The 53,081-nt window shown below is 65.1% G+C and carries 71 protein-coding genes (2 of these 71 running past the window's edge); 27 read left to right on the top strand and 44 right to left on the bottom strand.

Annotated elements, in window-relative coordinates:
* From NZK81_RS03220 to NZK81_RS03210, 3 genes are all read left to right on the top strand, one after another.
* On the top strand, positions 1 to 716 hold the 3' portion of the coding sequence (locus NZK81_RS03220; protein ID WP_260043748.1) for a cytochrome b. 568 nt of this gene lie to the left of the window's left edge; only the last 716 of its 1,284 coding nucleotides appear in the window; the start codon falls outside the window, past its left edge; the stop codon is at positions 714 to 716.
* A 28-nt stretch (positions 717 to 744) separates the two neighbouring features.
* Complete coding sequence (locus NZK81_RS03215) at positions 745 to 1,581, top strand: cytochrome c1 (RefSeq protein ID WP_260043746.1); 837 nt, start codon at positions 745 to 747, stop codon at positions 1,579 to 1,581.
* 87 nt (positions 1,582 to 1,668) lie between these two features.
* Entirely contained in the window at positions 1,669 to 2,205 is a 537-nt protein-coding gene (locus NZK81_RS03210) for an adenine phosphoribosyltransferase (RefSeq protein WP_260043744.1), read from the top strand.
* A 17-nt stretch (positions 2,206 to 2,222) separates the two neighbouring features.
* Here the strand turns inward: NZK81_RS03210 and NZK81_RS03205 are convergent, their stop codons facing one another.
* A complete protein-coding gene (locus NZK81_RS03205; RefSeq protein ID WP_260043742.1) occupies positions 2,223 to 3,587 on the bottom strand; it encodes a malonyl-CoA decarboxylase in 1,365 nt (454 codons plus the stop codon).
* Positions 3,588 to 4,033: 446 nt separating this feature from the next.
* The gene (locus NZK81_RS03200) at positions 4,034 to 4,195 is read right to left on the bottom strand and encodes a hypothetical protein (protein WP_260043740.1); all 162 of its coding nucleotides are present in this window, start codon (positions 4,193 to 4,195) and stop codon (positions 4,034 to 4,036) included.
* Between the two features lie 233 nt (positions 4,196 to 4,428).
* Between NZK81_RS03200 and NZK81_RS03195 the strand changes: the two genes are divergently transcribed.
* The 4 genes from NZK81_RS03195 to NZK81_RS03180 all read left to right on the top strand — a co-directional run bounded on the left by NZK81_RS03195 (position 4,429) and on the right by NZK81_RS03180 (position 6,284).
* Complete coding sequence (locus tag NZK81_RS03195; RefSeq protein WP_260043737.1) at positions 4,429 to 4,737, top strand: hypothetical protein; 309 nt, start codon at positions 4,429 to 4,431, stop codon at positions 4,735 to 4,737.
* 31 nt (positions 4,738 to 4,768) lie between these two features.
* Entirely contained in the window at positions 4,769 to 5,356 is a 588-nt protein-coding gene (locus NZK81_RS03190; protein WP_260043735.1) for an SOS response-associated peptidase, read from the top strand.
* A 78-nt stretch (positions 5,357 to 5,434) separates the two neighbouring features.
* On the top strand, positions 5,435 to 5,623 hold the full coding sequence (locus tag NZK81_RS03185) for a type II toxin-antitoxin system HicA family toxin (RefSeq protein ID WP_260043732.1): 189 nt from the start codon (positions 5,435 to 5,437) through the stop codon (positions 5,621 to 5,623).
* Positions 5,624 to 5,882: 259 nt separating this feature from the next.
* The gene (locus NZK81_RS03180; RefSeq protein ID WP_260043730.1) at positions 5,883 to 6,284 is read left to right on the top strand and encodes a type II toxin-antitoxin system HicB family antitoxin; all 402 of its coding nucleotides are present in this window, start codon (positions 5,883 to 5,885) and stop codon (positions 6,282 to 6,284) included.
* Here the strand turns inward: NZK81_RS03180 and NZK81_RS03175 are convergent.
* From NZK81_RS03175 to NZK81_RS03155, 5 genes are read right to left on the bottom strand one after another with little or no spacing between them, the layout of a single operon-like run.
* Entirely contained in the window at positions 6,281 to 7,240 is a 960-nt protein-coding gene (locus NZK81_RS03175; RefSeq protein ID WP_260043728.1) for a right-handed parallel beta-helix repeat-containing protein, read from the bottom strand. The genes NZK81_RS03180 and NZK81_RS03175 overlap by 4 nt on opposite strands.
* Positions 7,241 to 7,258: 18 nt before the next feature.
* Entirely contained in the window at positions 7,259 to 7,879 is a 621-nt protein-coding gene (locus NZK81_RS03170; protein WP_260043726.1) for a hypothetical protein, read from the bottom strand.
* Between the two features lie 46 nt (positions 7,880 to 7,925).
* Complete coding sequence (locus NZK81_RS03165; protein WP_260043724.1) at positions 7,926 to 8,468, bottom strand: glycoside hydrolase family protein; 543 nt, start codon at positions 8,466 to 8,468, stop codon at positions 7,926 to 7,928.
* Positions 8,461 to 8,709 (bottom strand): DUF7940 domain-containing protein, encoded by a 249-nt coding sequence (locus NZK81_RS03160; protein WP_260043723.1) that lies wholly within the window; start codon positions 8,707 to 8,709, stop codon positions 8,461 to 8,463. Before NZK81_RS03160 ends, NZK81_RS03165 begins: the two co-directional genes overlap by 8 nt.
* A 41-nt stretch (positions 8,710 to 8,750) precedes the next feature.
* A complete protein-coding gene (locus tag NZK81_RS03155) occupies positions 8,751 to 8,993 on the bottom strand; it encodes a hypothetical protein (RefSeq protein WP_260043722.1) in 243 nt (80 codons plus the stop codon).
* A gap of 103 nt (positions 8,994 to 9,096) precedes the next feature.
* Here NZK81_RS03155 and NZK81_RS03150 point away from each other — a divergent pair, with 103 nt between their 5' ends.
* On the top strand, positions 9,097 to 10,089 hold the full coding sequence (locus NZK81_RS03150; protein ID WP_260043941.1) for an acyltransferase family protein: 993 nt from the start codon (positions 9,097 to 9,099) through the stop codon (positions 10,087 to 10,089).
* Between the two features lie 6 nt (positions 10,090 to 10,095).
* Here the strand turns inward: NZK81_RS03150 and NZK81_RS03145 are convergent, their stop codons facing one another.
* The 36 genes from NZK81_RS03145 to NZK81_RS02970 all read right to left on the bottom strand — a co-directional run bounded on the left by NZK81_RS03145 (position 10,096) and on the right by NZK81_RS02970 (position 41,592).
* Positions 10,096 to 11,025, bottom strand: coding sequence for a discoidin domain-containing protein (locus tag NZK81_RS03145; protein WP_260043720.1), 930 nt, complete (start codon positions 11,023 to 11,025; stop codon positions 10,096 to 10,098).
* Positions 11,025 to 11,759, bottom strand: a complete 735-nt coding sequence (locus NZK81_RS03140) for a DUF2793 domain-containing protein (protein WP_260043718.1) — start codon at positions 11,757 to 11,759, stop codon at positions 11,025 to 11,027. Before NZK81_RS03140 ends, NZK81_RS03145 begins: the two co-directional genes overlap by 1 nt.
* Positions 11,760 to 11,777: 18 nt before the next feature.
* The gene (locus tag NZK81_RS03135; protein WP_260043716.1) at positions 11,778 to 15,053 is read right to left on the bottom strand and encodes a phage tail protein; all 3,276 of its coding nucleotides are present in this window, start codon (positions 15,051 to 15,053) and stop codon (positions 11,778 to 11,780) included.
* Entirely contained in the window at positions 15,053 to 15,523 is a 471-nt protein-coding gene (locus tag NZK81_RS03130; RefSeq protein WP_260043714.1) for a C40 family peptidase, read from the bottom strand. The genes NZK81_RS03135 and NZK81_RS03130 overlap by 1 nt, the downstream gene beginning before the upstream one ends.
* Positions 15,520 to 16,401: a DUF2163 domain-containing protein gene (locus NZK81_RS03125; RefSeq protein ID WP_260043712.1), complete on the bottom strand. Its 882-nt coding sequence runs from the start codon at positions 16,399 to 16,401 to the stop codon at positions 15,520 to 15,522. The genes NZK81_RS03130 and NZK81_RS03125 overlap by 4 nt, the downstream gene beginning before the upstream one ends.
* Positions 16,383 to 17,039 carry a DUF2460 domain-containing protein gene (locus NZK81_RS03120; RefSeq protein ID WP_260043710.1) on the bottom strand — a complete coding sequence of 219 codons (657 nt, stop codon included), beginning with the start codon at positions 17,037 to 17,039 and terminating at the stop codon, positions 16,383 to 16,385. The genes NZK81_RS03125 and NZK81_RS03120 overlap by 19 nt, the downstream gene beginning before the upstream one ends.
* The gene (locus NZK81_RS03115) at positions 17,036 to 19,807 is read right to left on the bottom strand and encodes a phage tail length tape measure family protein (RefSeq protein ID WP_260043708.1); all 2,772 of its coding nucleotides are present in this window, start codon (positions 19,805 to 19,807) and stop codon (positions 17,036 to 17,038) included. Before NZK81_RS03115 ends, NZK81_RS03120 begins: the two co-directional genes overlap by 4 nt.
* 5 nt (positions 19,808 to 19,812) lie before the next feature.
* Positions 19,813 to 20,019, bottom strand: a complete 207-nt coding sequence (locus NZK81_RS03110; protein ID WP_260043706.1) for a hypothetical protein — start codon at positions 20,017 to 20,019, stop codon at positions 19,813 to 19,815.
* A 110-nt stretch (positions 20,020 to 20,129) separates the two neighbouring features.
* A complete protein-coding gene (locus NZK81_RS03105; protein WP_260043704.1) occupies positions 20,130 to 20,753 on the bottom strand; it encodes a hypothetical protein in 624 nt (207 codons plus the stop codon).
* A 7-nt stretch (positions 20,754 to 20,760) separates the two neighbouring features.
* The gene (locus NZK81_RS03100; protein ID WP_260043702.1) at positions 20,761 to 21,924 is read right to left on the bottom strand and encodes a phage tail tube protein; all 1,164 of its coding nucleotides are present in this window, start codon (positions 21,922 to 21,924) and stop codon (positions 20,761 to 20,763) included.
* A gap of 26 nt (positions 21,925 to 21,950) precedes the next feature.
* A complete protein-coding gene (locus NZK81_RS03095) occupies positions 21,951 to 22,103 on the bottom strand; it encodes a hypothetical protein (RefSeq protein ID WP_260043700.1) in 153 nt (50 codons plus the stop codon).
* A 23-nt stretch (positions 22,104 to 22,126) separates the two neighbouring features.
* The gene (locus tag NZK81_RS03090) at positions 22,127 to 22,594 is read right to left on the bottom strand and encodes a hypothetical protein (RefSeq protein ID WP_260043698.1); all 468 of its coding nucleotides are present in this window, start codon (positions 22,592 to 22,594) and stop codon (positions 22,127 to 22,129) included.
* Positions 22,594 to 23,322, bottom strand: a complete 729-nt coding sequence (locus NZK81_RS03085) for a hypothetical protein (RefSeq protein WP_260043696.1) — start codon at positions 23,320 to 23,322, stop codon at positions 22,594 to 22,596. Before NZK81_RS03085 ends, NZK81_RS03090 begins: the two co-directional genes overlap by 1 nt.
* Before the next feature lie 4 nt (positions 23,323 to 23,326).
* Positions 23,327 to 23,713, bottom strand: coding sequence for a hypothetical protein (locus NZK81_RS03080; RefSeq protein WP_260043695.1), 387 nt, complete (start codon positions 23,711 to 23,713; stop codon positions 23,327 to 23,329).
* Positions 23,714 to 23,768: 55 nt separating this feature from the next.
* Complete coding sequence (locus tag NZK81_RS03075; RefSeq protein ID WP_260043693.1) at positions 23,769 to 24,095, bottom strand: hypothetical protein; 327 nt, start codon at positions 24,093 to 24,095, stop codon at positions 23,769 to 23,771.
* A gap of 69 nt (positions 24,096 to 24,164) precedes the next feature.
* Positions 24,165 to 25,205: a major capsid protein gene (locus NZK81_RS03070; RefSeq protein ID WP_260043691.1), complete on the bottom strand. Its 1,041-nt coding sequence runs from the start codon at positions 25,203 to 25,205 to the stop codon at positions 24,165 to 24,167.
* A 94-nt stretch (positions 25,206 to 25,299) separates the two neighbouring features.
* The gene (locus NZK81_RS03065) at positions 25,300 to 25,662 is read right to left on the bottom strand and encodes a head decoration protein (protein ID WP_260043689.1); all 363 of its coding nucleotides are present in this window, start codon (positions 25,660 to 25,662) and stop codon (positions 25,300 to 25,302) included.
* 59 nt (positions 25,663 to 25,721) lie between these two features.
* A complete protein-coding gene (locus NZK81_RS03060; protein WP_260043687.1) occupies positions 25,722 to 27,122 on the bottom strand; it encodes a S49 family peptidase in 1,401 nt (466 codons plus the stop codon).
* Positions 27,119 to 28,816 (bottom strand): phage portal protein, encoded by a 1,698-nt coding sequence (locus NZK81_RS03055; RefSeq protein ID WP_260043685.1) that lies wholly within the window; start codon positions 28,814 to 28,816, stop codon positions 27,119 to 27,121. The genes NZK81_RS03060 and NZK81_RS03055 overlap by 4 nt, the downstream gene beginning before the upstream one ends.
* 4 nt (positions 28,817 to 28,820) lie before the next feature.
* Complete coding sequence (locus tag NZK81_RS03050; RefSeq protein WP_260043684.1) at positions 28,821 to 29,060, bottom strand: hypothetical protein; 240 nt, start codon at positions 29,058 to 29,060, stop codon at positions 28,821 to 28,823.
* Between the two features lie 235 nt (positions 29,061 to 29,295).
* Complete coding sequence (locus NZK81_RS03045; protein WP_260043683.1) at positions 29,296 to 31,467, bottom strand: phage terminase large subunit family protein; 2,172 nt, start codon at positions 31,465 to 31,467, stop codon at positions 29,296 to 29,298.
* Entirely contained in the window at positions 31,460 to 32,023 is a 564-nt protein-coding gene (locus NZK81_RS03040) for a hypothetical protein (RefSeq protein ID WP_260043682.1), read from the bottom strand. Before NZK81_RS03040 ends, NZK81_RS03045 begins: the two co-directional genes overlap by 8 nt.
* 139 nt (positions 32,024 to 32,162) lie before the next feature.
* Entirely contained in the window at positions 32,163 to 32,852 is a 690-nt protein-coding gene (locus NZK81_RS03035) for a hypothetical protein (RefSeq protein WP_260043681.1), read from the bottom strand.
* Between the two features lie 393 nt (positions 32,853 to 33,245).
* On the bottom strand, positions 33,246 to 34,946 hold the full coding sequence (locus NZK81_RS03030) for a DNA primase family protein (protein ID WP_260043680.1): 1,701 nt from the start codon (positions 34,944 to 34,946) through the stop codon (positions 33,246 to 33,248).
* A 10-nt stretch (positions 34,947 to 34,956) separates the two neighbouring features.
* Entirely contained in the window at positions 34,957 to 35,397 is a 441-nt protein-coding gene (locus tag NZK81_RS03025; protein ID WP_260043679.1) for a GapR family DNA-binding domain-containing protein, read from the bottom strand.
* A complete protein-coding gene (locus NZK81_RS03020) occupies positions 35,390 to 35,995 on the bottom strand; it encodes a hypothetical protein (RefSeq protein WP_260043678.1) in 606 nt (201 codons plus the stop codon). The genes NZK81_RS03025 and NZK81_RS03020 overlap by 8 nt, the downstream gene beginning before the upstream one ends.
* Positions 35,992 to 37,308, bottom strand: coding sequence for a CHC2 zinc finger domain-containing protein (locus NZK81_RS03015; RefSeq protein WP_260043676.1), 1,317 nt, complete (start codon positions 37,306 to 37,308; stop codon positions 35,992 to 35,994). Before NZK81_RS03015 ends, NZK81_RS03020 begins: the two co-directional genes overlap by 4 nt.
* Positions 37,271 to 37,537, bottom strand: a complete 267-nt coding sequence (locus tag NZK81_RS03010) for a DUF3297 family protein (RefSeq protein WP_260043673.1) — start codon at positions 37,535 to 37,537, stop codon at positions 37,271 to 37,273. Before NZK81_RS03010 ends, NZK81_RS03015 begins: the two co-directional genes overlap by 38 nt.
* On the bottom strand, positions 37,524 to 37,676 hold the full coding sequence (locus NZK81_RS03005) for a hypothetical protein (RefSeq protein ID WP_260043671.1): 153 nt from the start codon (positions 37,674 to 37,676) through the stop codon (positions 37,524 to 37,526). The genes NZK81_RS03010 and NZK81_RS03005 overlap by 14 nt, the downstream gene beginning before the upstream one ends.
* A gap of 59 nt (positions 37,677 to 37,735) precedes the next feature.
* The gene (gene dnaN, locus NZK81_RS03000; RefSeq protein ID WP_260043670.1) at positions 37,736 to 39,046 is read right to left on the bottom strand and encodes a DNA polymerase III subunit beta; all 1,311 of its coding nucleotides are present in this window, start codon (positions 39,044 to 39,046) and stop codon (positions 37,736 to 37,738) included.
* Positions 39,047 to 39,062: 16 nt separating this feature from the next.
* Positions 39,063 to 40,103, bottom strand: a complete 1,041-nt coding sequence (locus tag NZK81_RS02995; protein ID WP_260043669.1) for a ParB/RepB/Spo0J family partition protein — start codon at positions 40,101 to 40,103, stop codon at positions 39,063 to 39,065.
* Positions 40,104 to 40,105: 2 nt separating this feature from the next.
* A complete protein-coding gene (locus NZK81_RS02990; RefSeq protein ID WP_260043668.1) occupies positions 40,106 to 40,333 on the bottom strand; it encodes a hypothetical protein in 228 nt (75 codons plus the stop codon).
* Positions 40,330 to 40,452: a hypothetical protein gene (locus NZK81_RS02985; protein WP_260043667.1), complete on the bottom strand. Its 123-nt coding sequence runs from the start codon at positions 40,450 to 40,452 to the stop codon at positions 40,330 to 40,332. The genes NZK81_RS02990 and NZK81_RS02985 overlap by 4 nt, the downstream gene beginning before the upstream one ends.
* Positions 40,449 to 40,721 (bottom strand): hypothetical protein, encoded by a 273-nt coding sequence (locus NZK81_RS02980; RefSeq protein ID WP_260043666.1) that lies wholly within the window; start codon positions 40,719 to 40,721, stop codon positions 40,449 to 40,451. Before NZK81_RS02980 ends, NZK81_RS02985 begins: the two co-directional genes overlap by 4 nt.
* 56 nt (positions 40,722 to 40,777) lie before the next feature.
* Complete coding sequence (locus tag NZK81_RS02975) at positions 40,778 to 41,287, bottom strand: hypothetical protein (protein WP_260043665.1); 510 nt, start codon at positions 41,285 to 41,287, stop codon at positions 40,778 to 40,780.
* A complete protein-coding gene (locus NZK81_RS02970) occupies positions 41,284 to 41,592 on the bottom strand; it encodes a hypothetical protein (protein WP_260043664.1) in 309 nt (102 codons plus the stop codon). Before NZK81_RS02970 ends, NZK81_RS02975 begins: the two co-directional genes overlap by 4 nt.
* Positions 41,593 to 41,603: 11 nt before the next feature.
* Here NZK81_RS02970 and NZK81_RS02965 point away from each other — a divergent pair, with 11 nt between their 5' ends.
* Positions 41,604 to 42,425, top strand: coding sequence for a LexA family transcriptional regulator (locus NZK81_RS02965; RefSeq protein WP_260043662.1), 822 nt, complete (start codon positions 41,604 to 41,606; stop codon positions 42,423 to 42,425).
* A gap of 6 nt (positions 42,426 to 42,431) precedes the next feature.
* On the opposite strand, the gene NZK81_RS02960 is transcribed toward NZK81_RS02965, so the two are convergent.
* A complete protein-coding gene (locus NZK81_RS02960) occupies positions 42,432 to 43,469 on the bottom strand; it encodes a hypothetical protein (RefSeq protein ID WP_260043661.1) in 1,038 nt (345 codons plus the stop codon).
* A gap of 222 nt (positions 43,470 to 43,691) precedes the next feature.
* On the opposite strand from NZK81_RS02960, the gene NZK81_RS02955 reads away from it, so the two are divergent.
* From NZK81_RS02955 to NZK81_RS02875, 18 genes are all read left to right on the top strand, one after another.
* On the top strand, positions 43,692 to 44,021 hold the full coding sequence (locus NZK81_RS02955; protein WP_260043660.1) for a hypothetical protein: 330 nt from the start codon (positions 43,692 to 43,694) through the stop codon (positions 44,019 to 44,021).
* On the top strand, positions 44,018 to 44,509 hold the full coding sequence (locus NZK81_RS02950) for a hypothetical protein (protein ID WP_260043659.1): 492 nt from the start codon (positions 44,018 to 44,020) through the stop codon (positions 44,507 to 44,509). Before NZK81_RS02955 ends, NZK81_RS02950 begins: the two co-directional genes overlap by 4 nt.
* Positions 44,502 to 45,017 carry a hypothetical protein gene (locus NZK81_RS02945; protein WP_260043658.1) on the top strand — a complete coding sequence of 172 codons (516 nt, stop codon included), beginning with the start codon at positions 44,502 to 44,504 and terminating at the stop codon, positions 45,015 to 45,017. The genes NZK81_RS02950 and NZK81_RS02945 overlap by 8 nt, the downstream gene beginning before the upstream one ends.
* Positions 45,018 to 45,104: 87 nt before the next feature.
* Positions 45,105 to 45,296 (top strand): hypothetical protein, encoded by a 192-nt coding sequence (locus tag NZK81_RS02940; protein WP_260043657.1) that lies wholly within the window; start codon positions 45,105 to 45,107, stop codon positions 45,294 to 45,296.
* Positions 45,293 to 45,424, top strand: coding sequence for a hypothetical protein (locus NZK81_RS02935; RefSeq protein WP_260043656.1), 132 nt, complete (start codon positions 45,293 to 45,295; stop codon positions 45,422 to 45,424). The genes NZK81_RS02940 and NZK81_RS02935 overlap by 4 nt, the downstream gene beginning before the upstream one ends.
* Complete coding sequence (locus tag NZK81_RS02930; RefSeq protein WP_260043655.1) at positions 45,421 to 46,773, top strand: DUF6745 domain-containing protein; 1,353 nt, start codon at positions 45,421 to 45,423, stop codon at positions 46,771 to 46,773. Before NZK81_RS02935 ends, NZK81_RS02930 begins: the two co-directional genes overlap by 4 nt.
* Before the next feature lie 13 nt (positions 46,774 to 46,786).
* A complete protein-coding gene (locus tag NZK81_RS02925; protein WP_260043653.1) occupies positions 46,787 to 47,143 on the top strand; it encodes a hypothetical protein in 357 nt (118 codons plus the stop codon).
* Positions 47,144 to 47,161: 18 nt separating this feature from the next.
* Positions 47,162 to 47,548, top strand: a complete 387-nt coding sequence (locus tag NZK81_RS21715; RefSeq protein ID WP_419181634.1) for a DUF4326 domain-containing protein — start codon at positions 47,162 to 47,164, stop codon at positions 47,546 to 47,548.
* Complete coding sequence (locus tag NZK81_RS02920) at positions 47,545 to 47,805, top strand: acyl carrier protein (protein WP_260043650.1); 261 nt, start codon at positions 47,545 to 47,547, stop codon at positions 47,803 to 47,805. Before NZK81_RS21715 ends, NZK81_RS02920 begins: the two co-directional genes overlap by 4 nt.
* Complete coding sequence (locus NZK81_RS02915) at positions 47,802 to 48,026, top strand: hypothetical protein (RefSeq protein ID WP_260043648.1); 225 nt, start codon at positions 47,802 to 47,804, stop codon at positions 48,024 to 48,026. Before NZK81_RS02920 ends, NZK81_RS02915 begins: the two co-directional genes overlap by 4 nt.
* Before the next feature lie 6 nt (positions 48,027 to 48,032).
* Positions 48,033 to 49,475 carry a ParB/RepB/Spo0J family partition protein gene (locus NZK81_RS02910; protein WP_260043647.1) on the top strand — a complete coding sequence of 481 codons (1,443 nt, stop codon included), beginning with the start codon at positions 48,033 to 48,035 and terminating at the stop codon, positions 49,473 to 49,475.
* Entirely contained in the window at positions 49,472 to 50,143 is a 672-nt protein-coding gene (locus tag NZK81_RS02905; RefSeq protein WP_260043646.1) for a hypothetical protein, read from the top strand. The genes NZK81_RS02910 and NZK81_RS02905 overlap by 4 nt, the downstream gene beginning before the upstream one ends.
* Before the next feature lie 16 nt (positions 50,144 to 50,159).
* A complete protein-coding gene (locus tag NZK81_RS02900) occupies positions 50,160 to 50,717 on the top strand; it encodes a hypothetical protein (RefSeq protein ID WP_260043645.1) in 558 nt (185 codons plus the stop codon).
* On the top strand, positions 50,717 to 50,899 hold the full coding sequence (locus NZK81_RS02895) for a hypothetical protein (protein WP_260043644.1): 183 nt from the start codon (positions 50,717 to 50,719) through the stop codon (positions 50,897 to 50,899). The genes NZK81_RS02900 and NZK81_RS02895 overlap by 1 nt, the downstream gene beginning before the upstream one ends.
* Complete coding sequence (locus tag NZK81_RS02890) at positions 50,892 to 51,554, top strand: MT-A70 family methyltransferase (RefSeq protein ID WP_260043643.1); 663 nt, start codon at positions 50,892 to 50,894, stop codon at positions 51,552 to 51,554. The genes NZK81_RS02895 and NZK81_RS02890 overlap by 8 nt, the downstream gene beginning before the upstream one ends.
* Positions 51,551 to 51,892 carry a hypothetical protein gene (locus tag NZK81_RS02885; protein ID WP_260043642.1) on the top strand — a complete coding sequence of 114 codons (342 nt, stop codon included), beginning with the start codon at positions 51,551 to 51,553 and terminating at the stop codon, positions 51,890 to 51,892. The genes NZK81_RS02890 and NZK81_RS02885 overlap by 4 nt, the downstream gene beginning before the upstream one ends.
* Positions 51,889 to 52,104, top strand: coding sequence for a hypothetical protein (locus NZK81_RS02880; protein WP_260043640.1), 216 nt, complete (start codon positions 51,889 to 51,891; stop codon positions 52,102 to 52,104). Before NZK81_RS02885 ends, NZK81_RS02880 begins: the two co-directional genes overlap by 4 nt.
* Positions 52,077 to 53,081, top strand: the 5' portion of a protein-coding gene (locus NZK81_RS02875; RefSeq protein WP_260043639.1) for a tyrosine-type recombinase/integrase. It continues 135 nt past the right edge of the window; the window shows 1,005 of its 1,140 coding nt (coding positions 1–1,005); the start codon lies at positions 52,077 to 52,079; the stop codon falls past the right edge of the window. Before NZK81_RS02880 ends, NZK81_RS02875 begins: the two co-directional genes overlap by 28 nt.

Raw genomic sequence — 53,081 nt, 5'->3', positions numbered from 1 at the left:
ATGCCGCGCTCAACCGTTTCTTCTCGCTGCACTACCTGCTGCCCTTCGTGATCCTGGGTGTCGTCATCCTGCACATCTGGGCGCTGCACATCCCGGGATCGTCGAACCCGACCGGCGTGGAGATCAAGAGCGAGAGCGACACGGTTCCGTTCTATCCCTACTATGTCGCCAAGGATGGCTGGGCGATCGGCGTCTTCGCGATCCTGTTCGCGGCTGCGGTGTTCTTCTTCCCGAACGCGCTGGGCCACCCGGACAACTACATCCCGGCCAACCCGATGAGCACCCCTGCGCACATCGTTCCCGAATGGTATTTCTGGCCGTTCTACGCGATCCTGCGCGCCTTCACCCAGGACTTCTTCTTCATCCCGGCCAAGCTCATGGGCGTGCTGGCGATGTTCGGCGCGATCCTGGTCTGGTTCTTCCTGCCCTGGCTCGACAAGTCGCCGGTCCGTTCGGGTTCGTACCGTCCGACCTACAAGAAGTTCTTCTGGTTCGGTCTGATCCCGGCGATGGCGGTGCTGTTCTATTGCGGTGGCGCTCCGGCTGCGGAACCCTACGTGATGTTCAGCCAGATCGCCGCGCTCTACTACTTCGCGCACTTCCTGATCATCCTGCCGATCGTCTCGGCCATCGAGAAGCCGCTGCCGCTGCCTTACTCCATCACCGAGGCTGTCCTCGGGAAGGACGAGGAAGCGGAACTGGCTCCCACCGCGTGATCAACAGCTAGAACGAAAGACGAAAGACATGGCACGCATTCTCTCGATCCTCGTCGGGCTGTTCTTCACGGTAGCCCTGGCATGGTCCTTTGGCAGGGGCGCCTATACGCAGATCACCGAACCTGCGGCTCCGACGGCCGAGCATCACTACCACCTTCTGCCGAAGGACGTTCACTTCGCCAGCGACGGCGGCTTCGGCAAGTTCGACCGTCAGCAGCTGCAGCGCGGCTTCCAGGTCTACAAGGAAGTCTGCTCGGCCTGCCACTCGCTGAGCCACGTCGCATTCCGCGACTTGACCCAGCTGGGCTACACCGATGCCGAAGTGAAGGCGATCGCGGCCGGCTTCTCGGTCCCGGGCACCGATCCGAACACTGGTGAAGCCACCATGCGTCCGGGCACGTCGACGGATTACTTCCCGAAGCCCTTCGCGAACGACATCGCCGCGCGCGCCGCGAACAACAACGCGGTTCCGCCGGACCTTTCACTGATGACCAAGGCACGCCACGACGGCCCGGCCTATGTGTACTCGCTGCTGACCGGTTTCACGGAACAGCCGGCCGAACTTATCAAGGAGTTCCCCGAGGCGAAGACGCCGAGCGGGCTGCACTACAATCCCTATTTCGCCAACCTCAACCTCGCCATGGCACCGCCGCTGGTGGCCGATGGTCAGGTCGAGTACGGCGACGGTACCAAGGCCACCGTCGACCAGATGGCCAAGGACGTTTCGGCGTTCCTGATCTGGACGGCCGAACCGAAGCTGGAAAAGCGCAAGCAGACCGGCTGGGCGGTTCTGGGCTTTCTGCTCTTCGCCACGATCCTGGGCTACATGTCGTACCGCAACATCTGGGCCGGCAAGAAGCATTGAGATCGGGTCGCGAGACCTGAACGCGGCGCCCCCGCCATCACCTGATGGCGGGGGCGCTTCGCATTTGAAAAGCCGCCGGAGCCGAACGTGACAGCAGACGACCTCAAGCCGCTCATCCGCGCGATTCCCGATTTTCCCAAGCCGGGCATCCTCTTCCGCGATGTCACTACGCTGATCGGCCATGGGGCCGGGTTCGCTGCGGCCACCCGCCTGCTGGCCGACCGCGCGCGCGCGGTCGGAGCCGATGTGATCGCCGGTATCGAGGCGCGTGGATTCATCTTCGGCGCGGCCGTGGCTGCGCGGCTCGAACTGCCCTTCGTGCCGGTGCGCAAGCCAGGCAAGCTGCCCGTGCCGGTCCTCGCGATCGACTATGCTCTGGAATACGGCACCGACACGCTGGAGGTTGATCCCGACGCCATCGCCGAGGGGCAGAAAGTGGTCGTGATCGACGATCTCATCGCTACCGGGGGCACTGCGCTGGCTGCCGTCGAACTGCTGCGCCGGGCTGGTGGCGTCGTGACCGAGGCCCTGTTCGTCATCGACCTGCCCGATCTCGGCGGGGCCGACCGGCTACGTGCGGCAGGCCTGACGGTCGAAGCCCTGATGGATTTCGAGGGCGACTGACCGCCGCCGTGCCGGTTTCAGGCCGGCACGGGTTCCTTGGCGCTGCCGGACTTCTTCCCGCCGCCTTTCTTGCCACCCGCTTCGCTGTCCTCGACCAGTGCCTGCACGGTCTTGGAGGTGGCGACGGTGCCGAGCTCGGTCAACGCGAAGAAGTTCGCCTCGATGTCGTCGAGATCGTAGAGATAGTTCACCATGACGCCGTACGACTGCTTCTGCCCGTTGGGCGAAAGGTCGGCATTGGCGTGGACGGCCTCGAGCCGCGCGCCGTTGCCCAGGTGGAAGCGGGCCACGGGATCGGCCGGCTGGTTGCCCCGGCCCTTGGCCGTGACGAGATAGCGCGCGGCAAGCTGGCGCAGGTCCCTGGCACCCGGCACCTTGGTATCCGGCCCCTGTTCCTTCGCGAGCCACTTGGCGAAACCCGGTACGGGCGAAAGCGTGGCGAAGGTCTTGAGGTGCGGCAGCTCCTCCTTGAGCAGCCCGACGACGCGCTTGATCAGGTGGTTGCCGAAGGGAATACCCTTGAGGCCGACCTGGCAGTTGCTGATCGAATAGAAGATCGCACAGCTCGCCTCGCGCGGATCGATCGTCTCGCGCTCCTCGGCGATGATCTGGTGGATGCCGCCGGGCAGCTGCGGCGTCAGCGCCACTTCGACGAAGATCAGCGGATCGTCGCGCATCTGGGGGTGGAAGAAGCCGTAGCAGCGCCGGTCGATCGGCTCGACGCGGCGGCGCAGGTCGTCCCACCCGTGGATCTCGTGCACCGCCTCGTAGCGGATGATGCGTTCGAGCAGTGCGGCAGGCGAATCCCAGGCGATCCTGCGCAATTCGAGGAAGCCGGCATTGAACCATGCGGTGAAGGCGCTCTCCAGCTCCTTGTCGAGCGCGGTGAGCCCCGCCGGCGCCGATGCCTTGGGGATGGCGAGCAGGTCCTTGCGCATGCCGATCAGGCGTTGCGTGCCCTGCGGGGCCAGGTTGAGCTGGTTGATCAGCCGTGCGCCGGGCGATTCGGTGGCGGCATTGAGCGCGAGCGCGGCAGCCTCGTCGCGTTTGTCGTTCCACTTGGCGATGGCCTTGTCGATCGCCTTGGCATCCGCCGGGTGAAGGTCGTGCACCCGGGCAAGGAAATCCTGCCGCGTGGCAAGGTCGGCGGCCTCGTAGAGGTCGAAGAACGCGGAGGCGAGCGCGGGCCCGGAGGCACGCCCGCGCAGCGACAGCAGGGCATCGGCAAGGTCCAGCAGGCTTTCGCCGCTGTCCCGCCGCGGCGCCACACCGATCCCGCGCAACAACTTGCCCAGACCGGAATTCATCAGCAGGTCGAGCGGGTTACGCCGCCGCGTCGATGCGGTTTGTTCTGTCGGAATGCGTGTCCGTGATGCGTTCATGGTGCCGTGAATCCTCATCTGCTGACGCCTGATGCTATCATTGCTGCACATGCGAGAGAATACGCTTGTCCTGTCTAGATAGGCACTTTGCCGGCGCTTTGCCGTCCTCAACGCCACGGTTCGGCGCATCGAGGCACAGAAGCCGCCCAGGCGATCCGCGCCGGGTCTCCCGATGGCGACGCCAACCTGCGAGATCCTTGCGCTGACATGGCAAGAAGCCGTTGACGAAACGGCGACAATCGTGGAAAGCGGCTGCCACGACGCGGTTATGCCGGTCCTGGTCCGAGGGACCTGATCGAGCGGGTATAGCTTAGTGGTAAAGCCCTAGCCTTCCAAGCTGATGCGAACCAGCACACTCCCGCCACTTCACTTGTAAAACGTGGGCAATTTGCAGCCTTTTCATTCAAAGGCTTATCCGAACCGTGTAAAATCATGGGATGAGCAATCTATCCCTCCACGATGCCGCTGCGGCAGCCGCACGGTTCCAGCGAACGGCGCTCAATCACCTCGATCGACCGTGCGCGGATCTGCTGCGCCGAGACGGGCAGGCACTTGCCGACCTCCTGCATCAGATCGGCATCGATCCGCGTCCGGTACCTCGCGAGCATTCCCGGTGAGCATCAGAACCGAATTCGCGTTGCTGGCCGCGCTCTATCTGCTGTCTCTGCTCAGCTGGGTCGTTGAGACTGCCCGCATCGGGTGGTAATCCGCATGTCAGCGGTGAGGAGAGGCCTCGCCCGCAAGCCGGATGCCGCATGTTGTCTCATCCGGGCCGCACCACTGGAACACTACGAGAACAAAACCCTTGACCCGACTCGTCGCGCTGGCGCCTTGATGCGCCATGCGATCCACGAACCTCGATGCCGTAGCCACCCTTGAACTGATCATTCGGCGCGAGCGCGAGATACAGGTCTGGTGCGACACGTGCCGGGTCTATCGCGAGTTCACCCACGCGGACCTGGTCGCTCTTGCGGAACGCGTCGGCCCCCAGTTCTCGCTCATAGATCGCCGCTGTCGTTGCCGGCTCACGCCAGGGTGCAATGGCTGGAACCGCTTCAACTTCAAGGCCGGCGTGTTCCGGCCGATGTCTACGCCAGAGGGAAGCGCTGCGCCGAGCGCGCGCGATCGCCGCACGGCATCATCCGGTTGACGGCCGACCGGCCCGGGCGCACCTTCCGCCCATGTGCAACCTCTACCGCATGGCCCGCGCCCAGGAGGAAGTTGCCCGCCTGTTCGGCGCAAGGCAGGCCGGCCCGTCGAACGTGGGCGAACTGGTCTATCCCGGCTATTCCGGCATGGTCGTTGCCGGCGGAGAGCTGCGGTCCATGGCATGGGGCTTCCCGCTGACACTGAAGGGCAGTTCCCGCCCAAGACCCGTCAACAATGCCCGGGCCGACAAGCTGAACAGCGGCTTCTGGCGCTCCAGTTTCCGCGAGCGTCGCTGCCTTATCCCCATGGAAGCCTTCGCAGAGGCCGAGGGACCAAAAGGACGCAAGACGCGCACCTGGCTTTCGCTGCCGGATCGCTCTGTATTCACCTGCGCTGGGATCTGGCGCGACAGCGCGGAGTGGGGGCCGGCCTATTCCATGGTCATGACCGATGCGGCCAAGGCGACGGCCGAAGTGCACGACAGGGTGCCGGTAATCCTGTCCTCCGGCGACGAGGATCGCTGGTTGAATGGCAGTCCTGACGATGCACTGGCGCTGTGCCGCCCATGGACGGAGCCGATCACGATCAAGCGCACTGATGAAAGATGGGTTCACCGCTGAAAGTGTGTATTGGTGTGTATTTTTCTTGACTGGATGTCCTTAAGTGTGTATTAGATACACATCTAAAGGAGCAATGCAGTGAAGAGCGGCGAGATCATAAAAAAACTTGAAGCGGAAGGCTGGAGGTTCGTTCGCCAGAAAGGCAGCCACCAGCACTTCAAGCACCCCGAAAGGCCCGGAACGGTCACAGTGCCACACCCCAAGTCAGACATGGGCATCGGGACAATCAGGAGCATCGAGAAGCAGAGTGGCGTGAAGCTCCGTTGAGGGGCTTCACACATTCGCCTGCATCGCCTTTATACACACTGATGCGCATTACATATTGCATCATTGCTACAATCAGTGTACATCAATACACACTAAGGCAGCAAAAGAACGGGTCCAAAGGACGCGTTGCACTACGATAATGAGAGAACGGGCCCGAAAGGGTGCGTTATACTGAAACAATGGAAGAGCGAGCCCGAAGGGGTGCGTTGGACCAAGATAATGGAAGGACCGGCCTTGCAAGGCCGCGTTTGACTGAGACATGGCTACTGCACTTTATCCCGCCGTTATCGAGCGTGCGGGCGAAACCTACAGCGTATTCTTTCCGGATCTTCCTGGCTGCACGACCGCTGGCGATACCATGCAGGAAGCCGTCATGAACGCCCATGAGGCCCTTTCCGGGCACATCCTGGAAATGGTGCACGATGGCGAGGAGATTCCGGTGCCCAGCGATTTCGACAATCTGGAAATCGACCCGGAGGCGGATATGGCGGCTCTGGTCATGGTGCAGGCCGAACTTCCCGGCCGTTCCGTACGCATCAACGTCACCATGGACGAAGGCCTGCTGGCCGCGATCGACAAGGTGGCTGCCAACCGCAGCGGCTTTCTGGCACAGGCCGCTCGCGAGGCGCTTTTGCGCCAGCGCCAGTTGGAAGACGCCTAGGCCCCGTACCGCGCATCCAGAAACGCCAACATCTCGTTGGTCAGCCCGGCCGGCAGCACCGGCTTCGGGGCCGCGCGCCAGCCATCGATCATGCTCTCGTCCGCAACGGGATCGATGATCTCGTTTCCCGCCGGCGCCCAGCCCGCCTGAAAACCCTTGACCTTGTCGACGTAGTGCTGGGCCCTGTTGCCGGTGACCGGGCCGTTCCAGTCCTCGGCGAACGAAATCTTGCACACCGGGCCGTCGGCATAACCGGCCACGAAGTTGTCCGTCACCTCGCCGCTGCCGGCCGCTACAATACCGTTACCGACGCGGGAGAGGATGATGTTGCGCCGGATGATGAGCTTCTCCGGAGAAGGCTTGTCCGCGTAGTACCGGGCAAAGGGGCCGGGAAACTTCGACCCGGCGCCCTGCCACATGCGATTGCCTTCGATCGTGATCGAACGGTTGGGAACCGCGCCGTCGGTGAAAAGCTGGATACTATCAGGGTGAAGGCCAGTCCCCCCGATCTCCTCATCTGCCGCGAAATCGTGAAAGTCGGAATCGACGATGGCGACATCGGAACAGGAGACGAGCCGCACCGCATCCTCGCTGATGCCGCTGAAATCGCTGGCGCTGATCCGCCCTCCGGTGATCTGCCGCAGCACCACGCCCATGCGCGCGCGCCGCACCGTCAGGCGCTCGATGGTGATGCCTTCACCGTTGTAGAAGAACAGGCCGCGCGTGCTGTCCTTGGGCACGCCATCGGACACCACCTCACAGTCCGTCACCTGCGCATTGCGGATAGATCGTGCCAGCAGGCCGTCACCCTGGCCGGTGATGATCGTCACGCGATCGAGGCCGAGGTCTTCGGCGCCGATGGCGGTGGCATAGCGGATCGAGCCGTTGCGGTAGAGACGACCGCTCTTGAGTTGCGGCGCGTCGAGAACCGCGCCGCCCAGGTCGATGATGTCCATGTAGTCCTCCGGGTGATGTCAGCGCGTGGCGGTGCCGAATTCAGGCGCAGGGATCGCGAGATCCTTGTTCCTGAGGTCGAGCATCAGTCCGTAGGCGCCGAAGGCATAGGCGTAGAGTTCGTCGCAGACGACGAGGTCGGATTCTCGCGTCGCCACGAGGGGACCGGCGGTGGCGTCATCAGGAACGGCGGGACCGTGATCTTCGTCGGTTCCGGCGGTGGGCAGGGCACGCTGTAGACCGGATTGTCCTGGCCGCAGGCGGTTGAGAGCGATGTGATGGCGCAGGCCAGCATTATCGGCCAGCAGCGCGTCATACGAGACTTGAGCATCATGGGCGGTTTCCTTGGCTTGTCGCTCTGCGGCGATGCGAGCGGCGTCGGCACGGGCGACGCGGTCGAACCATTCGCGGTGGGCCGCGGCGAAGTGGATCTTGCTTTCGCGGTGCGCGGCGGCTTCGCGATCGGCGTGGGCATGCCACAGGTCGGCGCGGCGGTACTGCCAGCCTCCCCAGCACAGCGCCGCAATGAGCAGGCACTGCCACGGGTAGCGCTTGACCAGATCGATCAGACCGAGGGCGCTCTTCCAGAGTCGTCCGCCTATCGCGGAGAGGATGGCGCGGAGAGCGAGGCCTTCAAGCATCAGCCTCCTCCGGCTTGGCGATCGTCGGCTTCGGTACGATCGCGCATCACTCCTGCTCCCCCATGCACTTGTTGTAGCGGTCGAGCTGGCGCGTCCAGACGCCCCAGCAACGCTTGTTCGGCTTACCGTTCACCAGCGTGCTGCAGTCGTATCCTGCGGCCTTGCGCCATTTCAGGAGAGACTGGCACGCTGCTACATAATCGCCGCGCAGCAGGTTCCGGCGCATTGACGATGCCCGCCAGTTGCCGAGCCCGTACTGCCCCACGAAATCGTTGTAGAGGTCGAATTCTCCCTGGGTGAGATACACGCCGGGAATCGTGGCGGAGAACTTGCGCGCATCCGCGTCCATCAGGTTTCGGGCAAGTTCGGCGGCGCGCTCTCGCGTGATGGTATCGCCCATCTTGACCTTGCGACCGTCTTCATACCGCGTCGATCCGTGGCCGATCGTCGGAACGTCTCCCTTGGTTGGAATGACGGCGGTCGTTGTCAGCCCTTCGTGTACCTGCCATGCGGCAAACCCGCTGGCGCTAACCGTAAGCAGCACTGCGAGAAAACGACTCTTGCCGTCCTTCTTCACTTGTTCAGCCATCGCGCTTCTCCTGCAGCTTGGCCTGCCGCACGTTCACCGCGAGCACCGGCACGATCAGCAGCAGCACGAACAGCCCGCCGGCGGCGAAGTACCGGGCATTGCCGGGGAACATGCCCAGCAGGCTCAGAAACAAGCCCGGGTGCGCGAAGATGACGGCCGAGACGGCGGCATAGCCGGCGGCAAGCCATGTCGACCACCGGCGCCACCACAGGCGCCAGTGCGAAACCAGCGTGAGTTTCATGTCAGTCCTTTCGGAAGGTGCGGGCCGCTTTGGCCCCGGAATTACTTGTCGGCCTTGCCGTCGAGCTTGTCGTCGATCTTCATCAGCAGCGCCTTGATGTCCTGAAGATCGTTCCGGTAATCGACCTTGGAGACGTAGGTCGATGGCATGTCGCGCACGTCGTTGTCGAGCCGGTCGATCGACTTGGTGATGTTGTTCAGAATCCACCCGCCCAGAAAGGCGGCCAGTCCGATCATGACGTTGAACCCGCCGATAACGATGTTGAACGCTGTCTGACTATCCAATGCAGCCCCCTTGTTTGGTCATGATACTTGCCCGCCGTGCCCAAATTCGGGGCAGAGTGAATTGTTAACTTGCAATTTTGGAAGATCGCTTGACGATTGGGGCATGAAGCGTCTCGAAGGTCTCGATGCACTGCGTGGCATTGCCGCGCTATTGGTCGCGGTTGGCCATGCCTATCGGATGGCGGGCATCGAGATATTCTTTCTTCAACACTACCTCGTGGTCGACTTCTTCTTCCTGTTGTCCGGATTCGTCATGGCTATGTCCGCTGATACAAGCGATCCGGCGCGCTTCATCGTGTCACGCTGGCGCCGGTTATGGTTGCCCATGGCGGCCGGCGCGGTCATGGGGCTTGTTGTCGCGCATGTTGCAGACGGGGACAGTCTGCAGGCGGCTGCCCTGCCATTCATCGCAGCCGTCATGCTGATACCGTATGGAGGCGGCACCTTCCCGCTCAATCCGCCCGCATGGTCGATTACCTTCGAACTCGTCGCGAATGCCGTTCATGCGCTCTTCCTCGGTCGGGCTCGCAACCTGTTTCTGGTGGCGATTGTCGCTGGCAGCGCCTTGCTGATCGCGGCCAGCAGCGACACCATGGACATTGGGTGGGAAGATACGCTTTGGCTCGCTGCGCCGCGCGTGCTCATGACCTATTGCCTCGGCATGCTGATCTATCGCCTCAACGGCACGACCGCGCGGCTGCACTGGACGGTTGCCGCAGCCGGTCTTCCCGCCATGGTGCTACTCGCCTCAACATGGCCGGGCCGCACTGAAATCGTCTTTGTCCTTGCCTTCACGCCCATGGTGCTACTCGCCGGGCTGGGGTGGCAACCGGCATGGGGGCGCATCCTCGGCGCGTTTTCATTTCCGCTCTATGCGCTCCACTGGAACGTCGAGAGAGCGATGCTCAAGGCAGACTTCGGACCGGAAGCCATGTTCTGCGCATCGCTGGCCGCCGTCTTCATCATCGGCCTGCTGATCGACCGTCGTTGTCGCTCGGCCCTGCGGGACTTTGTCGGGACCGCAACGCCGAATACATCGAGGCGGGAACGATATTCGCCGCAGATGCTGCCGGAACATGCGCAGTCGGGCGACTGATCCGCATCATGCCGCGAGCGCCAGTTGCTTCGTTTCGCCGCCAGTCCATGTGCCCGGGGTAAGCGTATCGATCAGGTCCCAGGTGTCGCCGTCATGCGAACCGTAAATCTCTATCGATGCAGGCGCATAGGAGCCGCTGTCGTGGCAGGTCCATGCGATCTCGGCCATATCCAGCGCCGTAGCGAAGATCACGCCCAGGTATTCGTTCGACCCTGAATTGCCGATCCATTGATCGGAAGTGCTGTCCGTGAATGCCTTGTAGGCGTCGGCTCCGGCTGCTTGCGAACTGTAGATCACCCGCCCTGCACTGGTGCCGAAATTGTCCGTGAACACCGGCGTCTGATCTGCACCACTGACAACGCTACGCCATTCGAATTCCTTGCAAACCGTGAGCGTGCCGGAATTCACCGACGGCACCAAAGCCTTCCAGATCTTGTAGGCGCCGGGGGCAACGGACTCCGGATAGGTGAATTGCGCGCCCTTCAGGCTGACATTGATGAACGTGATCGCCGTGGTCCAGCTTGATCCATCGTCGGAGTATTCCAGCCTGCAGTTCTTCGGCATCCGGGTCAGGAAGTTGGTTCCCGATGCAACCATGGTCAGGCGAACCTTCTCGACAGGTTCGGTAGATGGATAGTGGTAGCCGATCCACTGGTTCGTCGGGCCGCTATCGGCAAACCATGATCCTCCGCCACCCCCGTCGAACGCCTTGGAGAACTCGTTGGTTGCGGAATCGTCGCTACCTATCGCTGTACCTCCAGTGGCGGCGATGACCGAACCGGAGCCGTCCAGAAATTCCACTTCGGCAATGACGATACCCGTAGCATCGCCCCAGTTGTCCTCGCAGAATACACGCCAGTAAGCATGCGATCCGAATCCGCCGCCGGGAGACGAGGCCTGCGGTCGGGCGAACAGCGGCGCGCGAAACGGCAGCATCAGGCGAGCGTCCCGAGGTACGACAGCTCGATGTCGGCACCGCTGTTCACGAAATAGGCGAACAGGTCGACAGCGCCCGCCGCCGTCGCGATCGTCGGCGCGCTGCCGACATGCTTCCAGTTCGCCCCGAATGCCAGCGTCCGGCTACCCGTGGCATCCTGCGTCACGCGAATGCGGCCACTCTGCCCGGCCTTGGCGTTGGTCGGGTTGCCCAGCGTCCGGTTGCCGCCGAGCGTCACGTTGAAGTTGATCCCGGTCGCCATGTCGACGGCGATCGTCGCCGCATCGGTCAATGTCTGCGGCGCTGCCGCGGCGAACGCCTTGCTGGGGGAAACGTATTTGCCGGTCGCCGTCCCGGTCCAGAACTCCGAAGCGCTGGCCTCGGTCGGAATGCTGCCGCCAGAGGCCGACCAGCTGCTGCCGTCATAGGCGATGATCACGTCCTCGTCCTTGACGTAGAGGCGCATCCCCTCAACCGGCGTCTTGAATGTCCATGCGCTCGATATGAAGAGCGCGATATTGCCGTCCTTGCCGAACCATGCGCCGGTCGCGCTGGCGGCAACGAGATAGGCCACGCCGTCCGCCGGCGATCCCGGCGGCGCGGCAAGGTCGCGGTCGGCAATGCCCGCGCCCGCCGCAAGGAACTCCAGCCAGCGGTTCGTCTCGTTGATTGTCTCTTCCTGCCCGGCCTGGTCGGCGACAAGCTCATCCAGCCCGAGAATCGGGGTTGCCATTGCAAGTTCTCCTGAAAATCACGCAGCCGCGGCGAATCCGCGACCGACCGCATCGCTGATCTGGTACATGCGCCACGCCACGCTGCTTTGTGCGCCGCCGAAATCGGTAATCTGGTCGGCCTCGGCATAAGTATAGGACGGGCTGGACAGGGCGGTTACGGTCCGCACCACCGTTGCGCCATCGAGGATCTCGATCTCGTATTCCTCGCTGTTCTCCGACAGCGGCCGCGATCGCGCGAGCGGGCGCAGCCCCCCCACGCGCGTGCGCCGCGTCCCTTCCATCGCGATATCGCCGTTTTCCAGCTTCAGCTGGTGCAGGTGAACCGGGGCACGCGGCATCAGGCTTGCGCCATTGAACGGGTCCATCGGGATCTCGAAGGCGGACGACAGGCTGCGTCCGTTCGCGGCCGCCTTGAAGCTCTGGCTGGTGCTCACCAGCGAAAGATCGAGCGGCTTCGCCACGGCAACCGTGCCCAGCAGCAGGAACACGTCGCCGGTGGCATGGATGCCCGTCGCCCATTCGGTGCCCCGCCTGCCGCGCTTGAAGCCGGAAAGCGTATAGCTGCCATCCCCTTCCAGCGTGGCCGTCGTGAAATTGAGCAGTTCCACCGTGCCATCCACGGCGATCAGGGCGGCCAGGTTCTGCGCAGGATTCGCATCGATCGCGGCGCCGGTCGTGCCACTCAGCGTACCGGACTGCAGGCGCACGTTCACCGTATTGCCCCGATCCCATACCCAGGGGCTTGCAACGTCGCCCAGCGCATCGGTCGTCACGCCCCAGGTGGCGGCGGCTGATGCCGCGATAGCGGCAAGCTCATCGGTATATTCGCCGCTCACCGCGCGCCAGATCGTCGCACCGGTAAAGGCGCCTTCAGCATAAGGCGCGGCAGCGGCATAGACGACCGGGCTGGCGGAACTATCCGCATCGCGAATCAGGGGGATGTCCAGCACGAACCCCTTGGCGAAGGCCGGCACCACGATCTCCTGCGGGCGGTGACCGTCCAGCGATGCCCCGCTGGCGCCGTCCAGCAGCGCGATCGACGGGTCGTCGTCGCGCCATTCGGTATCGATGCGCCCGTCCGCCCCCAGTACCATGCTGTGCAGCCGTGCATCGCGCGTCACCGTATCGAACGCGATCGGGTGGCGCGCCGCCGGCTGCAGGGTCAGTCGGGAGGCCGGCAGCGCAAGGGCGGCGGGCCTGCCCTCGAAATAGAGCCGCCGGTGATACCGCGCGACAAGCTGGCGGGCCTCGTCGGGCGTCAGCGCCAGGTTCGACATGTCGATCACCTGCTCCCGCGTACCGTCCGCACGCTCCACCGGGCCTGACAAGGCCGAATTGGGCTGCTGGTCCGCCGTGGCATCGGCAAACTTCAGCACGACCGTGCGCGGAAGATCGGTCCCGCCCGATCCCGCGGTGCGGCTGAACGGTTCCGACGCATCGCCCGGCCGTGCGAAATCGTCGGCAGCGATCGTTTCGCCCGCGCTTCCCCCTCGTTGCACGAACTCCAGCGCGAACCCGTTCGGCCGGCAGTCCACGTCATACAGCGTCAGCAACGGCTCCAGCCAGTCCTTCCCCGTGCCCGTGGTCACTCCGAACCCGGTAATTTCCTGCGTCAGTCCCGTCGCATCGACTTGCGCCGAATCGATGCCCGCCTGCGTGCAGATGTCTTCCACGATAGTGCGCAGGGTCGTTGCCCCCGGCGCCACGCGATCCAGCGAAAGCCACGTGAAGTTGAATCCACCGTCGAGGGCAAGCAGCGCATGCGTCGAGGAATCGTAGGGAATGCCATAACTATGATCGATCACGCCCCAGGGATCGTCGCTGCTGTTCGTTTCATAGATCCTGATTTGCGAGAAATCGGCAAGACTGTACTCGCTGACACTGCTGCCGCCATTCACCCAAACCGTGTTGCCGCCGGCACCGGTTGTATAGGGTACCGGAAGCCCACCGACGCTGGAAAACAACACCGAACCGTTATCCATGTCGATCGCATGCAGCTTCGCATCAGACCAGCCCAGCACGAAATGATCATGGGCCGCATCCTTGTAGTGCCATGCCTGAACGACATGGGGATTTCCGTACTCGCTGGGCAGCATCACCTCGATGAGGTCAGGACCACCGCGCTGCCCATTGTTCACGATGCGATAGAAATAGCACAGCGTTGTCGTGCCCAGCGGCGCGCCGACGATCCATACGTCTCCATAATCATCGCTGAACAGGTCCTGCGGGGAAAACGCGATGCCGCACAGGTCCATCGTGGTCAGTTCCGCTCCGTCGAAGAAGAACGTCAGCAGCACCGTATAGGGAATCGTCATCCAGTGCGTTGCACCGGCTCCGTCGATGCATGACTTTATGGCCGATTGGCCCACGGCAATGTCGGAAGAGGTCAGCAGCTGAACCACGCCCAGCCCATCCGCAGCAATACGATAGACCCAGAAGTTTCCGCCTGCGGCGTAGAGCATGTACCATCCGCCATTCGATGCCGGTGCGAGGCTTCCCGTGGCGGGCAGCTCCGGCATCGGGCCGGAAATCATCCGTATGCGCGTAACGGTGTCCCAGACTTCGTATTGACCGTTTCCCGCAAGCAGCAGCCGTGATCCGTCTTGCGAAAAACTCACCGCGTAATTGACGGAAATCCCTGTCGCCTCGGTCTGCTTGGGATAGGTGGCGCCGGGATCGCGGATGGCCTCCACCGTTACCTGCGGAATGCGGTTGCCGAACTTCTCCAGCGGAACGTCGCGAAAGCTGATATGCGCCGTACCGCGATAGGCCGGCGTGGAACCCTCCCCAAACTGGGCATCGATCGCCGCTTCCATGTCAGGATCGGGTTCCTGGTCCTCGCCGCCCAGGTAGATGCGCATGTGGTCTGGCAGGGAAACGGTGCGAAAGCTCGTCGACCCGTTCTTTCCCGTGACTTCGGAATAGCCGATTTCGAACGGCGTGACGGGCCCGGCGCCGGTCACGTCGTAGACCAGGTGGGTATCGAACCACATCCGGGTAACCGCACTGATCTCATGGCATGCCACGTCGACATCCCAGCTTCCGAAATAGGTCGTGTTGTTGACTTTCCCGCCTTTGGTCTTTGCCTCGCGCTCCACGCCGAACAGTTCTTCGCCGTAGATCGCGGTGCACGTATGGCGCCAGGTTCCCCAGAATCGCCAGCGCGGCGCACCCGGATCGCCGCCGGTGAACTGGGTATCCTGGAGGCGCGGGCCTTTGATCCGCTGACTGGCCTGAAGCCCGTAGTTGGCGGCCGCCAGCGCGACGGTAAGGACGATCTTCTCTATCGGCATCAGTCGCTCCCCCGCGCCCGGGCGCAATCCGTATCGCGGCGCCAGCGAAATATCGCGACCACTCGATGCGAGGGCGCCATGCCCGGACGCACCCGAGCCAATCGGCCGATCATGGCCTCTATCACGCGGTCCGGACGGCGCGATGATGGTGCGGCGATGGCAAGGTGCTGTGCCTTCCCATCAATCCACAGCAACAGCACGTCGCCCGCCTGCCGCTCGGAGACCCTGTCGAACAGCCGCGACAGGCCGGCGAATAACCGCCGCTCGTCCACGATGTTGGAATAGTCGCCCGACAACGCCTCGAGGCTTTCCGCCTCGGGCCGTCCGCACGATTCCGCCACCCCGGCGATCAGCCCCTTGCAGTCGCATCCCACGCCTCTCTTGCGCCCCTGCCAGCGGAACGGGGTGTCGATCCACAGTTCCGCCTCGGCAGCGATGCGGGCGCCGATGTCCTGTTGCCTTTCCATCATGCGGTACCATCCGGATACTGCAGCAACTGCTCGGTCCCGGGCTGGTCGGGAAATCCGCGAAACGGCCTGGTATCGCCATGGAATGCCCGGCATGCCGATCGCGTCTTGGCGCAGCCTATGGCGATCTCCAGCGGGTCGCCAACCTGGGGAAGCGCGGGCAACGGTTCCCACAGGACCACGGCCCCGGCACCCACCCCGCCGCTGGTAAAGTCGAACAGGTTCTTCGCGACCACGCCATCCAGCACGCCGCCGGTGAACTCTATCTTGCCAAGGTTGAAGTGGTCGTCCGCGAATGTTCCGGAATAGCCGATGGAAAAACGCATGGCGTCGGTCACCGCCGTCACCGTGGCGGCTACCGGCACCAGAGCATAGCCGCACCGTGCATCGCCCAGATCGGCATCGCAATAGGGCGTCAGCACCTTGCCCAGATCCTGGTTCAGCAGATCGCCCTGGTTTCGGATCTCTAGCACGAAGCGTAGGTCCTCGCTGCGCGCCTCGCGTACCTTGCCGGACATCAACGGCACGAAACCGGCTATGCCCGGGGAAACGGCTACCAGCCAGGCGTCGGCATCGTTCCACTTGCCGCCGTCCACTTCCGGACCGGTCAGCACGGGGCCGAGCGGGCCCTGCATCTCGAAGAAGCTGGCATCCAGTCCTTCGGACAGCGTCAGGGCGGACAGCACCATGTCGGCATCGCAGGTGTCCGTCCCGGCGCCGAGGCTAAGATCGATGTACACGGGCTCGTCCAGCGTGGTGAAACCTGCGCGTGTTCCGTCCCGCGCCGCCATTATCACGCATTCCGCGGCGAAGGGCGTGCCCGATGAAAGCGCCGTCAGCACGGCGGGGGTGCCGGGCCGGCTCACGAGATCACCTGCCACGGTCCGCGCACTTCCTGCAGCGGGACGGACCCGGCGCTCCGCGAATTGATCGTATCCCAGCTGATCGAAAGCCAGTCGTCATCGAAGCGGATCGGCACGTCGAATGCGAATCCGGCCGTCAGCACCGCGCCGATCGCGGGCGCGGCGGTAAAGGTCACCAATCCGGTCCCGCGCTCCACACTCCACCCGCTGGCCATCGGCGTGCCGTCCGCCGCGATCAGCAGCGTGTCGACGACGGGAAAGGCAACCGGGCGGTCGAACGGGTTGATCGCGTCGGCATAGCGCTTCACCAGCTGGAACTGCGTTTCAACCCCGTCTCCGGTCCCCAGCGACTGGTCGGTCACCATCGGCGCACTTTGGCCATCGGACGCGCTCGTCCAGTCCAGCCAGTCCTTCAGCAGGAAACCGCGATGCCGCCCGTTGCGCGCGAAGTGGAACGATCGCAGCTCGGCGATGTCCTCCGGCTTCCTCACGTTGTGCGCGATGTCGTAGCGGTGCAGCGGATTGGTCCAGCGCCGGGGGCGATACTCGCCGCCTCCGGCAAGGGGAACCAGCCCGGTCAGGAACTCGGGCCCGCCGCTCGAACCCTTGCTCCACTTCTCGGGCAGCCGCACGTCGTCGAGGATGGTCGTCGTCACCAGTCGTCTCCCGGGCTGGCCAGTCCCTTGCGGTTGGACCGCGACAGCGCGCCTTGCGTGCTGCGCGCGATGCCGGCGGCCGTCCGGCGCGGATCGGCGCGCGGCGGGATGGTGATGTGCTGGACGATGGTGGGCGCCCCGCCGCCACTTTCGGAAAGAAAGCGCCGGGCCTTCTGGTTGGATGTCACGCTCAGGTTGCCCGCGCCGTCGAACTGCATCAGCTCGCGCCCGTTGTCGCCCACCCAGAACGGCTTGCCCACCGGCACCCTGTCGGTACCCGATGCGAAGATCGCCGGGTTCGCCGCGATCGTCTGCGCCACCGAGGCATCGAGCCCGGAACCGCCGCCGATCAGCGATCCCGCCGCGCTGATCAATCCGCCGACCCCGCCGGCGCCGCCCCCTGCCGTCGCGGCCAGCATCGCGATCAACTGCCCCAGCGCGCCGCCGAACTGGCCGGTCAGCGGGATCAGCTCGCCCAGCGCCTGCCCCGCCGCATCGCTTTTGGCCGCAAGGGCATCCATGGGAGACGACAGCGCCAGCGGTGCACCGCCAAATGCCGCCGATGCGCCGTTCGCGGCACTGGCCAGGTTGGTGACCGATGCCGCCGCATTTCCGGCAGAGGCGTCGAGCAGCTGTACGTTCGCCCCGGCTACCTGCGATCCCCTGGGCAGGTTCACCAGCTCGGCGGCGGCGTTCCTGTCGCGGTTGAGGTTCAGTTTGGTATCGATGAAGTTGGCGATCGGGTTCTCGACGGTCTGCTGCAGCAGCCGTTCCAGCGGCAGCCGGATCAGCTGCTGCAGCACGTCGCGCGCACTGCCCCCGTACAGCACGACATCGCTCAACGATCGGCCGACATCCTGCCCGAAGCCGATCCAGGCCTGCCGCGAGTGGTCCATTTCGAGCCGGGCATCGGCCATGTCGTAGGCCAGCTGCTTCATGCGCTGGTCGAACTGATCAACGGTAATCCTGTGCCGACGAAGCGCGACGATCGCCTCGTCCACCGCATCGTTGATATGGTCGATCGGCGTCTTCAGCTCATCCAGGATCCGCGCCGCCAGGCGCTGCCCTTCGTTGAACTCGGCCAGCGCCTCGTTGGCATCTTCATAGCGCTCGGCCAGATCGCGCACCGCGTCGGCCTTCTCGGCAACCGCCGCGCGGGCATCCCGCGTGGCCTGCGCCTCGTCGAACTGCTTGCCCGCCGCCGCTGCTTCCTTGCGCCGCGCCTCGACCTGCTTCTCGATTTCCTCGGTGGAAATGCGCCGGACCGCGGCCTCCACGCGCTGCGCACGCTCGACAGCCTTCAGCGCGGCCCCTTCCAGGCCGATCTTGGCCTCGGCCTCGCGCGCCCGCTGGTCATAGCTGGCAATGACCTTGTCGTTCGCTTCGGATACCCTGTCCGCCGATGCGCGGGCCTGCTCCGCCTCGCGCTTGCGCGCCTCTGCCTCGCGCTCGGCGGAAGACTTGCCGGACCGACCCCGATTCGGCGTGTCTCCGCCATAGCGCTGTTCGAGCGCGCGCGCGGCTGCGGCCTGTTCGCGGGCCGCAGCGGCCTGGTTGGCGGAACTCAGCCTGTTCAACGCCCTTCCGGCGCTTCCCTGTTCCTTCTTGTCCGGAGTGCGCCACAGCAGACTTCCCAGCTGGCCGACGCCCTGTATCGGATTGGAAACCAGCGTCGGCAGGATGCGGGCCCATGTTGCACCCGTGTCTTCCATGTTGCCGCGCAGCGCGTCGAGACGATCGGAAAGGAAATCCAGGCCGCGCGCCGCCGGTTCGGCAAAGAATCCACCAATGGAACGCTTGAACCGGTCCCAGGCATCGCTGGCCCGGTTGGTCGCCTTGCTCAGTCCGTTGGGCCCGTCGCCCGCCGCTTCGGCCAGTCCCTGCACCAGAGCGCGCTGCGCGTCGGCCGTCTTGCCAGCTTCCGCCAGATCCAGCACGAGCTTTTGCAACGCGGGAGACAGCTTGCCCTTGGTGGTCTTGTAGAAGTCCTCCAGGTCACCATCCACCAGCGCGCGGATCGCCGGCGCGGTGATGTCGCTCACCACGCTGGCGACATCGGTCTGCAACGCATCGGCAAGGCGTGAACTGGCGTCCAGCGCTGCTTCCAGACCTTCCGTGGTCATGCCCGGAATCGTCGAAAGCTCCTGCGCGGCGGACAGCGCGCTGTCCCGGGTCTGCAGCGTCGCGTCGACGACCCGGTCCGCCATCGCCTCGATCTGGCCTGCCGTCGCTTCGGACTGGTTGCCGACAAGGCGCAGGCGGGCCTCGAACGCGGCCAGCTCCTGCTCGTGCTCCTGCCATGCCTGCAGTCCGTCGAGCGTGAGCTTGCCCAGCGCGACCAGTACTGCTCCGGCGGCGGTCGCCCCGGCCGTGACCGCTCCCAGCGACAGGGCATACGATTCGGCCCCGCCGGCGGCCGCCTCCCAGATGGCGGTGGATTCGGGCAGGCCCTGCTGGATCAGCTTCTTCTCGGCCTCAATCGCGTCGAGCACGAACTTGTTCTTTGCCGCCTGGTATCCGCCTGGCTCCAGGCGGCGCGCCACCTGAACGTCCGGATGCGCATCGAACGCCTGCTTGGCGGCGGCCGTGACGCGCTTCAGCCGCGCGGTATATTCGCTGATCTCCCGGTTCGCGCCGTTCGCGGCCTTGCCGACTTTCTCGAATCCCTGCTCGCCGGCCGTGCCGACTTTCCGCAGGTCGCGCTCGGCCTCGCCGATGCCGAGCACGCGCAGCGCCATGTTGATCGCGCGTTCCGTCGATCGAGCCATCTGCGTCACTCCTTGTCCTTGCGGTTCCGCGCCGCTCGCATGCGGGACCAGGCTGAAAGCACCACTTCGATGCAGGCGACCGTCATGGCGGCCTGCTCGCCCACGCCGCCGCTTTCCGGCAGCACGCCTTCACGCCACTGGCTGGCAAGGCGCACCGAGTCCCAGGATTCGGGGGTGACGATGTAGTCGGGGTGGACATGCAGCCAGCGCACGCCGGCGGGCTGTTGTCCGATGAAGGTATCGCCGCGCAGGGGATGCGCGGGCGTGTAATCCTCGCCGCCCTCGAATGCCTCCGGATCGAAGGCATAGGCGGCGGCGATGATCAGTTTTTTTCCGTGGCCTTGTCCGGCGCCAGCAGCGCCATCGCGAACTTTGCCAGCAAGCCGCGATGCCCCTCGGGAATCGAGGCATAGGTCGCCTGCGTCAGCATCCCGTCCGGATCGCGCGCCAGCAGCTCATCGTCCTTTCGGAGCAACAGCATGCGCACGACTTCGATCTGCGACACTTCGTCCCAGTATTGCCGGTCTGCCACCAGTTCGCGGTAGGGCGGGTGATGCCGTTCCAGGTTCGCCTCGATCGCGATCACGTCCGCCATCAGCGCCCGCTGCCGGTCCAGCTGCTCGGCCCTGCGCCGTTCCAGCTCGGCCGATCGGCTTACCGGATCGGGATCGTCGACGTCGTCCTCGTCGATCGGCACGATGATCTCGTACCACTCTTCGAGCAGCGCCGATTGTCGCTCGCCTTCGGCGGTATCCCCTACCGCTTCCGCGATCGCGGCAATGCCCGCCAGAGAGGCGACGCGCATTTCCGTCAGCGTCGGCCGGCGCACGCCCTGCCGCGTCAGCACCCGCCGCATGCGCGCGGGGTCGAACACGGTGGGCGTCCGCAGCCACCAGGTCACGCCGCCGATCGGGCAGGGGTGCAGGTCTTCCCGGCTTGTCGTCATGCCCGCCTCAGTAGAACAGCAGGAACACGCCGGAATCGATGCCGGTGGCCTCGAACGGCAGGCCGTCGGCGCTGATGCCGTCGAGGTCGTCGTCTTCCTTTCCGGTATAGGCGATGGCCGGCAGATACATCGAGACGCGGTTGCCCGCCGTCTCGCCCCAGTTCAGCCACAGCTTTTGCGTCGTTCCCGCGATCAGGTCGGCGAAGGCATCGCGCGATGCCAGCGTCACCAGCTTGGGGTTGATCCGCCCGCTCAGGCGGCGGTCGACCACGCGCGCGGCTTCATAGCCGAACGTCTCGCCCGGGCAGTCGCCCTGGACGATCTGGTTGCCCCAGTCGAGCGTGAAGTTGCGGAAGCATACCGGGTTGCCGCCCAGCACGGCATCGGCATCGCGCAGCGGGCGCGGGCGCGTGGCGTCGAACACGGCGCCGGTCGGATTGGCGACGGAGGTTCCTGCCTGCAGCTTGCCGCGCAGCGTGGCGGTGAACTTGCCGGTCTGGCGCGTCTGCACCGCGAAGGACAGGTCCACCGCGGCGCCGACCAGCGCTTCGAGGATCGCGTTCCCGCTGCCCGAATTCTTCTTGTAGAGATAGTGCGTCAACGTCTCCAGCGCGGCGGATGCCGGCACATAGAGCACCCCGGCGTAAACCGTGTACGTCGTCGTCGCATCCGGCACCGTGTCCCAGGCGGGATAGACAGCCGCCACCTTGGTGCCCGTGTCATAGGCAGTGATTACGCGTGTCTGGCCCGATCCGGTGCCGCCCGTCGTCGCGATCACGAAGCCGGTCAGGTCGCTCGAAGCCGCGCCTGCCGCCAGCGTGATGGTCGATGCCGCGCCCGCCTGTGCCGTGTCGCTCTCGTCGGCGGCCAGCGTCGTCTCCGCCATCGCGGCTGCGCGCAGGTAGGGCGCGCTTTCCGGGGCCGTGCCGGGCGTGCCGCTGCCCTTGGCAAAGAACCGCGCGGTGTGCTGCAGGTAGCCGCCGCCGACGATCGACTGCGAATGGTCGAGCGAACCGGTTACTTCGTCGGTCTGCTCCAGTTCCATGTTCGGCGTGCCGCGCGGCTCTTCCACCAGCACCGCGTCGGTCGCTGGCACGGGCGTGGCATCGGTGCCGGAAGTCGTCTCGATCTTGGCCAGCGCGAGCCGGTTGCGGGTCAGGAAATCGCTCATTGCTCAGGTCCTTTCAGGAAAGGCGGTCATTCGGCCGGCGGGGTCGAGGGGGCAGGCGGCGCCGGCTTGACCGATGCCGCCTGGCGCGTCCCCTTGTGCTTCGGCGCCTGCTCGATCTTGTGGGCACCGCCGGCGCGCGGCGACGTTTCCGCCCGGTGGGCGGGGATCTTCTTCGTCATGATCGTCTCCGGATTGCGGCCCCTCACGGGCTCACGGTTGATGCGTCGCCCTCGCGGGCAAGGTATTCGACGGCGAAGTCGCAGGCCTGGCCGCCCAGGATCAGCGCGCCGGATCTGGCGCGCCCGATCATCGGATCGCTCAGCGCCCCTTGCGTGATGGCGATGGCCAGCCCCGAAAGCTGGATGTCGGCCGGATTCATCAGCGCATCGCTCACCGCAACGAATGCCGCGTCGAGCAGGTCTTCCGCCGGCGTGGCCGATGTCTCGCGGACCATCCAGCCCACGGTGAATTCCAGCTGCCGCCGGTCGACATGGCCGGTCAGCCCATCGGGCTCCAGGTCGCCGCCGTGCCAGAACAGCAGCGCGTTCATCTGGTCCTCGCCCACTTCCTCGCGCGGGTTGACCAGCACCGACTGGAACGAAAGGTCGGCCTTGACGGTCTCCAGCTTCGCCTTGACCGCCGCGAAGATCTGCGCGCGTACCGATGCCATCACCGCCCCTCCAGCGCATCGCGATGCGCCTTGAGCGATCGCGCGAAGAATCCTTCAAACATGTCCGGCCGCCGCGCGGCGATGGCATCGATGCCCGAAAGGCTCGCCGGCACGGTGACTTTGCGCATCAGCGTCGCCAGCAGCTGCGTCTTGCCGCGGTCGGCCGATCGGCTCGACTTGCGGTACCGGCGCAGCTGGAACAGCTTCTTTCCATCCTTCGACGGCAGGAAGAAGATGTCCGATCCGGACATCGGGAAATGTCCCGTCTGCGCCACGCCCAGCCCGCCGGCCTTCGGGTTCTCGATCTTCAGCCAGTTCTCGCCGGGACCGGGGCGGATCGTGTCGCCGCGGATGTGCAGCAGCAGGTAGTCGACGAAGCCGCCCTTGTCCCGTTTGCCGAACTTGGAATAGACCAGCCCCGCATACTGCCCCTTGGTGTCGACTTCGTCGTAGAACACGCTCTGGGCGGATGCATTGGCGACGCGGCGACGGCCGTTGCTGGTAAAGTCCGAACCGCCGAAATGCGCATCGATGTAGTCACGGATCTGTTCCTTGACCTGCTCGGTCGTCTTCGTGACCGCGTCGATGCTGGCGCCGCGGATCGCGACGCCTTCGTCGCGCATGGCTTCGTAGGGGCCGGGCTTCTCGCGCTCGAAGGCGATGCGAAAGCCCTGTCCCGTGAAAGCGCCCGATCCCTTGAAGCCGCGACCGCCTGCCAGCGTCACCATCGCCTCAGCTCCCGATCACGAGTTCGGCCGACCACAGCGCGCCCGCATGGTCCAGCTTGGGCAGGCCGGCAACCCTGAACACCTCGCCGGTGGCCACGCCGTCCGCATCGAGCATGGCGAACACGCCGTCGCGGACCACGTCCGCCAGCCCGCCGTTGCCGTTGGCGGTCTTGCGCACCCACAGGTGCCGCTCGCTGCCGGTCGCCACGGGCTCGCCCCTGTCGAACTGCCGCCCCCTTCCTCGGTCGAACATCTCCCGCCCCTGTCCGCGATCGACGATCGGTGTACAGGTGACGGCCGAGCCCCCGCCGGGCGCCGTGTACAAGGCGCTCTCGGCGAACTCCTCGACATCGAACATCCCGGCAAGGTCTTCGGCGGATTCAACAGCCATGATCAGAGACTCCGATCACTCTGAGCATGACGAAGGGCAGACATCGCTCAGGGCCTCAGGCCGGAGCCTTCGTCGCCTCGGCCAGCTTGGCCGCGGTTTCTTCCTGCAGCTTCGTCGCCGCTTCGAGCTGCTCTTCCAGCTCCTTGACGCGGGCCTGCAGCTCGGACGTGTCGGCCTTGCCGCCCTCGGCGGCGCGGACTTCCGTCTCCACCACATGGCCGCGATCGATAAGGTCCTTCACGGCATCGGCGTTGAGCCCCAGCTTCTTCTTCGCTTCGGCCGTCAGCTCTTTGCCCTGCATCAGGCGGAACGGCGTGGTCTCGCCCTTGGCCTTCGGGCCGACAAGCGTCGCGGCCGCAACCAGGATATTGGTCTTTGCCATTGTCTGTACTCGCAATGGGATCGTGACGGCATGCGGCCGCCACGATCACAGGGGTTGATTGGAAAAGGCTCAGCGCACCGTCGCGCAGAACGAGGCGTTCACGCGCTTGGGCGCGAGGATAGGAGAAGTGATCGTCTCGACCCACTGCGCGCCGGTGTTCTGATCGATCCACTCGTGGGGGAAGAACTCGCCCTTCTCGTAGTGGTTTTCCGCGTGCTGGACGACGCCGCAGAGCTTGGACCCGGCATAGCCGGAGCGACTGCCCATCATCACCGTGTAGTCGGGCACCAGCTGCTGCTTGGTGAAGCTGTCGTCGTGGTACACGTCATTGTAGACGTAAAACTCGACCGCGCCGATCCGGCCCTTGAACTGCGGTGCCCCGGGAACGCCCGGCGTGAATCCCAGGTCGATCGCGGCGGTCTGCCCCAGCGTGGTGTCGAGAGCCTTCTGCGTCTTCGGATCATCCGCGAAGAAGCCCCATGCCAGCTTGTCCATCACCACGATGTCGACGGCGGCACCGCACTCGGAAGCCGTATCGTTCATCCACCCGTCTACGTCGTCGAACGGCGAAACCCCGGTCTCGCCCCAACGGGCCGTGGTGAGCAACGTAACGGTGAGCGCCGCCGCGCGCGCGAAGTTCACCACGGTCGAGGGATAATCGTCGCCGGCGATGGTGACCGATCCCGTTCGCAGGATGGAGCTGGCCATCCATTCATGCCGGCGTGCGATGCGCTCCTGATGCTTCATCAGGTACATTTCGCGGATCGCCGCCTCGCGGTCCGCTGCCGACATCTCGCCGCCGATCCGCTCACCGGCCATGCGCGAAAGCACTTCCTTGCCGGTGATCTGGTCCTTCGGCTTGATAGAGGCCGGGATGATGGTTTCTTTCTGGAAACCGCGCGGCTGTAGGATCTTGCCCGGCGCCAGCGGCGCCACGAACGGTGCCATGCGCATGTCGTCGAGCACGCGGTCGAAATAAACGTCGGCCGTGTCGAATTCGAAGACCTCGGGAAAAAAGGTCAGCGTGAGGAAATTGCCGCGCACGAAGAGCGACGGGATGAGCGGCATCAGTTCGTCCTGGGCGAACGTGCCGTAGTTCAGGTCGGTCATGAATCGGTACTCCCGAATGAAAGACCCGCCGCGCCGTTTCCGGCGGGCGGGTCAGGAGGAGGGGCGTCCGCTCGCCCCGGGAGGAAGCGGAGGATCAGTCGTCGATCGTGATGCCCTTGCCGCGCAGGCCCTCGCGAATGCTCGCGATGGTGTGGCCGGTGCCGACGGTCAGGGCATCGGCGTTGACCTGGCCGGTTTCGAGCGCAAGTGCCTCGATGTCGCCGCCGCTGGCATCGGCGTCCTGCAGCAGGATCAGGTCCGGGGTCTCCGAACCGTCGGCGGCGGCCGAAAGCGAGAGGTTGTACTTGCTGCTCGCGGTGATCTTGCCGAGCACCGCGCCGGCCTCGAGGTTCTGGCCCGAGATGATGGTCACCACGCGCGTGGTGTAGCTGCCGCCCGCAAGGATCTGCGAGGGCGCGAACGGCGTTTCCGCCGAGTAGGATGCACTGTCGTACATGGATTGTCTCCGAAAGGCCGGTCAGCCCACGACCGGGCTTCTATGGGCGGTTGGTGGGATCAGGCCTTGGCCGAGGCTGCCTTCTTCTCGGCATAGGCCTGCCCGCGATTCGTCTTGCCGGACGCCCCCGGAATGCCGGCACTGGCCGATCCTTCGGGCAGCTCGGTCACCGCCTCGGTCTTCGCGGCCGACAGCGCGGCGCCCAGCTTGGCCTTGCTCGCCTTGGCAAGATCGATGGCAAAGTCTCCGGCGCTGGCGCCCGAAGCGATCGCGGCGGCCAGGGCCGGGCTGACGGTCGAGGCCGCGTCGAGCTCGACCAGCGCCGAAACGCGCTCGCGCTCGGCAGTCGTTCCGGCCTGCAGGCCTTCGGCACGCCCGGCCGCATGGCCTTCGGTGCGGGCCGCCTCGAGGGTGGCCTGGGTGTTTTCCGGCTGCTGCTCCGCCGCCGGCGCGGTCGTTCCATTGCTCATGGCACTTCCTTTCGATGAGCGCGCTCCGGTCGGAGCCATTGCGCCCCCGCCTGTTCTTGCGGTGGGGGCATTCACGGCGGCCTCGAACTCGTCCATCGAGTCCTGCCAGCCCATGACCTTGTCGACGAGGCCGGCCGCGACGGCTTCCTCGCCCGTATAGATTTGCGCCTGCTGCGCCCGGACCGTTTCGACCGTCAGGCCGCGTGCAGCCGCCACGTGCGCGAAGAGCCGCTCCGCCGAGCTTTCGATTCGGGCCCGGATCATGTTGGCCACGTCTTCGGGCAGCGGTTCGAACGGGTTGCCGTCGGCCTTGTGGGCACCGGAGGCGAACAGGGTGACCTTGATCCCATCCTGCTGCAGCGCCGCCGAGAAATCCGCGTGCATCGAAATGCACCCGTTCGATCCGGCGAGACCGAGCTCGTGCAGTGTAACTTCATCGGCACAGGCCGCGATCTGGTAGGCCGCCGATGCCCCGACGCCGCGGATCATGGCTCGCATCGGCTTGGTGCCGCGCCGCGCCATCAGGATGCTGCAGGCCTCGAACAGCCCGGCAACTTCACCACCAGGGCTGTCGATGTCGAGCAGGATGCCACGCACATTGGGATCGGCATCGGCGCTCTGCACCGAAGCAACAATCCCGTCGTAGCCGGTAAAGCCGGACATGGGCCCAATCCCGTTCTCGGCAACGGTCTCGCCACGAACGCCGACATGCGCCACGCCGTTGTGAACGAACATCAGGCGATCGGCGGGAACCATCCGGGCCTGGCGGTCTACGCCACCGCGTGCCTCGATCTCCACTCGCTTGTCTGCGGCCAGCTGCTCCAGTTCACCCAGATTGAGCGACCGGCCGTCGGTCGCGACGAACAGGTTCTGCACGTCGAACCGCTGCCCGATCGCCCCCAGCACGATCGCCGCCGTCTCGGGCAGCACAGCCAGAGGCTGGTTGAACAGGCGCGCGATGATGCCGGCGCGCGAATAGGCCCGGTTCATTGGCTCGATCCTCCATTGCTAGTTCCATCGGCCGACGCCTGCGTCCCGCCGGTATCGCTGCCACCGCCCTGTGCATTCGGGATCGGCAGTCCTTCGTCCACGAACTGGCGATGCTCGGCCCCGCGCCGCTGCACGTTGGCATCGTAGTCGCCGCCATTGATGGCCGCCGCGATCTGCTGGCCGGTCTGCCAGGCATGCGCCTCGTGGACTTCCAGCGCCTTCGCTTCCCGCAGCGGGTCGAGGCTGATCTTGCCGTCGCCGGCCCAGCGCACCGAGCACCAGGCAGCGCGAACGCGCAGGTCGTCGAGGAAGCCCGGCAGGTCGTAGACCCCGCGCGCGACCTGTTCGTACATCCAGCAGTCGTAGCCCGGCTTGCACCAGCTCGCCGTGAACCTGCCGACGCGGCGCAGGACTTCCTTGTAGAACAGCTCCATCTCGCCCTTGCTGGCGGTGTAGCTGCTGTTGAACCGCGCCATCAGCACGCCGAACGGCGTCCCGATCGCGGCGCCGATCTGGGTAAGCACGGCCTCGAAGAACTTCTCGTAGACCGGGTTGTCCTTGCCCGGCGATTTCAGGTCCACCTTGGCATCGGAGTCGATCTCGACGACCATGCCCGGTTCCATCTTGATGTCGCTCGACGTGCCGCCGGACAGTGTCTCCGGAACGCCCTCCGCCTGGACGAGCTCGCCATCGCCATATTCCGGTTCGGGCATCGCCGTTGCCCCGGGAGACGAATAGACCACCGCCAGCATGGATTGCAGCACCAGCGAAAGCGCCGCGGCGTCGGTGGCATCGGCGAAGACTTTCACCAGCTCGAGCACGGGCGCCAGCAGCGGCACCCCGCGCGCCTGCTCCGGACGGCGCTTGTCGAACACTAGCACGGCGGTCGGCAGTTGCGTTTCCTTGCCCCACGCCTCGTAGCGCGTGGTGTCGTTCGCACGGCGCCCGCTGTTGCCGGGACCGCGCGGCTTGGTCAGGACATGATAGGCCTGCGCCGCGCCGTAGCTGTCCTGCTCGACCCCGCCGACAACGACCGGACCATTCTCGCCGCCCCAGCGTTTGCCATCGACATGCCCGAAGGGGCTTACCACCCGCTCCGCCTCGACCAGCTTCCACGCCGTCATGGTGACGCGACCGATCTGGTCGGATGGCCAGCAGCGAAGGCCCAGCAGGTCGCCCGATTCCAGCTGGCCGCGCAGCACCACTTCTTGCAGCCCGTATCCCGTCGCGGTCCTTTCCGCATCGGGATCAGTGGACGACATGTACTCGTCGTAGTCCCGCTTGATCCGGGCCGTCCAGGCAGCGACTTCCTTGGGAGTCAGTCCCAGCGTCTCGCCGTCCAGATCCGGGATCGCCATCAGCCCGGTGCCGATCGCGAACGTCACGTTGCGCTCGATCGCCGCGGTGGCCGGCGGCAGGTTCATCGCCGCATCGCGCGAACGGCCGATCAGCGTCTGCTGCCTGCCGATCCCGTCGCTGTTCGCGGACTTCGGTCGCGCGAACCATCCCTTCGTCTGGCGGCGATCGCTTCGGCCGGCCCGATACCCGCTCGTCCGCTCGATCCGCCCTTCCGGGTCGGTCACGCTGGCGGCAATGGCCGTGTAGGATGCACGGGCGGCAAGCCTCCGCGCCGCCCGTCCGGGTGCCACCGCCGCCAGGGCGCGGTCCAAAAGGGTCGGGCGTACCGGTTCCATCGTCTCAGCGGCTCATGTTCACGAAACGGCGGGCACGGCCGCGCACTACAGGTTCGCCCACGGCGGCCTGATAGTCGGCGCGGGCCAGCGCCAGTCCGTTCTGGATGTCCTTTAGATTGGCCCGGGTCAGCTTGCGCCCGTCGGGCATCTCGTAGGACTGGTTTCGCAGCACCGCCATCTCGGCGGCCTGGTACGCTTCGAGACGCGCGAGCGCCGCCGCGATCTCCGCTTGGGAGGCTGCCATGGGTTCGGTCCTGTTCGATGAGTTGAGGCGTCGCGAACCGAACCCGAACCGGGCACAAAAAAACCCGCTTCCTTCCGGAGCGGGGTTTCCTCAGGGCGCGCAACGCCGATGCTTGTGAAGCTGTCAATTAATTCGATCCCGGTCAATCCACCCCGAGAAATTAATTATTATCTATTGAATTCCGTATCTTGTCCACGCCCATCATCGCCCGCGCATTCGTCGTCCACAGCGCGCCTTACCCCCGACTCGACCTCACTTTTCTCCGGGGACGGGTCTGAACGGGCCTTTTGGCAACCGATTTCACGATCTTCGTCATCGGTTGCTCGGGCGGTTCGGTGGGCCGATTCGGGGGGCGATTCGCGCTATCCTGTCCAGTGGTCGCCGCACCCGGTTCGGGCACGGGCTGCTGCAGCTTGGCCGGTGCGCCGCGCGGTGGCCGCGCCCATTCCGGAACCCAGCCCAGGCTTGCGTCGCTGGCGCCGAACCGCAGCACCGCGGTATAGGCCATGACGTAGGTATCCATGGTCTCGTTCGCCGTGTGCGGCTCGCGCGTCCACTGGTCGCCGATCTTGGTTTCCGCCCGCATTTCGGCAAGGTACCGCGGGTCCAGGTCCGCCGGGAAAGCGATATGCCCGGGTCCGTCGTCCCTGCGGTTCAACCGCACGTCCAGGATGTCCTTCACCCGGTTCACGTTGGGAATGTAGAGCTCGGCCTGCGGCGCGCCCTTGATCTGGCGTTTCGCGTCGGGCGTCGGCTGCGGCAGCAGCTTGCCCTTCGGGTTATTGCCGCCCTTGAACAGCGTGATGGCCGTCGCCGGGATCGGTGCGCGGCCGGATGCCGGATCGCCGGCCACCATCGCGAACCACCAGGCAAAGGCATTGTCGGTCGCATTGTCCAGGCCGCCGGTGTCCACCACCGTGTTGAACAGCTTCATCCGCAGGTGCGGCGCGCCCGAGATCGGATAGCTCTTCTGCATCACGTAGCGGTGGATCGCCGCCCAGTCCTCCGGCCGCGTGAACGGCTTCAGCGTCCGCGCCTCCCCGGCATCCTCGATCGCATCGATCTTGAACCGGTCTACCAGCCAGGCCCGGAAATTTTGCCCGAATCCCCAGATCCCCACCTCGAACCGGTTCACCTGCTGGTCGATCGCCGCGATCAGCACCTGCACGCCCGGCGGCACTTCACCCACCACCCACGGCGCCGCCTTCGCCCGCTGCAACAGCTCGTCCTCCGTTACCGGGCTCTCGCCGTTGGTCTTGGGCACATGATTGCGACCGACGATGGTCTGGTTCCAGGCCTTCAGCGGCCCTTCGTCCTGCTCGTACTCCAGCTTGATGTCGGCTTCGCGTCCCAGCGCGGCAATCTCGCTCCAGGGCCGGAACCCGAACAGCCCGTCGAGCCGGAACGAGGCCCGCCGGTTCGCGATCAGTTCGCCCGTCTTTCCGGTCTCTTCCGCCTGCCGCGAAACCGCCTTTTCGCCCTTTCCGACCCAGCGATAGGTCTGCAGCAGCGCCCGCTTGTCGCGCGGGCCGTGGAGGGAACCGCACGATGGACACTTCACCTCGGCGCTGGAGGCCGCGTCTTCCTTGGTGCCGGTCTGATCGAACTCGAGCGCATCGACATAGAACGCAAAAGGCTCGTGGCAGTGCAGGCAATCGACCCACAGCCTCTCGTCGGTACCGGCCGCGACCATGCCTTCGATGCCGGCATGACGCCCCAGTTTCGGCGTCGAATTCACATAGAGCATTGTCTGCCCGTAGACCGAGAAGCTGCTCATGCGGCCGCGCATCAGCGAAACCGCGTCGCCCTGATCGCCGATGTCGGTCGGGATATCATCCAGGTCGTCCAGTCGGCCGCGCGGGATCGGACGAGCGCGGAACGTCGGCCCCGAAGGCCACAGGAAGTGCAGGTCGCCGCCGCGGAACCGCTTCAGGTTGATCGTATCGGATGAGCTTCCCGGCAGCATCCGGTCGAGCAGCACGGGACGGCCTTCGTCGTCGCGGGCCAGCTCGATCATCTTGGCGAACTGCGTCTTCACATAGCTGTCGATCGATGTCCGGTCCGGCATCACGAACAGCATGTCGGCGGGATCGTAGATGATCGAATGGAGCTGGTAGTTGTTCCCGATCTCGGACTTGCCCGTCTGCGATGGGCCCATCACGAAGACCTCGTCGTGGGGGGAATCGGTGCCCAGGCAGTCCATGATCCGGTCGAGGTGATCGACGAAGTGCGGCCCTTCGCCCCACGGGCCCGAATAGGCGCCCGGGTTAGCCAGGACGCGATGCCGTCGCGCCGCCGCGGAAACCGAGACCCGCTCGGGAAACCGCATTTCGGACAGGCACTCCGCAACGATCATGCCCGCATCGGCGAAGGCGAGCGGATCGTGCTGGCCGTCCAGTTCAAGCATCGTCCGTCTCCCGTGCGGGCGGCAGCGTGATGGCTGTCACGAACTGGTCGACGGTCCGCTCGAGGAGATCCGTCAGCGGCTTCACTTCCTCCAGCGACAGCCCGGCCATCACCGCGAATTCGGCGGGCACCTGCATCAGCCGCCGCCGGCATTCCACCGACGCGTGGGAAAGCCGCTCCTCGATGTCGACCCGCTCGACCAGCTCGCCCATCAACCGCCGCAACTTGATGCGCTCCAGCACGGCCGCGTATTCCTCGCGCCGTTGCTTGCCCGACAGCGAGAGCCCGTCGGAACCTTCCGCGACATCGCCCAGCAGATCCGCGCGCAGCAGTTGCAGCTGCTCTTGCCTGGCATCCTCGGCGGCGGACTCCTCGGCACGGCGCTTGCGCCACCAGTCGAGCCCGCCTTCCGCATCGATCTTGTAGTCCCGCCCCCGGCTGCCACGCTCCACCAGCCACGAAGGGTTCCCCTCAACCGCCCGGACGTACCCGCGCATCGTCTCGGGCGTCACCCCGCACAGCTCCGAGAATTCATCCATGTTGACGATCAAGCTCACCGCTTCACTCCGCAATTCTGTTACGTCCCACGCAATTCCATTGCGCCCCAAACCCCGGAAATCAGTCAAAAAACCCAATCAAAACCAAGGATTACCGCAAATCCCAAAAAACTCTCACGCGCCGCGCTGCCGGCCCCCATTACCGGCGGGGGCTCTGGGAGGACCCGTTGGGGGGGCCTCCGGCCTCGACCGATTCGTCAAGGGAAATCGGTCGGCCTGCCTCCGATTTCGGATGCCAGGGCGAGGCAGGCGCCGCCGGGCCGGTAACGATGAACCCGAAGGCATAGGTCGAGAGACGATAGGCCAGCTGGCCCAGCGCCTCCCACCACACCGTGTACTGCTCCCGTCCCCAGGCCTCGCGCCGGGCATCCCACGTGTAGATGACCTGACAGTAGCCGCCCTTGCGCCCCGGCCCTTCGTACTCGACCATGGCTTCGGTCCCTTCCTTGATCCAGATCGCGGCGCGCACCTTGCGCTCTGGCGGCTGCCACTGGGCAGGCCGCGTTCCCGCCAGCGCATGGAACCGGACGCGATCCCCGTTCGCGATCTCGCGCAATGCCCCGGCCACGGCATAGGCGGCCGGATGGACGTTGTCGGTGATCTGCACCCCGCCGCGATCGATCCGGCAGCCTAGGTGCTCGATCTGCATCAGCTGGCCTACGCCGTCCGCCGAGAGGGACGACGGCTCCAGTCCCGCTGCCATCGCTTCCACCCGGTGCAGCCCCGCCGCCTCGAACCGGTCGACCATCTGCACGCCATAGGCCCACTGGGCCAGCAGCTCGACGTCGATGGCGCCCGTCCGCTCCCAGGGTCGGGCCCGTGCGCCCATCCCTTCCCGGGCCAGAGGCACATCGCTTCGCCGAACTGAAACCATAACTACCTCCACTGACTAACTCTTGAGAACTTCAATGACGGAGGGTTGGAGGGTTAAGCTACCGGCGGCCCATGGGCGCACCAGCGCACATGGAAGCGGAAACCCCTCTCAACCCTCCGTCACTATCCGTCACCCATGCCAAACCCTTGCAGTCACTCGCCATTCAGCGACGGAGAGTTTCCTTCAAACCCACCGGCAACTGTCCTGCAAAACCCTCCGTCACCGGCCCGAAACCGCCGGTCGACCACCATCTCGGCATACTGCCGCCGCCGCGCGCTCCCGAAATGACGGAGAGTTGACCCCAACCCTCCGTCACTGTCCGTCACCGTGTTCCGCAGCGAGCGCATCTCAGTCACCCCCCAGCGGATCGCCGTCGCCGAACGGCTGCCCCTGCCAGTCGCCCAGACCGTCATCACGACGCTGACCGTCCTGAAAATCGCGGGTCGGCTCCGCCGACGCCGTGTTGGGCCTGCCGGCAGAAGGCCCTTGTTCATTCGCCAGCAGCGGGTCGGCGGCGCGCAGCCTGATCCCGCGCCGGATCTTGAGGCCCCGGCGATCCTTAGTGCCGATGATCTGGCGGTCGTTGAGCTCGCGCCCGAAGCGGGTGGTGTTCCACTTCTTGCGCTGCTCTTCCTCCAGCTCGCTGCGCTCCATCCACGTCTTGAACGCCTCCCACAGCACGGTGGAGCCGGTCGTGGCGTCGCGGTCAGACAGGTCGCATTCCTCGCCCAGCCACTCGCCCAGCGGGTTCCCCTGCGCCCAGAACGACACCAGCGCCTCGGCCTCGCGTTCTGGCATCGGCACGCGCCGGTCGCCCAGCCATTCCAGGCACCCCGCAATCATCCAGTTCAGGATCCCGCTCGCCTCGGTCATCAGCCGCGCATGCAGCTCGGCCGGCGGCTCGAACCCGCCCGGTATCGTCGCCAGGTCGACCAGCCACAGCACCAGGCGGAAGCGCCGGCGAAAGCCCTTGTCGTCGCCCGGCATCTTCGGCGTCGGGTTCACTTCCACGAACAGGTTGCCGCGCGGCTTGAACACCACCGGCTTCTTTTCGCCCGCCTGGAACGCCGTGATCTTGCCGCCGCCAGTCCATTGCTTCAGCAGCTCGCCGTCCCACGTCACCCGGGGCGGCGGTTCCTCGCTCACGATGAAGCGCACGTCGCCCGACAGGTCGACAAGGTCGCGCCGGTGCTCCGCGCCCGATTTCTGGAAACTCGCCTGCAGCCAGGTCTTCACTGCGGCATGGCGGTAATAGTCACCATGGATCTCGGCCAGCACTTCGTGCGTCTTGCTCTTGCCGTCGCCGCCCCGGCCCTTGTGGACATAGAACTCTTCGGAATCGGTCAGCCCGGTCAGCGTCTGGCCATACATGCGCGGAAACATCGCGCGCTGCTCGGGGTCGGGCTGGACCAGCTCGAGCCGCTTCTCCCACATCGGGCATTTCGCGGCAGGATCGAATTCGACGTTGGCCAGCTGCATCAGCATGTCGCCCGGCTCGTGTCCATGCTGGAACTTCAGCCGCCACACGCCGGCATCATCCTTGCGGAACCGGATCGTGCCGTTCAGCACGTTGTACGTCAGCGGATCGCGGTCGAAGTCCTCCAGGTCGGCGCGCATCCCCGGCAGGTCGCGCGCCTGGATCAACATGTTGGTGGTGAAATTGGCGTTGCCGGACCGGATCGCATGCTTGTGCAGCTGCGTCAGCTTCTCGATGGCGAGCTCGGGCGTGAACCATTCGCCGAACCGTTCGGTCAGCGCCTGCCGGTTCGGGTTCTTCGGATCGCCGATCAGCTCGCCCAGCGCAAAGGCTTCCTCGTGCAGGTGCTGCGCCACCTGGTGCGCGATCTGCCGGGCCCGGTGCGCGCCTTCGCGTTCGGACCAGCGCCGGTCGTCATAGGCCGCCCAGAACTTGTCATCGACCCATTTCAGCTTGCCGCCGGCCAGCGCCTCCACCCGGCGCCCGTTGCCGTAATCGTTGCACTCGAACATGGCGAGGCGCAGCGGATCGTCCACTGGAACCGGAATCAGCATCCCCCCGTCAGAACTCACGGAAAATCCCCTATCCTCGCGCCATGCGGCTCATGTGCGCCGCCGCCATCGCGTCGGTCACGGCCCGTTGTTTCCGGGTGGGCGCCTGCGGTGCCAGCTGGTCCTCGGGCGCAAAGATCTTCAGCAGGGCCCGGTCGCGGGCATCGGCCATGATCGAATCGAAGTCCTCGCCGCGCGCGTCGACCACGGCGCGATACATCTCGTAAAGCGCCTCGGCCTCGTCCATCGTCTCGCGGCCGTGCTTGTCGCACTTCTCCATCCAGCGAACGACTTCCTCGATCTTGGTGCTGTCGAATCCCTGGTCGCGCGCTTCCTTCTTGCGCGCGGCGATGTCGGCATTGATGTCGCGCCGCTGGTCCCGCAGGTCACGCACCGCCCGGATGTGGCCGAGCAGCAGATCCTTGGAATGGCCGGATGACGGATCGCGACGGCCGGAGAGGTCGTCATCCATAATGAAGATCCCAAGCAAACCATCGGGACACATATTCCTGCGCTTCAGATGAAAGCGTTGGCGCATTCACTGCGCTGGTTCCGTTCAGTCGGGGCGGATCAACATCCAGTTCAGCGAACAGCCTCCCAATTTGGCTGTACGGATAAATCTCGGTGCCGAGATCCGGCCGAAGGTACATGAACTGGCTCTTGCGGTTTTCCGGCAGAGGATGACGGCAAGCATAGGCCGGAAAGAACCGCCCAAGCCCCGCCGAATCGTATGGCGTTGTGAACGGAAGATCGTTGTGCATCAGCCACCATTCGAAAGGCACCTGCACACTGTCGCGCATTCTCGCAGTGTACGTCTCGTCATGCTCGGCACACCAATCGAGCCCGAACCGATCGAGATACTTGTACAGGCTCCACAGACGTTCGACGGGATTGCGACACACACCCACTTTTCGCCATCGGTCGTAGCCGAAGGGGACGCCGTCCGCCTCCATATGCCGATAAAGCAGGGTCGCTTCCGGATACCTCTGCGCAATAGCTCGCTTGAGCGCCCGTGTGCCTGTTCTTGGCGTTAGAATGACGACCGTACTGATTTCGGGTACAAGGATCACACCGCCTCCCGCACTGCATCGTTGAAATCCATGCCCATGGGCGCGCGCATGGCCTCCACCGGGCATCCGGCCGCGCGCCAGCCCTTCACGATCAGCTCGCCGCAGATCTGCGCGCGCTCGGCGCCGGTGATCGCGCGCCGCACGATCGGGCCGCCCTTGCACTCCACCACCGGCTCGCCCTGGAACGCGCCGGTGCGCGGATCCTTCATGCCCTTCAGCGGTCTCATGTCGGAATCGACCAGCCCGACCACCGGCCCGCGATGCCCCGGCACCCGAAAGCACGGCCGCTCCGGATCGGGCCGGATCGCGAACAGCGGCCACACCCCGCCGCGCCACTTGGCGACATGGCCCTGCAGGTTGTCGAGGCTCAGCGTGGCGATCCCCACGTCGTCCGCCCCGGCCTTGCCCAGCGCCATGCCGGATAGCACCGTCTCGTTGCCTTCACCCAACCACAACTTCGCCCCGGGGTGGTAGTGCCCCAACACCACGCAACCCCGGCCGGTCGGCCCCAGCATCCGCCGCTTGGGTAGATTGGGCTCCTTGTCGTCCGCCTTGGCCCAGGTCTTGCGCCGAACCATCGTGCCGGTGCCATCGGGTTTCAGGTACGTGACGTGTACACCCACCGGCACCCATTCCAGCGCGGGAACTTCTCCAAGGAAATGCGGCTCGCGCACCAGCGCGATAACCGCCGGCGCATGGATCACCTTGCGTGGATCGCTACCCTGTTCCCAGCTGACGCATGGACAATCAGCCATGTACCGGAATTGATCTAGGCGCTCGGCGCCCAGCATCGCCTCGGGCACGCCGCGCCCCATGAAGTACCGCCGCACCGCGCGATCGTCGCGCACCGCGTGCTTCCAGATCCACCGGCCCATGTCGACCGGCTCGATCAGCTGCCGTTCCCGCTGCCGCCGCGGCTGCGGGGCCTTCGCCCGCTGCACCGTGCCGCGCGCACTGCGCTCGTCGCCGCCGGTCTCCACGATCCCGGCTTCACGCTCCAGCTCGGCCAGCGCTTCCATGAACGGCCAGCCCTTCAGGTCCATCAGGAACCGGAACATGTCGCCATGCCAGCCACAGCCGAAACAATGCCCGAATCCATCGCCGGAATCGGCATCCTTCACCGAAAAGCTCAGCGAATTGCTGCCATGAAACCCGCACTGCGCGCGTCGCCTGGCGCTGCTGGGCGAACCGATCAGCTTCCAGTGCTTGCCGATCACGTCCCCGATCGACAGCCGCTGGCGGACTTCTGCCTTGCGCTGTTCGATGGTAGCGGCTTCAGGCACGAGCACCCCGCGTCTGATCGAAACGCTCACGGGCGCGGCGCTCCTGGCGGGATTCATCCCAACGCCAGAAAGGTTCAACCTCTCCGAAATGCATTTTTCCTGATCGGATGACGATCAAACCGCGCTTGATATCGTAGCGGCAGACATCGGATCGGACGCTACCGTCGAAGCGAATTCCTACCCTCACCAAACAAGGATGGTAGTCAGGGTGCGTCGGATCGTTCGACAGCCGCTCCGGTGGTGTTTCAGGATAGCCCATCACCACCCCCCAGCAGGTCCCGCGCCCGCTCCAGCGTCGCGACAGCACGCGGCACGTCCGTCCCGGGGCCGGCGCTCGAAAGCTCCTGCGCCAGCTGCGCAAGGCGGCCCAGGTCGCAGGCCAGCAGATAGACCTGCATCCGGCTTGGCGCCGTCGGGCCCAGGTCCGACCAGGCGTTGTCTGGCGCGGCGGCAGACATCACACCCGCACCGGCATGATCACCTGCAGCAGCGGCCCGGTCTCGCTTCCCGCACCTCCGCCTGCATCCGGCACCCACCCGGCCGCGCGCACCGCGCCGAGAGCATCGGGGTTGAACTGCAGTGCCACCGTGTCACTCGCGATCGCGCCCAGCAGCTCGCGCAGGTACCTGCTGTCGAAACCCATCTCGATCTCGGGCCCGTCGTATGCGCAGTCCAGCTCCTCGCTGCCGTCGCCCAGCTCCGGCGTGCGCACAGACAGCGTCATCTGCCCCGGCGCAAAGTGGATCTTCATCGCGCGGGACTTGCCGTCCGCCAGCACCGCCATGCGTTTCACCGCGGCCGCCAGCGCGCTGCGCCCGATCGTCGCGCGGTGCTCCGGCGCATCGGGGATCACCCGGCGATAGTCGGGAAAGGTCCCGTCGATCGTCTTGGCCACGATTTCCACTTCGCCGCCGTCCTCGGCCGGCATCGCAAAGCGCAGGCGCGAACCGGCGGCATTGGCTTCCACCAGCACGCGGGGTGGTTCCGCCTTCTCGTCCGCCGCCTTGATCGCGCCGGCCAGCAGCTTTTCCAGCACCGCCACGGTCTTGCGGCTCACGATCACCGACGGAAAGCTTGCGGCTCCGTCCGGTCCGTCGATAGACCACAGCGCCAGTCGGCTCCCGTCCGTCGTCGCCAGGCGCAGGTCCAGATTGTCCGGGTGCAGATAGATCCCGTTCAGGTAGTACCGCGTCTCGTCGGTGGAGATCGCATGGTCCACCCCGGCCATGGCGTCGGCCAGCGCACTGCACCGCATCTCGAATCCGGCATCGATTTCCATCGCGCCCAGCAACGGAAAATCGGCCACCGGCAGGGCATGCAGGCGAAACCGGGCCTTGCCGGCACGCACCGTCACTTGCCCGGCCCAGCGCGCATCGATCTCCGCCGGCGCCTCGATCGTCACCATCGCATCGGCGTCGAACTCGGCCAGCACGGCCTCCAGCGGCTTTGCCGGCAGGCACACGGAAAACATGCGAATCGTGTCCAGCCAGGCCTTGCAATCCGGCCCGCTCCTGTCGTCGGTCGCACAGTCGCGCACCGCCCAGATGTCCAGGTCCGTCGCCGTCAGCGTCAGCCGCTGGTCGATCACCTCCAGCACCACGTTGGCCAGCACCGGCGTGGTGTTGCGCCCCTCCACCACGCCGGTCACGTCCTTCAACGCCGCGCGCAGCGTACCCGCGCGGATCCGCGTCTTCGGAATGCGCTTGTCCTGGACTTGCGGCTCGCCTTGTGCACCGGCTTGCGGCTCGGCTTGTGTTCTCGTCGCCATCGTCGTCTCTGCCTCCTCAGGCCAGTTTCTTCAGCGTGCACCACCGGCTCTTGCAGCCCGAAAGTTCGGCAAAGCTGACCTGCATGTCGCATTGATCGCACCACCTGGTGCCGGTGTAGGGCGCCAGCGGATCGAGGGGCCGCGCAGGGGCGTCAGGCTTTGCGCCATTTCCCGCCACAACTGCCACCGGCGCCCGGCGCGGCACCTCGGCGCCCGCCGCGCGGCCCCAGGCAGCGCGGATCGCGCTGGCCGCGGCATCGCCGTATCGCAGGTCGGGATACTCGCCCTTGATCCGCGCCACGTCGTCGCGCCACGCCACCTGCGTGCGCCGCGTCAGCATGGTCAGGAACGTCTCGAACCTGCCTTCGCCGAACGGGTGGCCGCCCGGCATCTCGTCGGTGCAGACCGCGACAATCCCGGGAAAGATCGTCCCAGCAAACCGCATGACCTGCCCCTGGAATGCCAGCCCCAGCGCCCGCAAGGCGGTCCGGGTCACCTTTTCGCCGCTCTTTTCCCAGGCCCGCTCGATCCCGCCGGCATTGGATACCATCCCTGGCTTCCAGTAGTTCCAGTTGGTATGCGTGGCCATTTCCAGTCCGGCATCGGCCAGCGCTTCCACGATCGCGCAGGCCTGCGCATCGCCGCTCGATACCGCGGCGCGGAACAGCTGCAGCTTGGACAGCGGCCGGCGTTGCTGGTTCAGGTGCACGAAACTCGCCGCCTCGTCCGCCGCTCCGGCATATTCCACCACCACGCACGGCAACTGCCCGATGTCCCCGCGCAGCCGGCTCGCCTCGAGCCGGTGCTGACCGTCGATCACGAAGAACCTGTCCGCCTCGCCCTGCTCGCCGCGCCGCCGCGATACGACCAGGGGCTGGCACAGGTCCCAGTTCCAGTGTTGCGCGATCCGCTTGATCAACGCCTGGCTGTCCGCCGCCTCGATCGAACGTTGATACGAACCATCCACTTCCAGCTCGTGCGGCGGCAGGATCTGCAGCACCGGCATCCGGCCCAGCGGCGGGTTCATCTTCAGGCGGTCGACCTTCTGCTTGGCCATCGTCAAACCTCCATCCAGTCATGGGGATCGTCGGAAAGGCCGATGCCGGCCTCTCCCTCGTGCATCCCGGCGCGCAGGTCGCCCAGGATCAGGTCCAGCTGCTGGCGCATCACGGTCGCCCGCTCCGCTTCATCCGGGCTGCGCTCGGCCACCGTCAGGCAGTTCGCGCGGCGCCGCTCCAGATAGGCGATCACGTCACCTACGCCGGGATCGGGCCGATACCGGCTCATCCGAACACCCCCGCCGCGGCCAGCATCATCAGAATGGCCATGCTTCCAACCATCAGGCTCGCGATCAGCGCGCCGGCCAGCGCCTGGCAGGCGCTGCTGCGCATGTCGGGACCGATCACAGCGCAGCCCCTTTCAGCAACGGCCGGCGCGTGCGCTGCACGATCTGCACTTTCTCGCCCCCTAGGCGCATGGTGTGCGGCGTCAGGTATCCCTTGCCCGCAAGGTCCATCACCAGCTCGCGCACGGGTTTGCTGCAGCACACCGATGCACAGGCTCCGTGGCCATAGATCTTGCGCGCTCCGGGCTGCGCCGCCCGCACCCAGTCGCGCAGCTCGGCGCAGCTAAGCGGCCGCTCCTGCGTGATTGGCTCGATTGTCTGGGTAATCATCCTGCCGCCCTCCTGTTCCCCGAATTTCCATGACGCACCACCCGGTCACGGAGGGCTCAGGACGTGTTGCCCTGTGTCTCCACCCTGGCGCGCAGAGCGCACAGCAGGTCCACCAACTGGTCGATCTCGCGCAGCACGTTGGCTTGCGAATTCGGGCTCATCGTCCGGATCGATGGTGTCGCGCGACCGGGCGGCACCGCACCGTCCACCAGCGCCCTGATCACGTCGGCGCTCTCGCCGGAAAGGTCGGCCAGCCATTCGTGCAGGTGCAGGTTGTCGCTGTCCGGTGCGGGCGCGGAAACCGTGGCGCCCAGCGCGCGCACCATGGCGCGGGCGATATGCGGGTGCCCGGGCTTGCCGGTGCCCAGCGAATCGATCACCACCGCCAGGTCGATCGGCACGAACTGCCGCAGGCTGCGCGAACAATAGTCGCTGATGCGCGATTGCGTGCGGTTCACCTCGCCGGCGACGAAGTCCTGCCCGCCGGCCGCGCGCACCGCTTCGATGGTCGCGTTCTTCAGCGCCAGTTCCTGCGCCGTCAGCGCGTCCTTGCGAGGCGTGCTCATGCCGCGCCTCCGATGATTTCCTCGGGAACATCGGGTGCGACGGCACAGGCTTCGCTGCTAATGCCCACGATGTGAACGAACTCGCACACCTCGCGCGGCACCGCGCCGTCAGGCCAGTTCGCACCGTCTCCAAGAAAGCGGGCGAACTTTTCGAGCGTGGCGGTTGTCGCATTACCACGGCCCGATTCGAGGCGGGTGAAGAATTTGCCGTCGTTGCTGACAAGCGTTGCGAGGCGTGCCAACGATCGCTCATTAGCGTCAGTCCAGAGCCTTGCGCAGCAAAGCAGGCGATCGATCAGCGTCATGGTCTCTCCAATTGAACGCCGATATTGATACGGGACATATCCCGCATATGTCAACGGGATATAATCCGCTCGCGGAGCCTGCCGCATTGCGGGATAATGCCCGCGTGCCCACACCGAAACAGATACTCGCCGACCGGGTCGGAAAATTGGTTGCCGAATCAGGTCGTTCGGCCCGCGACATATCTATTGCCGCGACCGGGAAACCCGATTTGGTACGTGATATTCTTCGCGAGCGCCGGATGCCTAACGGCGAGGCTCTTCACGATCTCGCCCGCGAACTGGGTACGACATCCGATTATCTGCTTGGCAAGGCAACGAGTGCCAATCCTGTTCGCAGCGAAGTCAGCATACACGCCCCGCCCTCCGCGTTGACTGAGCGGCCCGGCGATATTGGCGGAATTCCGCTGCTGGGTACCGGCTATTGCGATGATCTGGCGATTGAAGATGACGACGGCTCATTCGAGATTGAGCGTGTGATGCTTGAGCTCGACCATGTCGTTCAGATGATTCGTCGCCCCCCGGCGCTGTCGAATGCGCCCGATGCCTACGCCATCTATTTCCACGGCAGCAGCATGGAGCCCCGTTATTATCAGGGCGAGATGGCGATTGTGGATCCGCGTCGTCCGCCAAGCCCCGGGGACTTTGTGGTCGTCCAGCTCAGCAATGGCGAGGACCACGACATCATCACGGTGCTGGTCAAGCAACTTGTTCGCGTTGCTAAGGACTACGTGGAACTTCGACAGTTCAACCCGGACAGGACTTTCAGTATCGATCGCCGGAAGGTGCGGCGACTGCACCGCATCGTCAGCAACAACGAACTTTACAGCGCCTGACGGCTATCATCGCCGGCACGTCACGCAGACGACGGCACCATGGCGGACTTCGGTTGGTGGCGCTTGATCAGCGGCGGGCACTGCTTGAGCCACCCTTGCGCCCGCTGCCGGGAAGGCAGATATTTTCTCCCTGACAGGCTTCGCACTGGCGCTCACAACACTTGCCGGGACCTCCCGAGCGGCAGCTGCAGGCGCGGAAGTCAACGCTGAAGCACTGGCCACATCCGCTGGCAGTACCTGCGATGCGGGCACGTCTTTGCTGAAATCGGTGAGATCGGATGCCCGCCTGAGATTTGTGAAGACCGGCTGCGGCGTCCCTGATCGCACCACCCGGAATGCGAAAAGGTAGTCCTCGTCGTTCCATCGGACTGTCAGCGTGATCGGCTCATCGCGTTCCTTCAGGGGCACCTTGTCCATCACGATCCGCCCGGCATAACTTTCTCCGGGGTCCACCGTCGTCAATTGCACGATCTGCTCTCCGAGCGCGGCGACTGTCTGATCCAGCTGTCGCTGCACCATGACAATCGATGCCGCGGTTCCGGCAGTGATGACCGCAGCCTGGAACTGACCGGCAGCACTGGGCACGCTGTACCAGCTGCGGTACGTCCCCCTGGGCGTCACATAGGTGCTATGATAGGTGTTCCGTTGACTGGCCGAAAGCCCGGCCGCGACGCCGCCGAGCATGGCCAATCCGAACTTGGTCCAGAATGCTCGGCGCTTGGCCATGCTCTGCAATTTCGAGCGCGTCAGCACGCTCACTGCAAGACCGTGGTAGGCGGGCATTACATTGCCGATATCGAAGTTGGCCGGATAGAGGCCATCATTGTACACGGCTATCGCAAAAGACATGCGCCCGTGGTCGAGCGGCAGTGGCGTTATCTGCACCACTCCATCGCGCTGTTCGAGTTGCACTGTTGCAATACCTCTACTGTAGCGCACTGATTCATATCCGATCTGGACTGGCTGAATTTCCCACTTCTCCCCCGCATGTGCCTGCGCGGGCAGCACGCCCGCGATGCACACAATAACGGTCAGTCGCTTCATCTCGATCCTCCGTATCCAGACTGTGCGACTCGAAGAATTTATATTCTTGTTAGCTAATCGTCGGTGGTTTTTCCCGCGAATTCAATGTTCGCAAGCAACATGACCCAATCCTAAACACCCCGGGAATGCCCCGCGCGAACACTCTGCGCGGTACATATACCGCATTATCTCCTTGACGCGGGATGCATCCCGCAAATATGTATCCCGCATCAAGGAGGCACCATGCTCGACGTTCCCACCGATTTTCCCGCCGCCGGCTCCTATGGCTACATCGATGATCGCACGCCTGACGGCCGCGATGTCGTACAGCGCGTCCGCATCCAGCAGCACAAGGCTGACGGCGATGTCCTGGTCAGCCTCGTCGGCCGCCGCTTCCCGCGCGAAGTCGCCAGCGGCAACCGCAGCGTGCCGCTCACGCTGGTCCGCGAAACCGAACATCCCTCGGGTCGCACTGCGCCCGCTCATCCTGAGCTTGTCGAAGGATCGGGTCGCACCAGGGGCCGCAAGGTGCCTCGCTCCACGGGAGCGAAGCGCCACGAGAACCGCCGGTGAGCGCGCCCGCCTCCCAACCGAGGCGCGCCACCGGCGGCGATCCCGATGAATGGTCCGGCACCCTCTACCCTGGCCAGAAAGTATTCGCGCATAGTCGCAAGTGGAGCGCTGAGGGGTGGGTGCCGCAATGGGATGAAGCCGTGATCGTCGATCCCTGTGTGATGAACGATCCCGATTTCCATGGCATGGTCGAGATCCAGATCGAAGGCGTGATCAACCGCACTTTCGTCCATCGTCATTCGCTCGCACCGCGCTACGGCGCTGAACGGTTCGTCGTCGCGCCCGAGCGAAACTGCACACTCACCGGCGGCGCCATGGGCCTCTGCGCCCTCGCGCTGCTGCGCAAGTTCGAGCAGTGGCAGGCCCGCGCCGATGCCGATGGCGATGACTGCGAATATCTGAACGGTCCGGCATGGGATGATCTGGCCCACATCGCATCGCAAGCCCGCGACTTGCTGCGGCATGTGAGGGCTTCGGCCGATGCCTGAACGCACTCCCGATCTCGCCGCTATCGCCGCGTGTGAATTCGATCAGCGCCGCACCAGGGCGCGCGAAATGGTCGCCACCGGCAAGATGACGCAGCACAACGCCGATGCACTTCTGGCCCCGTGGCTGGCGCTCGTCCTGCTCTGCGACGCTCCTGTCTCCCCGGCGCTCGCGGCCGAGATCCAGGAATGGCGCGCCTGCATCCTCGTGGGACACGGCAATGCCGGCGTCCTCTGGGCAAGCAAGGGATCGGCGGCCGAGGCCCGCGCAGACATGGCGCGAGAGCTTTGCCCCGATGGCGAATGGCGAGCGGCACTGGGCTCCGCCCGCGACGCCGCGATTCTCAAGGCGCGCGGATCGGATGACCGCTCGCGCCGCCAGCGCGCCCGAGACCTGAACACTCTCGCCCGCGCCTTCTGCGTGCCGCTCACCCCGGCCGCCTGCGGCGTGGCGCCTGCAGAAAGGCCCGCAGCGCACAGCTCTGCAACCCTTGAAAGGAACGCAGCATGAAACTGCCTGACCTCCCGCCCACGCTACCTGAATGGACCGTCGTGGCCTTGCTGCTGATCGGGGCCATCGTTCTGCTGGCCGGCTGCCATGCATGAGGATCCGCGCCAGCTGCAGGCCCGCTGGGATGCCGAGGGAATGGAGCGCGAAGACGCCATTGCCATGGCCATGCTCGATCTGGGCACATCGCTTGGCTGGAGCGTCCTGCGCCTGCTGATGGCCGTTCTGGCCGTCCTCGCGCCCGTCGTCGCCGCGGCAGTCGTGGTCAGGATCTTCGCATGATCATCGAACCCTCCACCGGCCGGCGCTTGTTTCCCCTGGGCGCCGTCCACCCCCGGATCGCCGTCGCCGTTTTCGCCGTGCTGGCAGCGGCGGCGATCCACCTTGTCTGCTGGAGCATCATCACGTGACCGAACTTTATTCCCTTACCGAAGAACATCGCGCGCGGCTGCCTGAATGGCGCGATCGCTGGATTGCCAATGCGATGTCGACAGAGGCGATGACGGAGGATGACCGGCAGGCATGCCGCGAGGCTGTGTTGGGCCTCTATGCTGCGGCAAAGCTGCCCGCACCGAAGCATATCGTCTTCGTGCCCAGCCCCTTCGTGGCCGCTTTTGCGGGAGGATTTGCCGCTGCCCGTTGGCACCTGTCGAAGACGGGTGCCCAAATCAACGAAATCGCCGCCACCAGATCCGCCACCGACGCCGCCACCAGATCCGCCACCGACGCCGCCACCGACGCCGCCACCTACGACGCCACCAGATCCGCCACCTACGCCGCCACCTACGCCGCCACCAGATCCGCCACCGACGCCGCCACCGACGCCGCCACCTACGACGCCACCAGATCCGCCACCGACGCCGCCACCTACGCCGCCACCTACGCCGCCACCGACGCCGCCACCAGATCCGCCACCGACGCCGCCACCTACGCCGCCACCGACGCCGCCACCAGATCCGCCACCGACGCCGCCACCAGATCCGCCACCGACGCCGCCACCTACGACGCCACCAGATCCGCCACCGACGCCGACGACTACTCTCACTGGTACGTAGTGCCAGGCAATTTGCGCCGCTGCGCGGACGAACTTGGGGTGGGAGATTTCGGCCTCAGGTGTGCAGCCATGGCATGGAGGATGCGCCAAGGCGGAAACCAGTGGTCAGCATGGGATTCGTTTCTCACATTTTTCAAGGACGTTGTGAAACTGCCGCTCGACTACACTGGCTATCGACACTGGCAGACTCTGTCTGAACGGTCCGGACCGCGCATCATGCATCCCGATTTCTGCATGATCTCGGACAGGCCGGCCATCCTCAAGGTGGACGAGCGCAATCTGCCTCATTGCGAGGATGGCCCGTTTTGTGCCTGGCGCGATGGCACCGAGCTATATTCTTGGCACGGAGCCCGCATTCCGGCCCGCTGGATTCGCGAGCGCCAGACGATCAACCCGACCGAGATTCTCAGAGAGCAGGACGTTGAGCTCCGCGCCGCAGGGGCTGCCTGCATCGGATGGCCGCGCATGCTTTCCGCATTGGATTACCGGATCATCGATGCCGATCCTGATCCGTCGCATGGAGAACTGATCGAGCTGACGCTTGATGGCCTGCCCAGCCCCGGTCGGTTCCTGAAAGCCGAATGTCCAAGGAACGGTACCATCGTCGAAGGCGTGCCGCTGGAAATCGGGACCGTACTGGCCGCCCAGGCATGGCGCGTTGGCCTTGAACCGCATGAATTTTCCTACCCCACCGTCCGTACCTGAAAGGAGATTGGACATGAATGCCAAGCGAGAAACGATAGGCGCACAGGGAGAGATTTCGATCTTCCGCGTCATGGAAATGCCCAGTGGCCTGGCCCCGCTCAAGGAATGCGATCGCAAGGGCCGGCCGATCATCAGCCACAGTGAAAGCGGCAATCACCACATTCTCGATCGCGCCGTCGACGTGATGGAACAGCCGGATGCGCCTGCCGGCATGCGCATCCTCTACGCAATCCTCGAAGAGCCGACGATGCTCATTCAGGACGCTGCCGAACCGCATGGATCGCACCAGCTTCCCGCCGGGATCTACGAGTTTCGCATCGCGCGCGAATACGATCCGTTCACTGAACAGGCCCGCATGGTGGCCGACTGAACAACTGCCCCGCAGGAGATGAACATGATCGCCAGAGGACAACGGGTGCGGCGCAGGCGTGGACGCTTGACCAGGCCACCACAGCAAGGCGTCATCTATGTCGGGAGACCGACCCTGTGGGGCAACCCTTTCACCGGGCGATGCTCAGGTCATGCCAAGAGCATCATCCTCCATCGTCGTTGGCTGTCCGGAGGGCTTGGCGCCCTATCGCTGGAGCGCATGGGTTTTTGCCCATCCGAGATAGAATCCCTCGGCAGACTGCGCGAACGGGTGCTCATTAACCTCCACCGCCTGGCGGGAAAGGATCTGTCGTGCTGGTGCCCGCTGACAAGCGAATGGTGCCACGCGGAAACCCTGCTCGACATGGCACCGCATTATGCACAGTTAGAGGCGCATGCGGCATGACCCCGCCGCCGTCCCCCGAAACCATCGACCGCGTCACCGGCGTGATCGAACTGTTCACCACGGCCCGCCGCATCGATCCGCGCGCCCTGCTGGGGGACGACCTGGGCTTCGGATGGCTCGATCGCATGAACCTGGGCTGCGAACTCGACACGACCTTCACCATCGCTATCCCCGATCGCGAGGTGTCCGACTGGGACACGGTCGAGGACGTGGCCCGCACGGTCGACCGTCTGCTCTCCCGGGAGCGCCGGCGATGACCTCCGCCCTATCCGAGTCCATGCCCGGCGCCCGGCCCATCGACGATGCCGCCCGCGACGGGCGCTTCCAGATCGTGCTCCGCGCCGATCAGCGCGATCCGGCACGGATGCCCGCCGGGGGCTGGCCCTGCGCACTGGCCCGCCACGTCGATGGCGAATGGCACCTCACCCTGGGCAAGCTCGACTTTGAGCCCACCCACTACAAACCGCGAAAGGACTGACACCCGATGTCCGATGCCGATCCTCAGTACGTCGAAGGCGCGATCAACACGATCCCGCTCGATCGTCTCATGCTCTCCAGCCTCAACGTTCGCCAGACCGAGCGCGCGGCCGATGTCGAATCCCTCGCGGAAGACATCGCCGCACGCGGCCTGAAACAGAACCTCGTCGTCATCCCCGCGCATTTCATGACCGGGGAATCCCGCTCGACCAGGGAAGGCGGCAAGAGCTGGGAAGGCATGTTCGAGGTCATCGCCGGCGGTCGCCGCTATCAGGCGCTGCAGCGCCTCGTGGCCGACGAACGCCTGCCGGCCGATCATCCCGTCCCCTGCATGGTCGAGGTCCGCGACGCGGCCGCCGAAACCTCGCTGTCGGAAAACCTCCACTGCGTCGCCATGAACCCGGCCGACGAATTCGAGGCGTTCCGCGTCATCGTGGAGAAGTTTGGATCGGACCACGTTGCCGTGGGCCTGTGCGCAAAGCGCTTCGGCGTGACCGTCAAGCACGTCCAGGGCCGCCTTCGCCTCGCCAGCCTCGCGCCCGACATCCTCGAGGCGCTGCGCAAGAACGCGATCACGCTCGACAGCGCCAAGGCCTACGCCGGCGTCGAGGACCACGCGCTGCAGCTGAAGGTGTTCAAGGCCCAGGAGAAGTCGAGCTATTCGCCGCATAACCCGTCGTCGGTTCGCGGCGCCCTTCGCGACAAGACGCTCTCGGCCGAGGACGCGACGGTCAGGTTCGTCGGGCTCGATGCCTACATCGCCGCCGGCGGTCGCGTCGAAGCCGAAATGTTCATGGGCACCTGGGGCGACCAGCAGCGGGTGGTCGATATCTCCCTGATCGAGAAGCTGGCGGCGGAAAAGGCCGAGCCGATGCTGGCCCCGGCCGCCAAGGCGGACGGCTTCAAGTCCGGTCTGTTCGCGCGCGGTGTCGGCAACGCGGCAAAGTGGCCGAAGGCGCCCCAAGGGATGGAGCGCTACATCAGCTATTACCAGGACAAGGCGCCCACCAAGGCGGAATTGAAGAAATCCATTGCCGTTTACGCGGTCAGCAATGACGGCAGCGGCATCGCGAAGATCGGCCACTTCCACACTCCGAAGCCGCGCGAACCACAGGAAGAGCACGACTGGGAAGCGGAATACCGAGCCGCAGCGCGTGAACGCGCGATCAACCGCCGCGCAGGTCAACTCGCCGCCTATCAGATCGGATCGTTCAAGGGCACGCCGCTGGAGGGGCATGCCTTCTGGCCTGTCAACCACGTACCGCCGATCGACTTCGACAACGACGAAGAGCACGCCTACGTCGCAGTCCTGATCCGCCTGCCCATCGCCGACATCGACGCCCAGCGCGCCGAAGCCGAACGCCTCATCGACGAGGAAGCCGTCGCGAAGGAAGCTGAAAAGGCCGCCGCCGCGCAGCAGCAAGCCCAGACCGAGGAGCAGGACGCGTGAGCGGCGCTCCCCAGTGGCCCGAGATACTCGGCCTCTATCGCCGCTTCGTGCGCCTGCATGCCGAGAGCGCCGGACTGGAGTTCAATCGGGACTTCGCGCGCATCAAGGAAATCGCCGCCGAGAGTGAAGAGCTCCGCAAGCGGCTCGATTTACGCCCCATGCCCACATCCGACCTGAAGGTGGGCGGTCTGTATTGGGGGCACGAGGAACTCTGCGCCGTCTGGACAACGGGCGCGGAGGATCATTGGGCGTTCACGCGCCTCGTCATCGACTTCATCGCCCGTGAGCTCGACGTGCTGACGATGATCGACGTACACAATGTGCTCGGGCTCGCGCATGCCTTTGGCCCGATGATCGTCGATCAGGTATTCGACATGGTCGAGCAATCGTTGCCGTCGTTCCGCGGCGAAGTGCGGCGCAAGGAACTGACAGTCGAGGACGACGAAGACGGCACCGAACGCCTCATCGTCGCGACGCTCGACGATGACAGCGACGATCGCCCTGACGAGGCGCCCTTCACACTCTGCGCACCCGGTGAGGAAGCCGCCACGCTAATAGACATCATCGATCTCGACAAGGACGCCTTCACCGCCATCGGCGAACTGATCGAAGAACGCGACCGCATGGCCCGCCGCGCGCTGCGAGGCGCGCCCTTTCCCGATGTCTAGACCAGGAGACGAAGACATGACAGCCGTAACCCAGACATGGACCGAACAGCTGACTTTTATGCAGCAAACAGTCCTTCTCACTGCCGTGCGTGGCCCCGATGGCAGCCCGAAGTACGGCCCTACCAAGATGCTCCTACGATGGTACCGCCGCTGTATCCTGCGCTCGAGTCTGGAGGACGGCAGGACAATCAAGACGCCATTCGATGCGGGAGGTGGTTCATTCATGGGGCCAAGCTTTCCAGTGGATCTGGATGGCATCGAATATGGGACGCGCGCTTGGTCGCTCGTTGTCCTCAATATCGACTGGCCAACGCGCATGACCGAAATCGTGTCGCAGTACCTCCGCGAGCTCGATGCATTACCGCACCATTTCCAGCTGCACTTCATGCATGCGGCTGAAATCGTCGGCTACAAGCATCCGGACGAAGAAATCCGCGCATGGTGGCACGGCACCTATCTTCGCCTTGTCCATGACATGCATCTCTGGCCGGAGACGGAAGATCAGCTCGATCGACGCCTTGGTGACAGCCGCGAACAATGGCTGGAACGCAACGACGCGGCGACGATCGACTGATGACCAAGCCATCTCCCGAAGACCGTGAAATCGACCACGGCGGCTTCTGCATGGAATGCAACATGCCGTGGGAGCAGTGCGACTGCACCTTCCTCATGTACGAATGCGGGATGCTGGAGGACGGGACCTGCATGCTCGCTGGCACCGAAGAGTGCGACTGGGAGTGCCCGCGCAATGGCTGATCCCGCTTACCCTGAGCGTGTCGAAGGGTTCGCCTCCCTCCCGCGCAGCGCCTACCAGCTGCTGCTGGCCGATCCGCCCTGGGCGTTTCGCACGCACTCCGGCGCGGACCGTACGCCGACGCAGAAGAAGTTCAACGAGGCGGAAGATCACTACCCCACCATGTCGATCGAGGACATGGCGGCACTGCCTGTCGCGTCGATCGCGGCGAAGGACTCGCTTCTCGCCATGTGGGTCGTCGGCAGCCATTGCGATGCCGCGCTGGAACTGGGCCGGGCATGGGGCTTCCGCTTCGTCACGGACCTGTTCTACTGGACCAAGCAAAGGTTGGTGCGGGCCAACCAGATCGACCTGTTCACCGGCGACATCGCCGAACCCCGGATCTCGATGGGCTACCACACGCGCAAGCAGCTGGAGCCCTGCTGGCTCTTCGCCCGCGGCAAGGGCCTGCCCGTGCGCAACCACGACGTGCGCCAGCTCATCGTCGCGCCGGCGGCCGAACACAGCCGCAAGCCCGCCGAGCAATACGACCGCCTCGCCCGCCTCTACGGCGACCCGTCCGAGATCCGCTGCCTCGAACTGTTTTCCAGAACACCCCGCAAGGGCTGGGACGCCTGGGGAAATGAAGTCGGCAAGTTCGAGGAGACGGTGGGGTGATGCGGGGGAAAGCCAAGGAGCGGATACCGTTCGGCGCGCTGGTGCTGTGTCGTGGCTTCAGTGTTACGCTCGCGCCACCCGAGATCGCGAACGGCATCGCCCGCAGCAAGCCCGCATGGGCTGGGCGCGAGGATGAGGCATACCATGCTGGCGATTACCTCCATATCGATCCCGTCGACGGACTTGGCCAGCGTGATTTGCAGGCCATCGCTGACGGACCGATCATGGAGCCGAGCAGGCTATTCCTGCCTGCGGGCCGTATCAGCGAGAATGAATATCAGGAACGCCTCGACCTGCAGTTCCATGATGCCGGCATCGACGCGAGCGAGCGGCCGTGAACGCCCCGGCCACCTTCAAGCCCCACTATGCATCCCGGCCCAAGGTCGCGGCAGCAGCGCAGACCCTGCATGATCTGCGCGCGCAGGGGCTTGACGTGGCCGCGATCGAGGTATCCCCTGACGGCACGATCAAGGTATTCAGCAGCGCGGCGTTCCCTGTCGCGCCCAGGGATGAGTTCGAGGCATGGGATCAGAGTGGAAAGCTGGGGTAGCCGCCGCCGGCGTCCACCTCGTCAAGGCAGCGCGGCCCGGCAAGCCGATCCGGTGGTATATCTATGCATGGCGCGGCGGACCGAAGATCCGCGTGGCCGAGCAGCCCGATCGCCCGCGCCTCACGCGTGAGGACATCGCCGCTATCGCCGCCGCCCAGGCGCATCAGGATGCCCCTTCCGATACCGTTGCCGGACTGTCGAAGGCATGGCAGCGCAGCCGCGAATGGAAGGCCTTTGCCGAATCGACGCGCACGCTCTGGGGCGCGGCGGCGGGCAAGATCGAGGAGAAGTACGGCAAGGTTCCGCTGCGCGTGTTCGGTGACCCCCGCATGACGCCCAAGCTCGTCAAATGGCGCGATGAACTGGCCGAGAACAATGGCCTGCGCACGGCCGACGAGCACATGAAGGTCATGTCCATGATGCTGGCATGGGGTACCGAGCGCGGCCATGTCTCCTGCAATCCGGCCGTAGCCGTCAAGCGCCTGTGGAAGGGCGGCAACCGAGAGGAAATCGTCTGGACCGAGGAAGACTGCCGCGCCTTCGATACGATCGAGACGGTGCCGCAATGGCTGGTCGACGCTCGCCGCCTGGCCGAGTTCACCGGCCTGCGCCGCTCCGACCTGGTCGCCCTGCGCTGGAGCGAGATCAGCGACACGCACATTGCGAGAACCGCGGCGAAGAAGGCCAAGGGCAAACGCCGGCGCACCGTGATGCCGATCGTCCCCGGCCTGCGCGAGCTGCTCGACGAACTGCGCACCCGCCACCGCAATCCCGGCGTCGATACGGTGCTAGTGGGCCAGAAAGGCAATCCGGTCCAACCCGCCACGCTCAGCGCCGAGTTCAACTCGTACCGGTCACAGGCCAACGAGGGCAGGGGGATCATCCACCCGGCCGAGTTCGACGACGAGAAAGACCGGTCAAAGCACCTGCACGACCTACGCGGCACCTTCGCCACCAAACTGATGACCCTGCCCGGC

Origin of the sequence: Novosphingobium mangrovisedimenti (genome assembly GCF_025153475.1) — a bacterium.
Taxonomy (GTDB): Bacteria; Pseudomonadota; Alphaproteobacteria; order Sphingomonadales; family Sphingomonadaceae; genus Novosphingobium; species Novosphingobium mangrovi_A.
Note: the sequence above shows the minus strand (reverse complement) of the source record. Positions and strands in the feature narration are given on the sequence as shown.

Excerpts from the sequence above, each read along its gene's own strand:
- NZK81_RS03165 (WP_260043724.1), bottom strand. The coding sequence starts at position 8,468 with ATGGCTGAACAAGTGAAGAAGGACGGCAAGAGTCGTTTTCTCGCAGTG.
- NZK81_RS02975 (WP_260043665.1), bottom strand. The coding sequence starts at position 41,287 with ATGAGCACGCCTCGCAAGGACGCGCTGACGGCGCAGGAACTGGCGCTG.
- NZK81_RS02895 (WP_260043644.1), top strand. The coding sequence starts at position 50,717 with ATGACCAAGCCATCTCCCGAAGACCGTGAAATCGACCACGGCGGCTTC.
- NZK81_RS03180 (WP_260043730.1), top strand. The coding sequence starts at position 5,883 with ATGGCTACTGCACTTTATCCCGCCGTTATCGAGCGTGCGGGCGAAACC.
- NZK81_RS03195 (WP_260043737.1), top strand. The coding sequence starts at position 4,429 with ATGCGATCCACGAACCTCGATGCCGTAGCCACCCTTGAACTGATCATT.
- dnaN (WP_260043670.1), bottom strand. The coding sequence starts at position 39,046 with ATGGCGACGAGAACACAAGCCGAGCCGCAAGCCGGTGCACAAGGCGAG.
- NZK81_RS03025 (WP_260043679.1), bottom strand. The coding sequence starts at position 35,397 with ATGGATGACGACCTCTCCGGCCGTCGCGATCCGTCATCCGGCCATTCC.
- NZK81_RS03200 (WP_260043740.1), bottom strand. The coding sequence starts at position 4,195 with ATGCTCGCGAGGTACCGGACGCGGATCGATGCCGATCTGATGCAGGAG.
- NZK81_RS02970 (WP_260043664.1), bottom strand. The coding sequence starts at position 41,592 with ATGACGCTGATCGATCGCCTGCTTTGCTGCGCAAGGCTCTGGACTGAC.
- NZK81_RS02995 (WP_260043669.1), bottom strand. The coding sequence starts at position 40,103 with ATGGCCAAGCAGAAGGTCGACCGCCTGAAGATGAACCCGCCGCTGGGC.
- NZK81_RS02915 (WP_260043648.1), top strand. The coding sequence starts at position 47,802 with ATGACCTCCGCCCTATCCGAGTCCATGCCCGGCGCCCGGCCCATCGAC.
- NZK81_RS02925 (WP_260043653.1), top strand. The coding sequence starts at position 46,787 with ATGAATGCCAAGCGAGAAACGATAGGCGCACAGGGAGAGATTTCGATC.
- NZK81_RS03215 (WP_260043746.1), top strand. The coding sequence starts at position 745 with ATGGCACGCATTCTCTCGATCCTCGTCGGGCTGTTCTTCACGGTAGCC.
- NZK81_RS03145 (WP_260043720.1), bottom strand. The coding sequence starts at position 11,025 with ATGCTGCCGTTTCGCGCGCCGCTGTTCGCCCGACCGCAGGCCTCGTCT.
- NZK81_RS03140 (WP_260043718.1), bottom strand. The coding sequence starts at position 11,759 with ATGGCAACCCCGATTCTCGGGCTGGATGAGCTTGTCGCCGACCAGGCC.
- NZK81_RS02910 (WP_260043647.1), top strand. The coding sequence starts at position 48,033 with ATGTCCGATGCCGATCCTCAGTACGTCGAAGGCGCGATCAACACGATC.
- NZK81_RS03095 (WP_260043700.1), bottom strand. The coding sequence starts at position 22,103 with ATGACGAAGAAGATCCCCGCCCACCGGGCGGAAACGTCGCCGCGCGCC.
- NZK81_RS03170 (WP_260043726.1), bottom strand. The coding sequence starts at position 7,879 with ATGCTTGAAGGCCTCGCTCTCCGCGCCATCCTCTCCGCGATAGGCGGA.
- NZK81_RS03190 (WP_260043735.1), top strand. The coding sequence starts at position 4,769 with ATGTGCAACCTCTACCGCATGGCCCGCGCCCAGGAGGAAGTTGCCCGC.
- NZK81_RS02945 (WP_260043658.1), top strand. The coding sequence starts at position 44,502 with ATGCCTGAACGCACTCCCGATCTCGCCGCTATCGCCGCGTGTGAATTC.
- NZK81_RS03130 (WP_260043714.1), bottom strand. The coding sequence starts at position 15,523 with ATGATGGAAAGGCAACAGGACATCGGCGCCCGCATCGCTGCCGAGGCG.
- NZK81_RS03080 (WP_260043695.1), bottom strand. The coding sequence starts at position 23,713 with ATGGCTGTTGAATCCGCCGAAGACCTTGCCGGGATGTTCGATGTCGAG.
- NZK81_RS02900 (WP_260043645.1), top strand. The coding sequence starts at position 50,160 with ATGACAGCCGTAACCCAGACATGGACCGAACAGCTGACTTTTATGCAG.
- NZK81_RS03150 (WP_260043941.1), top strand. The coding sequence starts at position 9,097 with ATGAAGCGTCTCGAAGGTCTCGATGCACTGCGTGGCATTGCCGCGCTA.
- NZK81_RS03010 (WP_260043673.1), bottom strand. The coding sequence starts at position 37,537 with ATGGGCTATCCTGAAACACCACCGGAGCGGCTGTCGAACGATCCGACG.
- NZK81_RS03115 (WP_260043708.1), bottom strand. The coding sequence starts at position 19,807 with ATGGCTCGATCGACGGAACGCGCGATCAACATGGCGCTGCGCGTGCTC.
- NZK81_RS02960 (WP_260043661.1), bottom strand. The coding sequence starts at position 43,469 with ATGAAGCGACTGACCGTTATTGTGTGCATCGCGGGCGTGCTGCCCGCG.
- NZK81_RS03175 (WP_260043728.1), bottom strand. The coding sequence starts at position 7,240 with ATGGACATCATCGACCTGGGCGGCGCGGTTCTCGACGCGCCGCAACTC.
- NZK81_RS03035 (WP_260043681.1), bottom strand. The coding sequence starts at position 32,852 with ATGGGCGCACGGGCCCGACCCTGGGAGCGGACGGGCGCCATCGACGTC.
- NZK81_RS02890 (WP_260043643.1), top strand. The coding sequence starts at position 50,892 with ATGGCTGATCCCGCTTACCCTGAGCGTGTCGAAGGGTTCGCCTCCCTC.
- NZK81_RS03005 (WP_260043671.1), bottom strand. The coding sequence starts at position 37,676 with ATGCAGGTCTATCTGCTGGCCTGCGACCTGGGCCGCCTTGCGCAGCTG.
- NZK81_RS02935 (WP_260043656.1), top strand. The coding sequence starts at position 45,293 with ATGATCATCGAACCCTCCACCGGCCGGCGCTTGTTTCCCCTGGGCGCC.
- NZK81_RS03160 (WP_260043723.1), bottom strand. The coding sequence starts at position 8,709 with ATGAAACTCACGCTGGTTTCGCACTGGCGCCTGTGGTGGCGCCGGTGG.
- NZK81_RS02940 (WP_260043657.1), top strand. The coding sequence starts at position 45,105 with ATGCATGAGGATCCGCGCCAGCTGCAGGCCCGCTGGGATGCCGAGGGA.
- NZK81_RS03065 (WP_260043689.1), bottom strand. The coding sequence starts at position 25,662 with ATGTACGACAGTGCATCCTACTCGGCGGAAACGCCGTTCGCGCCCTCG.
- NZK81_RS03055 (WP_260043685.1), bottom strand. The coding sequence starts at position 28,816 with ATGGAACCGGTACGCCCGACCCTTTTGGACCGCGCCCTGGCGGCGGTG.
- NZK81_RS03090 (WP_260043698.1), bottom strand. The coding sequence starts at position 22,594 with ATGGCATCGGTACGCGCGCAGATCTTCGCGGCGGTCAAGGCGAAGCTG.
- NZK81_RS03045 (WP_260043683.1), bottom strand. The coding sequence starts at position 31,467 with ATGCTTGAACTGGACGGCCAGCACGATCCGCTCGCCTTCGCCGATGCG.
- NZK81_RS03105 (WP_260043704.1), bottom strand. The coding sequence starts at position 20,753 with ATGACGACAAGCCGGGAAGACCTGCACCCCTGCCCGATCGGCGGCGTG.
- NZK81_RS03075 (WP_260043693.1), bottom strand. The coding sequence starts at position 24,095 with ATGGCAAAGACCAATATCCTGGTTGCGGCCGCGACGCTTGTCGGCCCG.
- NZK81_RS03050 (WP_260043684.1), bottom strand. The coding sequence starts at position 29,060 with ATGGCAGCCTCCCAAGCGGAGATCGCGGCGGCGCTCGCGCGTCTCGAA.
- NZK81_RS03085 (WP_260043696.1), bottom strand. The coding sequence starts at position 23,322 with ATGGTGACGCTGGCAGGCGGTCGCGGCTTCAAGGGATCGGGCGCTTTC.
- NZK81_RS03205 (WP_260043742.1), bottom strand. The coding sequence starts at position 3,587 with ATGAACGCATCACGGACACGCATTCCGACAGAACAAACCGCATCGACG.
- NZK81_RS03100 (WP_260043702.1), bottom strand. The coding sequence starts at position 21,924 with ATGAGCGATTTCCTGACCCGCAACCGGCTCGCGCTGGCCAAGATCGAG.
- NZK81_RS03135 (WP_260043716.1), bottom strand. The coding sequence starts at position 15,053 with ATGCCGATAGAGAAGATCGTCCTTACCGTCGCGCTGGCGGCCGCCAAC.
- NZK81_RS02980 (WP_260043666.1), bottom strand. The coding sequence starts at position 40,721 with ATGATTACCCAGACAATCGAGCCAATCACGCAGGAGCGGCCGCTTAGC.
- NZK81_RS03070 (WP_260043691.1), bottom strand. The coding sequence starts at position 25,205 with ATGACCGACCTGAACTACGGCACGTTCGCCCAGGACGAACTGATGCCG.
- NZK81_RS02990 (WP_260043668.1), bottom strand. The coding sequence starts at position 40,333 with ATGAGCCGGTATCGGCCCGATCCCGGCGTAGGTGACGTGATCGCCTAT.
- NZK81_RS02920 (WP_260043650.1), top strand. The coding sequence starts at position 47,545 with ATGACCCCGCCGCCGTCCCCCGAAACCATCGACCGCGTCACCGGCGTG.
- NZK81_RS21715 (WP_419181634.1), top strand. The coding sequence starts at position 47,162 with ATGAACATGATCGCCAGAGGACAACGGGTGCGGCGCAGGCGTGGACGC.
- NZK81_RS03060 (WP_260043687.1), bottom strand. The coding sequence starts at position 27,122 with ATGAACCGGGCCTATTCGCGCGCCGGCATCATCGCGCGCCTGTTCAAC.
- NZK81_RS02955 (WP_260043660.1), top strand. The coding sequence starts at position 43,692 with ATGCTCGACGTTCCCACCGATTTTCCCGCCGCCGGCTCCTATGGCTAC.